Source organism: Paraburkholderia ferrariae NBRC 106233 (assembly GCF_000685035.1).
Lineage (GTDB): Bacteria > Pseudomonadota > Gammaproteobacteria > Burkholderiales > Burkholderiaceae > Paraburkholderia > Paraburkholderia ferrariae.
In genome coordinates, this window is record NZ_BAYB01000011.1 from 225,477 (window position 1) to 281,629 (window position 56,153).

General features: G+C 65.0%; 50 protein-coding genes and 2 tRNA genes (1 of these 52 only partly in view). 21 read left to right on the top strand and 31 right to left on the bottom strand.

Annotation, left to right across the window (positions count from 1 at the left end):
- The 7 genes from BFE01S_RS13325 to BFE01S_RS13355 all read right to left on the bottom strand — a co-directional run.
- Positions 1-959: the 5' portion of an ABC transporter permease gene (locus tag BFE01S_RS13325; protein WP_028225939.1), read on the bottom strand. The gene continues 73 nt to the left of window position 1, outside the view; the window shows 959 of its 1,032 coding nt (coding positions 1-959); it begins with the start codon at positions 957-959; the stop codon falls past the left edge of the window.
- A gap of 61 nt (positions 960-1,020) precedes the next feature.
- Complete coding sequence (locus tag BFE01S_RS13330) at positions 1,021-2,706, bottom strand: ABC transporter substrate-binding protein (RefSeq protein ID WP_028225940.1); 1,686 nt, start codon at positions 2,704-2,706, stop codon at positions 1,021-1,023.
- Between the two features lie 324 nt (positions 2,707-3,030).
- Complete coding sequence (locus tag BFE01S_RS13335) at positions 3,031-3,579, bottom strand: cupin domain-containing protein (protein WP_028225941.1); 549 nt, start codon at positions 3,577-3,579, stop codon at positions 3,031-3,033.
- Positions 3,580-3,696: 117 nt separating this feature from the next.
- Positions 3,697-5,805: an elongation factor G gene (gene fusA, locus BFE01S_RS13340; protein WP_028225942.1), complete on the bottom strand. Its 2,109-nt coding sequence runs from the start codon at positions 5,803-5,805 to the stop codon at positions 3,697-3,699.
- A 341-nt stretch (positions 5,806-6,146) separates the two neighbouring features.
- The gene (locus tag BFE01S_RS13345; RefSeq protein ID WP_028225943.1) at positions 6,147-6,680 is read right to left on the bottom strand and encodes a DUF192 domain-containing protein; all 534 of its coding nucleotides are present in this window, start codon (positions 6,678-6,680) and stop codon (positions 6,147-6,149) included.
- A 212-nt stretch (positions 6,681-6,892) separates the two neighbouring features.
- Positions 6,893-7,087, bottom strand: a complete 195-nt coding sequence (locus BFE01S_RS13350; RefSeq protein WP_028225944.1) for a hypothetical protein — start codon at positions 7,085-7,087, stop codon at positions 6,893-6,895.
- Between the two features lie 345 nt (positions 7,088-7,432).
- Positions 7,433-8,020: a pseudouridine synthase gene (locus BFE01S_RS13355; protein WP_028225945.1), complete on the bottom strand. Its 588-nt coding sequence runs from the start codon at positions 8,018-8,020 to the stop codon at positions 7,433-7,435.
- Positions 8,021-8,287: 267 nt separating this feature from the next.
- Between BFE01S_RS13355 and icd the strand changes: the two genes are divergently transcribed.
- Positions 8,288-9,544 carry an NADP-dependent isocitrate dehydrogenase gene (icd, locus tag BFE01S_RS13360; protein WP_028225946.1) on the top strand — a complete coding sequence of 419 codons (1,257 nt, stop codon included), beginning with the start codon at positions 8,288-8,290 and terminating at the stop codon, positions 9,542-9,544.
- A 102-nt stretch (positions 9,545-9,646) separates the two neighbouring features.
- On the opposite strand, the gene BFE01S_RS13365 is transcribed toward icd, so the two are convergent.
- Together BFE01S_RS13365 and BFE01S_RS13370 are read right to left on the bottom strand one after the other, a co-directional pair.
- Complete coding sequence (locus BFE01S_RS13365; RefSeq protein WP_028225947.1) at positions 9,647-9,940, bottom strand: contact-dependent growth inhibition system immunity protein; 294 nt, start codon at positions 9,938-9,940, stop codon at positions 9,647-9,649.
- Positions 9,937-10,773, bottom strand: coding sequence for an RNase A-like domain-containing protein (locus BFE01S_RS13370; protein ID WP_028225948.1), 837 nt, complete (start codon positions 10,771-10,773; stop codon positions 9,937-9,939). The genes BFE01S_RS13365 and BFE01S_RS13370 overlap by 4 nt, the downstream gene beginning before the upstream one ends.
- An 840-nt stretch (positions 10,774-11,613) precedes the next feature.
- On the opposite strand from BFE01S_RS13370, the gene BFE01S_RS13385 reads away from it, so the two are divergent.
- Complete coding sequence (locus BFE01S_RS13385) at positions 11,614-13,236, top strand: multicopper oxidase family protein (protein ID WP_028225949.1); 1,623 nt, start codon at positions 11,614-11,616, stop codon at positions 13,234-13,236.
- Between the two features lie 82 nt (positions 13,237-13,318).
- On the opposite strand, the gene cspD is transcribed toward BFE01S_RS13385, so the two are convergent.
- Positions 13,319-13,525 carry a cold shock domain-containing protein CspD gene (gene cspD / locus BFE01S_RS13390; RefSeq protein WP_017776809.1) on the bottom strand — a complete coding sequence of 69 codons (207 nt, stop codon included), beginning with the start codon at positions 13,523-13,525 and terminating at the stop codon, positions 13,319-13,321.
- A 650-nt stretch (positions 13,526-14,175) separates the two neighbouring features.
- Between cspD and clpS the strand changes: the two genes are divergently transcribed.
- Both clpS and clpA read left to right on the top strand, forming a co-directional pair.
- Positions 14,176-14,490: an ATP-dependent Clp protease adapter ClpS gene (gene clpS, locus BFE01S_RS13395; protein ID WP_028225950.1), complete on the top strand. Its 315-nt coding sequence runs from the start codon at positions 14,176-14,178 to the stop codon at positions 14,488-14,490.
- A complete protein-coding gene (gene clpA, locus BFE01S_RS13400; protein ID WP_028225951.1) occupies positions 14,487-16,784 on the top strand; it encodes an ATP-dependent Clp protease ATP-binding subunit ClpA in 2,298 nt (765 codons plus the stop codon). Before clpS ends, clpA begins: the two co-directional genes overlap by 4 nt.
- Before the next feature lie 158 nt (positions 16,785-16,942).
- On the opposite strand, the gene dut is transcribed toward clpA, so the two are convergent.
- The 6 genes from dut to BFE01S_RS13430 form a co-directional block, all read right to left on the bottom strand.
- On the bottom strand, positions 16,943-17,389 hold the full coding sequence (gene dut / locus BFE01S_RS13405; RefSeq protein ID WP_028225952.1) for a dUTP diphosphatase: 447 nt from the start codon (positions 17,387-17,389) through the stop codon (positions 16,943-16,945).
- A 10-nt stretch (positions 17,390-17,399) separates the two neighbouring features.
- On the bottom strand, positions 17,400-18,407 hold the full coding sequence (locus BFE01S_RS13410; protein WP_028225953.1) for an LLM class flavin-dependent oxidoreductase: 1,008 nt from the start codon (positions 18,405-18,407) through the stop codon (positions 17,400-17,402).
- Between the two features lie 73 nt (positions 18,408-18,480).
- Entirely contained in the window at positions 18,481-19,728 is a 1,248-nt protein-coding gene (gene coaBC / locus BFE01S_RS13415) for a bifunctional phosphopantothenoylcysteine decarboxylase/phosphopantothenate--cysteine ligase CoaBC (RefSeq protein WP_042337614.1), read from the bottom strand.
- A 62-nt stretch (positions 19,729-19,790) separates the two neighbouring features.
- On the bottom strand, positions 19,791-20,306 hold the full coding sequence (lspA, locus tag BFE01S_RS13420) for a signal peptidase II (protein WP_028225955.1): 516 nt from the start codon (positions 20,304-20,306) through the stop codon (positions 19,791-19,793).
- The gene (gene ileS, locus BFE01S_RS13425; RefSeq protein WP_028225956.1) at positions 20,306-23,158 is read right to left on the bottom strand and encodes an isoleucine--tRNA ligase; all 2,853 of its coding nucleotides are present in this window, start codon (positions 23,156-23,158) and stop codon (positions 20,306-20,308) included. The genes lspA and ileS overlap by 1 nt, the downstream gene beginning before the upstream one ends.
- Before the next feature lie 161 nt (positions 23,159-23,319).
- Positions 23,320-24,315 (bottom strand): bifunctional riboflavin kinase/FAD synthetase, encoded by a 996-nt coding sequence (locus tag BFE01S_RS13430; RefSeq protein ID WP_028225957.1) that lies wholly within the window; start codon positions 24,313-24,315, stop codon positions 23,320-23,322.
- 186 nt (positions 24,316-24,501) lie between these two features.
- Between BFE01S_RS13430 and purN the strand changes: the two genes are divergently transcribed.
- From purN to nadC, 6 genes are all read left to right on the top strand, one after another.
- On the top strand, positions 24,502-25,179 hold the full coding sequence (purN, locus tag BFE01S_RS13435; protein ID WP_028225958.1) for a phosphoribosylglycinamide formyltransferase: 678 nt from the start codon (positions 24,502-24,504) through the stop codon (positions 25,177-25,179).
- Positions 25,176-26,564 (top strand): RsmB/NOP family class I SAM-dependent RNA methyltransferase, encoded by a 1,389-nt coding sequence (locus tag BFE01S_RS38510; protein WP_042337617.1) that lies wholly within the window; start codon positions 25,176-25,178, stop codon positions 26,562-26,564. Before purN ends, BFE01S_RS38510 begins: the two co-directional genes overlap by 4 nt.
- Before the next feature lie 137 nt (positions 26,565-26,701).
- Entirely contained in the window at positions 26,702-28,069 is a 1,368-nt protein-coding gene (locus BFE01S_RS38515; protein ID WP_042337619.1) for a mechanosensitive ion channel family protein, read from the top strand.
- A gap of 224 nt (positions 28,070-28,293) precedes the next feature.
- A complete protein-coding gene (locus BFE01S_RS13450) occupies positions 28,294-29,490 on the top strand; it encodes a DesA family fatty acid desaturase (RefSeq protein WP_028225959.1) in 1,197 nt (398 codons plus the stop codon).
- Between the two features lie 171 nt (positions 29,491-29,661).
- A complete protein-coding gene (gene nadA / locus BFE01S_RS13455; protein WP_028225960.1) occupies positions 29,662-30,792 on the top strand; it encodes a quinolinate synthase NadA in 1,131 nt (376 codons plus the stop codon).
- Positions 30,793-31,692, top strand: a complete 900-nt coding sequence (gene nadC / locus BFE01S_RS13460) for a carboxylating nicotinate-nucleotide diphosphorylase (protein ID WP_028225961.1) — start codon at positions 30,793-30,795, stop codon at positions 31,690-31,692.
- Positions 31,693-31,713: 21 nt separating this feature from the next.
- Here the strand turns inward: nadC and nadB are convergent, their stop codons facing one another.
- The 4 genes from nadB to radC form a co-directional block, all read right to left on the bottom strand.
- Positions 31,714-33,315 (bottom strand): L-aspartate oxidase, encoded by a 1,602-nt coding sequence (gene nadB, locus BFE01S_RS13465; protein ID WP_028225962.1) that lies wholly within the window; start codon positions 33,313-33,315, stop codon positions 31,714-31,716.
- 225 nt (positions 33,316-33,540) lie between these two features.
- Complete coding sequence (gene rpmG, locus BFE01S_RS13470) at positions 33,541-33,708, bottom strand: 50S ribosomal protein L33 (RefSeq protein ID WP_028225963.1); 168 nt, start codon at positions 33,706-33,708, stop codon at positions 33,541-33,543.
- A gap of 10 nt (positions 33,709-33,718) precedes the next feature.
- Positions 33,719-33,952 (bottom strand): 50S ribosomal protein L28, encoded by a 234-nt coding sequence (rpmB, locus tag BFE01S_RS13475; RefSeq protein ID WP_027794135.1) that lies wholly within the window; start codon positions 33,950-33,952, stop codon positions 33,719-33,721.
- 303 nt (positions 33,953-34,255) lie between these two features.
- Positions 34,256-35,062, bottom strand: coding sequence for a RadC family protein (gene radC / locus BFE01S_RS38520; protein WP_084169814.1), 807 nt, complete (start codon positions 35,060-35,062; stop codon positions 34,256-34,258).
- Between the two features lie 197 nt (positions 35,063-35,259).
- Here radC and BFE01S_RS13485 point away from each other — a divergent pair, with 197 nt between their 5' ends.
- The 6 genes from BFE01S_RS13485 (at position 35,260) to BFE01S_RS13510 (ending at position 41,497) form a co-directional block, all read left to right on the top strand.
- Positions 35,260-35,715: an FKBP-type peptidyl-prolyl cis-trans isomerase gene (locus BFE01S_RS13485; protein WP_028225964.1), complete on the top strand. Its 456-nt coding sequence runs from the start codon at positions 35,260-35,262 to the stop codon at positions 35,713-35,715.
- Positions 35,716-35,719: 4 nt separating this feature from the next.
- On the top strand, positions 35,720-36,682 hold the full coding sequence (ispH, locus tag BFE01S_RS13490; RefSeq protein WP_028225965.1) for a 4-hydroxy-3-methylbut-2-enyl diphosphate reductase: 963 nt from the start codon (positions 35,720-35,722) through the stop codon (positions 36,680-36,682).
- A gap of 1,157 nt (positions 36,683-37,839) precedes the next feature.
- Positions 37,840-38,790: a branched-chain amino acid ABC transporter permease gene (locus tag BFE01S_RS13495; RefSeq protein WP_028225966.1), complete on the top strand. Its 951-nt coding sequence runs from the start codon at positions 37,840-37,842 to the stop codon at positions 38,788-38,790.
- Positions 38,791-38,806: 16 nt separating this feature from the next.
- Positions 38,807-39,976 carry a branched-chain amino acid ABC transporter permease gene (locus BFE01S_RS13500; RefSeq protein ID WP_028225967.1) on the top strand — a complete coding sequence of 390 codons (1,170 nt, stop codon included), beginning with the start codon at positions 38,807-38,809 and terminating at the stop codon, positions 39,974-39,976.
- A gap of 28 nt (positions 39,977-40,004) precedes the next feature.
- Positions 40,005-40,781: an ABC transporter ATP-binding protein gene (locus BFE01S_RS13505; protein ID WP_028225968.1), complete on the top strand. Its 777-nt coding sequence runs from the start codon at positions 40,005-40,007 to the stop codon at positions 40,779-40,781.
- Positions 40,781-41,497, top strand: a complete 717-nt coding sequence (locus BFE01S_RS13510) for an ABC transporter ATP-binding protein (RefSeq protein WP_028225969.1) — start codon at positions 40,781-40,783, stop codon at positions 41,495-41,497. Before BFE01S_RS13505 ends, BFE01S_RS13510 begins: the two co-directional genes overlap by 1 nt.
- Positions 41,498-41,605: 108 nt before the next feature.
- On the opposite strand, the gene BFE01S_RS13515 is transcribed toward BFE01S_RS13510, so the two are convergent.
- From BFE01S_RS13515 to BFE01S_RS13525, 3 genes are all read right to left on the bottom strand, one after another.
- Positions 41,606-42,076 (bottom strand): GNAT family acetyltransferase, encoded by a 471-nt coding sequence (locus BFE01S_RS13515; RefSeq protein WP_028225970.1) that lies wholly within the window; start codon positions 42,074-42,076, stop codon positions 41,606-41,608.
- Positions 42,077-42,104: 28 nt separating this feature from the next.
- Entirely contained in the window at positions 42,105-43,289 is a 1,185-nt protein-coding gene (locus tag BFE01S_RS13520; RefSeq protein WP_028225971.1) for an acetylornithine transaminase, read from the bottom strand.
- A 330-nt stretch (positions 43,290-43,619) separates the two neighbouring features.
- Positions 43,620-44,651: a CDP-6-deoxy-delta-3,4-glucoseen reductase gene (locus BFE01S_RS13525; RefSeq protein WP_028225972.1), complete on the bottom strand. Its 1,032-nt coding sequence runs from the start codon at positions 44,649-44,651 to the stop codon at positions 43,620-43,622.
- A gap of 77 nt (positions 44,652-44,728) precedes the next feature.
- Here BFE01S_RS13525 and BFE01S_RS13530 point away from each other — a divergent pair, with 77 nt between their 5' ends.
- Positions 44,729-45,808: an NAD-dependent epimerase/dehydratase family protein gene (locus tag BFE01S_RS13530; protein WP_028225973.1), complete on the top strand. Its 1,080-nt coding sequence runs from the start codon at positions 44,729-44,731 to the stop codon at positions 45,806-45,808.
- Between the two features lie 34 nt (positions 45,809-45,842).
- Here the strand turns inward: BFE01S_RS13530 and BFE01S_RS13535 are convergent, their stop codons facing one another.
- Positions 45,843-46,031 carry a hypothetical protein gene (locus BFE01S_RS13535; RefSeq protein ID WP_028225974.1) on the bottom strand — a complete coding sequence of 63 codons (189 nt, stop codon included), beginning with the start codon at positions 46,029-46,031 and terminating at the stop codon, positions 45,843-45,845.
- A 168-nt stretch (positions 46,032-46,199) separates the two neighbouring features.
- The gene (locus tag BFE01S_RS13540; RefSeq protein WP_028225975.1) at positions 46,200-46,904 is read right to left on the bottom strand and encodes a pseudouridine synthase; all 705 of its coding nucleotides are present in this window, start codon (positions 46,902-46,904) and stop codon (positions 46,200-46,202) included.
- Between the two features lie 224 nt (positions 46,905-47,128).
- Here BFE01S_RS13540 and poxB point away from each other — a divergent pair, with 224 nt between their 5' ends.
- Positions 47,129-48,847: a ubiquinone-dependent pyruvate dehydrogenase gene (gene poxB, locus BFE01S_RS13545; RefSeq protein ID WP_028225976.1), complete on the top strand. Its 1,719-nt coding sequence runs from the start codon at positions 47,129-47,131 to the stop codon at positions 48,845-48,847.
- A 352-nt stretch (positions 48,848-49,199) separates the two neighbouring features.
- On the opposite strand, the gene BFE01S_RS13550 is transcribed toward poxB, so the two are convergent.
- Together BFE01S_RS13550 and hemN are read right to left on the bottom strand one after the other, a co-directional pair.
- Positions 49,200-49,284: transfer RNA gene (locus BFE01S_RS13550), tRNA-Leu, on the bottom strand.
- Positions 49,285-49,406: 122 nt separating this feature from the next.
- Entirely contained in the window at positions 49,407-50,792 is a 1,386-nt protein-coding gene (hemN, locus tag BFE01S_RS13555) for an oxygen-independent coproporphyrinogen III oxidase (protein ID WP_028225977.1), read from the bottom strand.
- 165 nt (positions 50,793-50,957) lie between these two features.
- Between hemN and BFE01S_RS13560 the strand changes: the two genes are divergently transcribed.
- Positions 50,958-51,248: a YkgJ family cysteine cluster protein gene (locus BFE01S_RS13560; protein WP_028225978.1), complete on the top strand. Its 291-nt coding sequence runs from the start codon at positions 50,958-50,960 to the stop codon at positions 51,246-51,248.
- A gap of 66 nt (positions 51,249-51,314) precedes the next feature.
- Here BFE01S_RS13560 and BFE01S_RS13565 read toward each other — a convergent pair whose 3' ends face one another.
- Positions 51,315-52,511 (bottom strand): acyltransferase family protein, encoded by a 1,197-nt coding sequence (locus tag BFE01S_RS13565; protein ID WP_169742627.1) that lies wholly within the window; start codon positions 52,509-52,511, stop codon positions 51,315-51,317.
- A gap of 332 nt (positions 52,512-52,843) precedes the next feature.
- On the opposite strand from BFE01S_RS13565, the gene BFE01S_RS13570 reads away from it, so the two are divergent.
- Both BFE01S_RS13570 and BFE01S_RS13575 read left to right on the top strand, forming a co-directional pair.
- Positions 52,844-53,431 carry a DUF1439 domain-containing protein gene (locus BFE01S_RS13570; protein ID WP_028225980.1) on the top strand — a complete coding sequence of 196 codons (588 nt, stop codon included), beginning with the start codon at positions 52,844-52,846 and terminating at the stop codon, positions 53,429-53,431.
- A 72-nt stretch (positions 53,432-53,503) separates the two neighbouring features.
- Positions 53,504-54,352, top strand: a complete 849-nt coding sequence (locus BFE01S_RS13575) for an undecaprenyl-diphosphate phosphatase (RefSeq protein WP_028225981.1) — start codon at positions 53,504-53,506, stop codon at positions 54,350-54,352.
- Positions 54,353-54,418: 66 nt separating this feature from the next.
- Here BFE01S_RS13575 and trmB read toward each other — a convergent pair whose 3' ends face one another.
- The 3 genes from trmB to BFE01S_RS13590 all read right to left on the bottom strand — a co-directional run bounded on the left by trmB (position 54,419) and on the right by BFE01S_RS13590 (position 55,950).
- Positions 54,419-55,189, bottom strand: coding sequence for a tRNA (guanosine(46)-N7)-methyltransferase TrmB (trmB, locus tag BFE01S_RS13580; protein ID WP_028225982.1), 771 nt, complete (start codon positions 55,187-55,189; stop codon positions 54,419-54,421).
- A gap of 259 nt (positions 55,190-55,448) precedes the next feature.
- Positions 55,449-55,658 (bottom strand): hypothetical protein, encoded by a 210-nt coding sequence (locus BFE01S_RS13585; protein ID WP_028225983.1) that lies wholly within the window; start codon positions 55,656-55,658, stop codon positions 55,449-55,451.
- Between the two features lie 217 nt (positions 55,659-55,875).
- Positions 55,876-55,950 (bottom strand) — tRNA-Gly (locus BFE01S_RS13590).
- Positions 55,951-56,153 lie beyond the last annotated feature (203 nt).

Genomic DNA, 56,153 nt, shown 5'->3' on the forward strand with positions numbered 1-56,153 from the left:
GTGTAGATGGCGCCGATCGCCAGCACGCCGGCTTCGAGCAGCGGAAAATCCTTCGCTTTGGCCGCGTTGTAGATCAGCGAGCCAATGCCGGGATAGCGGAACAGCGTCTCCACCACCACGAGCCCGCCGATCAGATAGCCGAGCTGTGTCGCGGCCACCGTGACGGTGGGCAGCAGCGCATTGCGCAGCACGTGCCGCACGATCACCACGCGGCGCGGCAGGCCCTTGAGAATCGCGGTGCGCGTGTAGTCCGCGTCGAGCGCGCCGAGCATGCCCGCGCGCGCCATCCGGGCGAGATAGCCGAAGAACACGAAGACGAGCGGCAACACCGGCAGCAGCAGATGCCGCAGCGTATCGAGCACGCCGGCGCCGGGCGGTGCGACGGCTTCGATGGGCAGCCACCGCAGCTCCACGCCGAACACGAGGATCAGCGCGATGGCCGAGACGAATTCCGGCACGGCGCTCGCGCACAGGCCGCCCGTGCTGATCGCGCGGTCGAGCCAGCGGCCCGCATGGAGCGCCGCCCACACGCCGCCGCCGATGCCGAGCGGCACGACCACGACGAACGCGAAGAGGCCGAGCTTCGCCGATTGCAGCAGCGCCTCGCCGACGAACGGGGCCACCGGCTGGCGATAGCTCCATGAAACGCCGAAGTCGCCCGTGAGCGCGTGCGTGATCCACGCGACGTATTGCTGCAGGGCCGGCCGGTCCGCACCGAGCTGATGGTTGAGGGCGGCGACCGCGCGTGCGTCCGCGAGCGGGCCGAGTATGGCGCGTCCGATGTCGCCGGGCAGCACCTGGCCGCCCCAGAACACGAGCACGGAGAGCAGCCACAGCGTGAAGAGCGCCCACGCGGCGCGGCGCGCGAGAAAGCGCAGCGGGCCTGAGGTGCGAGCGGCACGCACGGCGCCCGCGGCGGGCGAGGGCGGGGCGGGTTGAGTCGTGAGCGGCGTAGCCATCGGGCTCCTTCGTGCGGCGCGTGGCGTCAGTCCCGACCTGGGGCGTTTCGCGAGGCGCGGCTTACGCCGCGAGCGTGGCGCGGTCGAAGTAGAGCTGCGCGAGCGCGGTGAAGCGCATGCCTTGCAGCGCCGTGCGCTGCGCGATCAACTGGTCGTAGAAGTACGGGATGATCACCGGCGTTTCGTCGAGCAGCAGCGTTTCGATCTGCGCCGCCACTTGCTTTTGCGCGGCGACATCGAGCGTCGCGACGAACTGGGCGACCAGCTTGTCGTACTGCGGGTTGCGAAAATGCGCAGCATTCCACGTGCCGGCGCTCGTGAGCGGCGCGTTGAGGAACACGTTCGGCACGCCGCGGTGGCCATAGTCGGTGATGCCGAGCGGCGAGTCGAGCCAGTCCGATTTGCCGTAGGTGCCCGCGCCGTAATACTGGCCCTGGCTTTCGACCTTCAGCGCAATGCGCACGCCGATCGCCTTGGCCGCGTTCTGCACGACCACCGCCAGATCGGGAATCTCCATGTACTTCTCGGTGGTGAGCGTGACGTCGAAGCCGTTCGCCACGCCGGCCTGCGCGAGCAACTGGCGTGCCTTTGCCACGTCGAGCCTGCGTTGCGGCACGTTCGTCGCCGTCGAGGGAAACACCGGCGCGAACGGGCTGTCGTTGCCCACCACGGCGCGGCCCTTGAAGAGCCCGCGCACCATCACGTCGCGATCGAGCGCGAGGGCAAGGGCCTGGCGCACGCGCTTGTCCTTGAACGTGGGCACGTCGTTGCGCATATGGATCTGGCGGTGCGCGCTCGAACGCACGCCGGTCACCTTGAAGTCGGGATTGTTCAGGATGCCGATGCCGCCCTGCACGGTGAACGTGCCCATCACGTCGGCCTGGCGGCCCTGGAGCGCGAGAATCTGCGCCTGTTCGTCGGCATAGAACGCGAACTGTACGCGCGCGGGCAGGGCCTTCTCGCCCCAGTAGCCGGGATTGCGCACGAAACTCGCGCCCTGGCGCGGCTGGTAGTTTTCCAGCTTGAACGGCCCCGTGCCGATGAAGCCCTTTTCGTAATTGCCCGCGTAATTGGCGGGGAGCAGCACGGCGTTGTAGTTGTCCGAGGACACGTAGTACGGGAAGTTGCCGTTCGGCGCGTCGAGATGGAAGGCGACGGTGTGCTCGTCGATGGCTTTCGTGCCGCCCTTCGAGAGCACGCCCTTGAGCACCGAAAGCGCGGCCGAGCCGCTCGCCGGGTCGGCCAGGCGATCGAACGTCGCGACGACGTCTTTGGCGCCGAACGCCTGGCCGTCGTGGAATTTCACGCCCGGGCGCAGCTTGAAGGTCCACACGTCGGCCTTGTCGTTGGGCTGCCAGGAGAGGGCCAGCGCGGGCTGCAGGCGGCCGTTGGCGTCGTCGTCGAGCAGGAACTCGCCGGTCTGGTTCAGCAGGCACAGGCCGCCCGCATCGGTGACGGTGAGCGGATCGACGGCGCCCGCGGGCATCAGGTGCGCCACGCGGATGGTCTGGTCGGTCGGCTGCTGGGCAGCGCGTGCGGTGCTCGGGGCCAGCGCGGCATACAGGCCGCCGCCGAGCGCCATGCCCTGCAGGCCCAATAGTCCCGTGGCGCCGGCATAGCGCAGCAGTTCGCGGCGGGTGAGGCGGCCGGCGAGGTATTCGTCGATGGCGTGGTTGCCGTATTCGCCGGCGTCGCGGCGCAGCAGGTCGAAAGCGGAGGCCAGAGCGGCGGACAGCGGTCGTTTCATCGATGCGGGGTTCCGTGCGGTTCCGTGGGGGGGCGCACCTCGCCTTCAGATGGGCCTGAAGCGGGGCGCGACGACGGCAAGCGGTGCGGCAGACGACGAATGCAGGTCCAGTTTAAGCGATTCGGCAGCATGGGCGGAAGGCGGCGCGGGCCGAAGGGGCTTGCGGGCCGGGGGCGCGGGCCCGCCGTGGTGCGTGCATGGTGCGTGTCTGGCCAACGCAAGGCGCGCCATCGACGCCCTGGCGCCATTTGCGGTGCGATGGCGGATCGCGTGCGCGGCGTGGCTCGGCGGTTCAGCGGCCCGGTGACCAGGCGGCCAGGCGCCTCAGCCCTCGTCGGGATGGCGATGGATCGGATCGACCCAGTACACCGACTCCGGCTGTTCGACAGCGTCGATATTCAGATTCACCACCACGGCCTCGTTGTCGCTGCGCACGAGCACGCATTCGAGCGGATCGTCGGTGCTCGCGTTGATCTCCTGATGCGGCACCCAGGGCGGCACGAAGATGAAGTCGCCGGGACCGGCTTCGGCCGTGAATTCGAGGTGCTCGCCCCAGCGCATGCGCGCGTGTCCGCGCACGACATAGATCACGCTTTCCAGCGCGCCGTGGTGATGCGCGCCGGTCTTCGCATTGGGGTGGATCGTCACGGTGCCGGCCCAGATCTTCTGCGCGCCCACGCGCGCCGCGTTGATGGCCGCCGCGCGATTCATGCCGGGCGTCTGCGCCGTGTTGGTGTCGAGCTGGTCGCCGCGGATCACCTTGACGCCATGCTCGCGCCAGTCCACCGGCCCGGTGGGGGCGGCGCTGCCGTCGCGGCCGTCGTGATCGTGGGCATGATCGTGGTCGTGACCGTGTGAGTGGTCGTGGCTCATCGTCTTGTCTCCTGTCCCTATGCGGGTGTCCATTGCCCGGCGCGGCACATGCCGCGCACCTGTGAAAAAGCCCGCCCCGCGAGGGACGGGCTTCGGCAGGCGCGCGGCTCGCAGCGCTCAGGCCTTCTTGGCGTTGATCACCGATTCGGCGACGTTCTGCGGCGTTTCGGCGTAGTGCTTGAACTCCATCGTATAGGTTGCGCGCCCCTGGGTGAGCGAGCGCAGCGACGTGGAGTAGCCGAACATTTCCGAGAGCGGCACCTCGGCGCGCACGATCTTGCCGCCGCCGCCCGCAATGTCCTCCATGCCCTGCACGATACCGCGGCGGCTCGAGAGGTCGCCCATCACGTTGCCCATGAATTCCTCGGGCGTCTCGACTTCCACGGCCATCATCGGTTCGAGCAGGACCGGCCTCGCGCGCCGCATGGCTTCCTTGAACGCCATCGAGCCCGCCATGCGGAAGGCGTTTTCGTTCGAATCGACGTCGTGGTACGAGCCGAACGTGAGCGTAACCTTCGTGTCCACCACCGGGTAGCCCGCGAGCACGCCCGACTTCAGCGTCTCCTGGATGCCCTTGTCCACGGCCGGGATGAACTCGCGCGGAATCACGCCGCCCTTGATGGCGTCCACGAACTCGTAGCCCTTGCCCTGCGGCTGCGGTTCGAGCGAAATGACCGCGTGGCCGTACTGGCCGCGCCCGCCCGACTGCTTGACGAACTTGCCCTCGACGTCCTCGACCTTGTTGCGCACCGTCTCGCGATACGCCACCTGCGGCTTGCCGACGGTAGCCTCCACGCCGAACTCGCGCCTCATGCGATCGACGAGAATTTCGAGGTGCAGCTCGCCCATGCCGGAGATGATGGTCTGGCCGGATTCCTCGTCGGTCTGCACGCGGAACGACGGGTCTTCCTGCGCGAGGCGATTGAGCGCGATGCCCATCTTTTCCTGGTCGGCCTTGGTCTTGGGCTCGACGGCCTGCGAGATCACGGGCTCGGGGAAGATCATCTTTTCGAGCACGATGGCATGCGCCGGATCGCAGAGCGTGTCGCCCGTGGTCGCTTCCTTGAGGCCGACGGCCGCGGCGATGTCGCCCGCGCGCACTTCCTTGATTTCCTTGCGCTCGTTCGCGTGCATCTGCAGGATGCGGCCGAGGCGCTCCTTCTTGTCCTTGGTCGCATTGAGCACGGTGTTGCCCGATTCGACCACGCCCGAATACACGCGGAAGAAGATCAACTGGCCCACGAACGGGTCGGTCATGATCTTGAACGCGAGCGCGGAGAACGGCTCGTCGTCGCTCGGGTGGCGCTCGATTTCCTTGTCGTGGAGGTCGTGGCCGAGGATCGCGGGCACGTCGACAGGCGAGGGCAGGTAGTCGATCACCGCGTCAAGCATCGCCTGCACGCCCTTGTTCTTGAACGCGCTGCCGCACAGCATCGGCACGATCTCGTTGGCGATCGTGCGCTTGCGCAGGGCGCCCTTGATTTCCTCTTCGGTCAGGCTCTCGTGATCTTCGAGGTACTTTTCGAGCAGCGTTTCGTCGGCTTCGGCGGCGGCCTCGACCATCTTTTCGCGCCATTCCTTCGCGAGCTCGACGAGATTCGCGGGGATCTCCTCGTACTCGAATTTCACGCCCTGGCTCTCGTCGTCCCAGACGATCGCTTTCATCTTGACGAGATCGACCACGCCCTGGAAATGATCCTCGGCGCCCACGGGAATCTGGATCGGCACGGCCACGCCCTTCAGGCGCTCGCCGATCTGGCGCTGCACGCGGAAGAAGTCCGCGCCCACGCGGTCCATCTTGTTGACGAACGCAATGCGCGGCACCTTGTACTTGTTCGCCTGGCGCCACACGGTTTCCGACTGCGGCTGCACGCCGCCCACGGAGTCGTACACCATGCACGCGCCGTCGAGCACGCGCATGGAGCGCTCGACTTCGATCGTGAAGTCCACGTGCCCCGGGGTGTCGATGATGTTGATGCGGTGTTCGGGGTAATTGCCCGCCATGCCCTTCCAGAACGCGGTGGTCGCGGCCGAGGTGATCGTGATGCCGCGCTCCTGCTCCTGCTCCATCCAGTCCATGGTGGCCGCGCCGTCGTGAACCTCGCCGAGCTTGTGATTCACACCGGTGTAGAAAAGGATGCGTTCGGTCGTCGTGGTTTTGCCGGCATCGATGTGAGCGCTGATCCCGATGTTGCGATAGCGCTCGATGGGAGTCTTGCGAGGCACGGTGATCTCCTTGGAATACGCGCCGTGGAAGGTGCCGGACGCCGCGCGGCGCGGGCTGCGCGCGCACCCGGCGTGACGCGCGGCGCCTTGTGCGCTGCGCGTGCTGGACTACTAGCATAGCGCTTGCATCGCGCTTTTGCATGAAGCGCGCCGGAGGTAGGGCGGGCGTTCCGGCGCACGCCGCGTGCCGCCGTTGTGAAACCGGCAACCCGAAAAAGGGCAAAAGGCCGGCGCCGCGGGGAGCGGGGCCGGCCTGGCGGGGCGCGTAGGCCACAAGCGGTGGCCCACAAGCGGGGCGCACAAGGGCTCAGGGGCTCAAGCGCGGCGCGCCGCGCCGGGCGTCACTGCATCGGCGGCAGCCCTTCGATCTTCATGCCGGGCTTGATGCCCTTCGACGAGAACCACCCCTGGCTCATTTCGAGCGCATAGACGCCGTTATTGCGCGGGCAGTGGTTGTTGGTCGTTTCGGCCTGCATCTCGTCGATGTCGGTGATCGTGCCGTCGGCGCGCATGAACGCGATCGACAGCGGGATCAGCGTGTTCTTCATCCAGAAGCAGTGCACGGCGTTCTCGCCGAACACGAACAGCATGCCTTCGTTCGGCGCGAGCTGCGTGCGGTACATGAGGCCCTGTTCGCGGTCCGCGTCGTTGGCGGCCACGGCGGCGTCGATCACGAACATGCCGGCGGTCAGCTTCAGGCGCGGGAAATCGCCGGGCTGCTTCGTGCCGGGCGGCATCTGCTGGGCGTGCGCGACGCCGGGCGTGGCGAGCAGGGTCGCGGACGTCATGGCCGCAGTGGCGGCCAGCGGCAATGCAACGGCAAGCGCATAACGCGCAAGACGCGACGCGAGAAGCGAGCGCAGGGGAAATCGCACGACAGGACTCCTTGCTTGAGATTAACCCGCGCATGTTACGCGACCAGGTCGAAGCGGGTCAAAGCGTCTCGAATACCAACGGTGACACGCAGGGGCGCGCGGATAAAAGCGCCGTGCAAAAACAAAAAGGCAGAACGCCTTGCAGCGGTCTGCCTTTTAACGCGATGAAGAGCGGCAGCGAGTGCCGGTCGTCGATGCGTCTTACAACAAGCTTACTCCGAAGCTGCCGAAGCGGCTTCAGCCTTGGCTGCCTTCTTGTGCGACTTCTTGTGCGTCGACTTCTTGTGTGCCTTAGCCGACGAAGCAGCAGCAGCCGGAGCGGCCGAAGCAGCTGCCGGAGCCGAAGCTTGTGCGAATGCAGCCGTTGCGAAGAGGCCAGCGATCAGAGCAGCGATCAGTTTGTTCATGTTGTGAATCCTCAGCTTGAGTTAATTAACCAAGTGACCCGGTTATTGGAGTCAGGTCGGTAAACGCGCCATCCACCTTTCGGTTGACAGTCGTGATCGGCAAATTCAAAACAAATTCGCGAACGCGTCTGCCAGCGGTCGGGACCTCGTCGTGACGGGCTTGCGCACGCAAGGCGGGTACCTGAAGGCTGAATGCCGGATAGCTTCAGCGGCATCTGCGTCGAATAACGCATCGTGTTGCAAGGCGGTTGACGCGAAGTTTTCATTTCCTTCACACGCCGCTTGCGCTGAAAGCGTGGGCATGTCACGCAATTTGATGTCGATCAAAAAGTGCTTGCGCAACAGTCACTTGGGAGCGGGTGGGTGCGCGCTGCGCTGCCAGGGCGCATCGACGGGCACCTCTGCGCTTGCGCCGGGCGCGAGGCCCAGAGAAAAAATATCGAGCGCGCCGATCGCCACGCGCACGAGTCGCAGCGTGGGAAAACCGACCGCCGCGGTCATGCGCCGCACCTGGCGGTTCTTGCCTTCGCTGATCGCGATTTCGAGCCACGTGGCGGGAATCGCCGCGCGGTATCGAATGGGCGGATTGCGCGGCCAGAGGTGAGCGGGCTCCGCAATCGTTTTCGCGCGGCAAGGTTGCGTGACGAAATCGCCGAGGTCGACGCCGGCTTCGAGCGCGGCCAGCGCGGCGGTATCGGGTATGCCTTCGACCTGTGCCCAGTAGCGCTTCACGAGCTTGCGCCGCGGTTCGGCAATGCGGGCCTGCAGGGCGCCGTCGTCGGTGAGGAGCAGCAGCCCTTCGCTGTCCGCGTCGAGCCGGCCCGCTGCATAGACGCCCGGCGTCTTCACCCAGTCCGCCAGCGTGGAGCGGGTTTCGTGCGGCGAGAACTGGCAAATCGTGCCGAACGGTTTGTTGAGGGCGATCAGGCGCATGGATGGAGCCGAGAAGGGCGGACGGGGCCGGGCGATTTCAGGAAGACGCGGCCGAATCTTAATGCATAATGCGGTCGAGTATATTATGTGTCTTATATAAGATATAAGACATGCACTGAGCTATTGCGGCGCGTCATTCCGGTGGCCGCCCGGGCCCACGCGCCGCCGCAGGGCGTGGGCTAGAATAGCGGCCAGACCGTCACGCGGAAGGCGCGTGCACAGCGTACCCGCCGCTACTGCCCGCCAAGCCCCTAACTGGAGTCGATCATGCCGTATCAGCACATCAAGGTCCCGACGGAGGGTGACAAGATCACCGTCAACGCGGATTTCTCGCTCAACGTCTCCGATCAGCCGATCATCCCGTATATCGAAGGCGACGGCACGGGCATCGATATCACGCCCGTGATGATCAAGGTGGTCGATGCGGCGGTCGAGAAGGCATACGGCGGCAAGCGCAAGCTTCACTGGATGGAAATCTATGCGGGCGAGAAGGCTACGCGCGTGTACGGCCCCGATGTCTGGCTGCCCGAAGAAACGCTCGAAGTGGTGAAGGAGTACGTTGTCTCGATCAAGGGGCCGCTCACGACGCCGGTGGGCGGTGGCATCCGCTCGCTCAACGTGGCGCTGCGACAGCAACTCGACCTCTACGTGTGCCTGCGCCCGGTGCAGTATTTCAAGGGCGTGCCTTCACCGGTGCGTGCGCCGGAGAAGGTCAACATGGTGATCTTCCGCGAGAACTCCGAGGACATCTACGCGGGCATCGAGTGGCCGGCCGAATCGGAAGGCGCGAAGAAGATCATCAAGTTCCTGCGCGACGAGATGGGCGTTGCGAAGATCCGCTTTCCGGAGTCGTCGGGTATCGGCATCAAGCCGGTCTCGCGCGAAGGCACCGACCGTCTCGTGCGCAAGGCGATCCAGTATGCGATCGATAACGACCGCCGCTCGGTGACGCTCGTGCACAAGGGCAACATCATGAAGTTCACCGAAGGCGCGTTCCGCGACTATGGCTATGCGCTCGCGCAGCGCGAGTTCGGTGCGCAACTGATCGACGACGGTCCGTGGATGAAGTTCAAGAATCCGAAGACCGGCAGCGACATCGTCATCAAGGACGTGATTGCCGATGCGTTCCTCCAGCAGATCCTGCTGCGCCCCGCCGAATACGACGTGATCGCCACGCTGAACCTGAACGGCGACTACATTTCCGACGCACTCGCCGCACAGGTGGGCGGCATCGGCATCGCCCCGGGCGCGAACCTCTCCGATTCCGTGGCGATGTTCGAGGCGACCCACGGCACGGCGCCGAAGTACGCGGGCAAGGACTACGTCAATCCGGGCTCCGAAATTCTCTCGGCCGAAATGATGCTGCGTCACCTCGGCTGGATCGAGGCGGCCGATCTCATCATCGCTTCGATGGAGAAGTCGATTCTGCAGAAGCGCGTGACGTACGACTTCGCTCGCCTGATGGAAGGCGCGACCCAGGTGTCGTGCTCGGCATTCGGGCAGGTGATGATCGAGAATATGTAAGCTGGGATCTGGAATTCCCGCAAACCCCGGTGGGCACCGAGTGTCGCCGGGGTTTTTTGTTTTTGCGTTTTTTTGAGGGGCGTGGATGCGGGGGAAGGTGAGCTAGTCGCTCAGAATGCGCTTCAATTCTTCAAAAAAAGAGACCGTTGTGTAACCCCATGAGACAGGGGAAAAATTAAATCCGTAAAGATCGTAGAATTCCTTGTCCAGATTTTCTCCGGCCTCGTTTTTAAATCTTTCAATCTCATTCAGTATCTTCACGATCTCACTGGGTGAGCTATCTCTCTTGAAGCAGGAGACAACTTCCTCCAGGGTTTCGCCCCAATAATCAGAATCCTGATTGAGATATGCTCCAAATAAAGTGTGAAATTGGGGGTAGGATTTTTCGTTAATCATTTCAGTAAATATGACGTAAGAATATAATATGGCATTCCGTTGTATTTCTCATATTTGATGACGACCTGGACCGTACTCATATCTCTGATTTCTCCGGTTTCCTTGACGAGACCATATCCTACTTTCTTCCCAACGTCCTGATGCACGGCCAAGGGGTGCTTGGGATTTGACAGAGCCCAATTTTTAATCCGCGATCTATTGGACTCCATTACTTTGGAGATCGCCCATTCCGCATCCTGTAAGTTCCGAAACGATGACACGACATCTCTTTTCGGCTCCAGCCGCAACCTTTCCCGCAACTGTGCCTCGGTTCTCCCTGCATGCTTCAGGAGAGTGTGCCCACCCAGTCTGGGATTGAGAGCCTTGGCCTCATGCATCTCCAGACTAATCCGGCCCATCGTAACCCGCGCCGCTCTTGCCGCCTTGATCGAACCGGCAAAACCGAACGGCACAGCAATATCGAGCGAGAGGCCGATGTTGTTTGCCATGTCGGGGCTGGCCCGCATGGCCTCTGCCAGCCTGGCCGTACCCTGCTGGGTCAGCGTGGCCGTATCCTTGCCCGTCCAGACCTGACGCACGGCCGCCGCCGCCGTATCCGAGCCATGCACGCCGAACACGATGCATCCCGCCTTGCTGACCATCGTGGGTTCCGGCACGATGCACAGCGCTGCGGCCCCAACCATTTCCAGCACGCCGCCGACAACTTGCAGGCCGCCCCACAATCGGTTGGAAAGCATCTCGGTCTGACTGATCGACGCGCGAGCCAGCACGGCAGCCAGTTGCGGAGCGCTCAGCACCACACGCACGTCGTCCGAATCCTCTTCATGGGCCATACGAATATTTCCCCTGTGATTGCGCGGCTCGATCACGCTAGCGAGACACAGAGGGGGATGGAATGGGCGATGGATGATTTTTTGGTTTCCTGCACGTCTCCTTTGCCCAATCTCATATCCAGGGGCTAACGCTGCCGCTGTACGTCTGACAGATTGCTGAGATCCACCGGGATTTTCTTTTGGCTTTCTCGAATGAACAGATAATTCGGACTGCGATATAAAAAGAAGGCTTTTCACGCTCCCCCAATTTTTGCCCCGCACCGCTTACGACCGCAGATGCCTTACGCTATGATGGCCGTGTGTATCCATCGCGCATCCGGCCACTCGCTTCCCGAATGATCGCCGTCCTTCGTCTGCTGATAATGTTTGCCTTTGCGCTCCTCGCCATGCGCGGAGTGGCCGCGTGCGAAACCGGAACCGAAGCCCAGACCGTTCCGCAGGCAGCGCAGGGTGTACACGCTAGCGCTCAAGCCACCGCTCAAGCCAGCACAATGGCCTTGACCACTCGCGCCCGGTACCCGTCCGATTGCCACGCGGGCTGCTGTGCCGCGAGCTGCGCCATTCACTGCGGCCTGCCTCTTGCCGCATCGGGTTTCGTTGCCGGCTCGCCGGGCAATGCCGAACCTGCCGCATCGCCTCAACGTTTGCTCGCGGGTATTACGCACGCACCGCCACTGCCTCCGCCGATCGTCTGACGCACTCGCGGCCGCGCCTGTTGCGCGGCCGGTGTCATTCACCTCCGGTTTCGCGCTGGACGCGATCCAGCGGAACCGTCGATCGTGCACGCGGCACGCAGGCTTCGTCGTGCCGCGCCAAAGAGTCTGATTCGGGATATCGACGATGCAAAGAAGAGCTTTCCTGTCCGGCGCCCTCGGCGCCGCCCTTGCTTCGCTATACGCGCGCACTTCATTCGCGCAAAGCGACAGCCACACGATGCACATGGCGCCCGGTCCGGCCGGCATGTCCGACGCGCGCGCGATGCCGGGCGGCACGATGCCGGCGCCCGCGCCGCTCGCTGCCGCCGATGCGCTCACGACCGGCGCGCCGCTCCCCACCTTGCGCACGCTGGCCAACGAATCCCGCGAACCGGGCCGCTTCCGCGCGACGCTCGTAGCGCAGGCCGTGCCGCGCCCCTTGCTGCCGGGGCAGTCCGACACGCCGTTCTGGCAATACGACGCGGGGACGGGCACGCCCGATCTCGGCGCGCCGGTTATCGGTCCGCTAATCGAGGTGCGCGAGGGCGACACCGTCGAGATCCGCTTCGTGAACCGCCTCGCGCAGCCCTCCACGATTCACTGGCATGGCCTGCCCGTGCCGCCCGATCAAGACGGCAATCCCGCCGATCCCATTGCACCCGGCGCCGGGCGTCTCTATCGCTTCACCTTGCCCGCGGGCAGCGCGGGCACCTACTGGTATCACCCGCATCCGCACATGCTCACGGCGGAGCAGGTGTTTCGCGGGCTGGCGGGCCCGATCGTCGTACGCGCCGCGGACGATCCGCTTGCCGCCTGGCCCGAGCGTCATCTCTTCGTGACGGACCTGAAGCTCGCCGCCGACGGCACGATCGCGCCGAACAGCATGATGGACTGGATGAATGGCCGCGAAGGCCAGTTCTTGCTGCTGAACGGCGCGCTGCGTCCGCAGATCGACGTGACGCGCGACGAACGCTGGCGCGTATGGAACGCGTGCAATGCGCGCTATTTGCTGCTCGCGTTCGACGATGGGCGTTCGTTCGCCCAGGTCGGCACCGACGGCGGCTTGCTTGCTGCGCCGCGCGGCAACGTCACGTCGCTGCTGCTCGCGCCGGGCGAGCGCGCCGAGCTGATCGTGGCCGCCGGCGCGCTGCCTTCGCGCGCGCGGCTCGTCGCTGCGCAATACGACCGCCGCAAGATGGCGATGATGGGCGGCAGCCTGCCGGCCGAGCCCACCCGGGCGCTTGCCGATGTGCGTTTTGCATCGGGCGCCGCTGCGCCAGGCGCCGCCGGCACGCCCCCCGCGCTGCCCGCGCAGTTGCGTGCGATCGCACCCCTCTCGCCGTTTCGGGCGCGGCAATCGGTCGTATTCAGCGAGGCCATGGACATGAAGGCAATGCACCAACCGGGTGCGTCCGCACTATCGATGCCCCGCGGAATGCAGTTCATGGTGAACGGGGCGACCTACGAGCCGGGCCGCGTGACGCTGACGAGCCGCCGTGGCGAAGTCGAACAGTGGTCGATCGAAAACCGCACGGACATGGATCATCCGTTTCATCTGCACGGCACGCAGTTTCAGGTGCTGGCGCGGGAGCGGGGCGGCAGGCACGTGGCCGCGTCGTATCTGGCCTGGCGCGACACCGTGAACGTGGAGCCCGGCGAAACGGTGCATATCGCCACGATCCAGCGTGAAGCGGGGGAGCGCATGTTCCATTGCCACATCCTCGAGCACGAGGACCTCGGCATGATGGGGACATTACGCGTGGTGTGATCCGGCGCAGGATCGCGAAAGGAGCGTCACAAAAAAGAAACCCGGCCTGAGCCGGGTTTCCAAGGTACGGGTACCGAACAGATCAGGCTGCTGCCTGAATGTTCGATGCCTGTTTGCCCTTCGGGCCTTGCACGACCTCGAAGCTCACCTTCTGACCTTCTTTGAGGGTCTTGAAGCCATTCATCTGGATGGCCGAGAAGTGAGCGAACAGATCCTCACCGCCTTCGTCCGGCGTAATGAATCCGAAACCCTTCGCGTCGTTGAACCACTTGACCGTACCGGTTGCCATACCTACTTCCCCTGTAACTCATGTCACTACCACGAGCAGTTCGAAAAGCTTAACGATCGCTTACCGCGACCGCCCCCTCCTCACAAGCTCACCAACGGCATTTTTTCGAGTTTGAGTCAGTTGAAAAAAGTGCCAGCTTGATTGTTGAGGCTCTTTATTCCGTTGTCAAGAGCATTTTTAGAAGCACTCCAACGCGTTGTAAAGAGCGCATTTCCAGGGTTTTTACCGCTTTTCTTGCGCGTCGCACGGAGGCGAGCGACGCATCTTGAAAAGTCGCATAATCGACGCACATGGGAAGCACGGCAGCGCGCGCTTGCATCGATTTCGTACTTTACGTGCGGACTCCGACAGTAGCGATCAACCGCGCGGCGCATGTTGTGCGATACTGATTTCAACGCTGGCGCGAAAGCTGCTCGAAGCAACCAAAGCAGGTATGAAGCAACGGATCAGTCAACCGGTCCGGCCGTCGTCCTGGTAGTCATTCGCGCAGTAGCAGCAGGAGTAACGAGGCAGATCAAGGCCGGCCCCGCACGGCCGGTAGTGGCTGGACGGGGCGCGGCGTGCATGGCGATTGCGAGAGCGGGTTCACCGTCCGTCCGGTCGGGTTTCGGCAGGATTGCGGGCCTGTCCGAGTTGTTTAGAATGGGTGTATGGCGATTATCCCGGACAAGCAGGACTCAACCATACTGGAGCGGCAGGAACAGAAGGTAAAACCGCCCTCCATGTACAAGGTCGTGCTGATGAATGACGACTACACGCCGATGGAATTCGTCGTGATGGTCGTGCAGGAATATTTCAACAAGGACCGCGAGACCGCAACACAGATCATGTTGAAGGTTCATCGCGAGGGCAGGGGTGTTTGTGGGGTCTATACGCGGGACATCGCGTCGACCAAAGTTGAGCAAGTCGTTACCCACGCACGGCAGGCCGGGCATCCGCTGCAGTGTGTGATGGAGGAAGCATGATTGCCCAGGAACTGGAAGTCAGCCTGCACATGGCGTTCATGGAAGCACGTCAGGCACGGCACGAATTCATCACAGTCGAGCATTTGCTGCTGGCGTTGTTGGACAATCCGACAGCGGCAGAAGTACTGCGCGCGTGTGCCGCGAATATCGAAGACCTGCGTCAGAACCTGCGCAACTTCATTCACGACAATACCCCTACGGTCCCCGGCACGGACGACGTCGATACGCAGCCCACGCTGGGATTCCAGCGTGTGATCCAGCGCGCGATCATGCACGTCCAGTCCACGTCGAACGGCAAGAAGGAAGTCACCGGCGCGAACGTGCTGGTGGCGATCTTCGGCGAGAAGGACTCGCACGCGGTGTACTACCTGCAGCAGCAGGGCGTCACGCGTCTGGACGTGGTGAATTTCATTTCGCACGGCATAGCGAAGACGAGCAGCGGCGAAGCCGCCAAGGCGAGCGACGCGAATGCCGAAGCCGAAGACGCCGCCGGCCAGAAGGAAACGCCGCTCGCCCAGTTCACGCAGAACCTGAACCAGATGGCGAAGGACGGCCGCATCGATCCGCTGATCGGGCGCGAGCCCGAAGTGGAGCGCGTGGTGCAGGTGCTGTGCCGCCGCCGCAAGAACAATCCGCTGCTCGTGGGCGAAGCCGGCGTGGGCAAGACCGCCATCGCGGAAGGCCTCGCCTGGCGCATCACGCGCGGCGAAGTGCCCGACATTCTGGCCGACGCGCAGGTGTATTCGCTCGACATGGGCGCCTTGCTCGCGGGCACCAAGTATCGCGGCGACTTCGAGCAGCGTCTGAAGACCGTGCTCAAGGAGCTCAAGGAGCGCCCGCACGCGATTCTCTTCATCGACGAAATTCATACGCTGATCGGCGCAGGCGCCGCTTCGGGCGGCACGCTCGACGCGTCGAACCTGCTCAAGCCCGCGCTGTCGTCGGGTACGCTCAAGTGCATCGGCGCCACCACCTTCACCGAATACCGCGGCATCTTCGAGAAAGACGCGGCTCTCTCGCGGCGCTTCCAGAAGGTCGATGTGGTCGAGCCGACGGTCGAGCAGACCGTTGCGATCCTGCGCGGCCTGAAGTCGCGCTTCGAAGAGCACCACGGCGTGAAGTATTCGTCGGGTGCGCTGAATGCGGCGGCTGAACTGTCGGCGCGTTTCATCACCGACCGTCATCTGCCGGACAAGGCGATCGACGTGATCGACGAAGCGGGCGCGGCGCAGCGCATCCTGCCGAAGTCGAAGCAGAAGAAGACCATCGGCAAGAGCGAGATCGAGGAGATCATCTCGAAGATCGCGCGCGTGCCGGCGCAGAGCGTCTCGCAGGACGACCGCAGCAAGCTTCAGACGCTCGACCGCGATCTGAAGTCGGTGGTGTTCGGCCAGGACCCGGCGATCGACGCGCTTTCGGCTTCCATCAAGATGGCGCGCGCGGGTCTCGGCAAGACCGACAAGCCGATCGGTTCGTTCCTGTTCTCGGGCCCGACCGGGGTCGGCAAGACCGAAGTGGCGCGCCAGCTCGCGTTCACGCTCGGCATCGAGCTGATCCGCTTCGATATGTCCGAGTACATGGAGCGCCATGCGGTGAGCCGCCTGATCGGCGCGCCGCCGGGCTATGTCGGGTTCGACCAGGGCGGGCTGCTGACCGAGGCCGTCACGAAGAAGCCGCACTGCGTGCTGCTGCTCGACGAAATCGAGAAGGCGCACCCGGACATCTTCAATGTGCTGCTGCAGGTGATGGACCACGGCACGCTGACCGACAACAACGGCCGCAAGGCGGACTTCCGCAACGTCATCATCATCATGACGACGAACGCGGGCGCCGAGGCGATGAACAAGTCGACGATCGGTTTCACGAGCCGCCGCGAGCAGGGCGACGAAATGGCCGACATCAAGCGCATGTTCACGCCCGAGTTCCGCAACCGGCTCGATGCGACGATCAGCTTCCGCGCGCTCGATGAGGAAATCATCATGCGCGTGGTCGACAAGTTCCTCATGCAACTCGAAGACCAGTTGCACGAGAAGAAGGTCGATGCGCTCTTCACCGACGCCCTGCGCAAGCATCTGGCCAAGCACGGCTTCGATCCGCTCATGGGCGCGCGGCCGATGCAGCGCCTGATCCAGGACACGATCCGCCGCGCGCTGGCCGACGAACTGCTGTTCGGCAAGCTCATGAACGGCGGCCGCGTGACCGTGGACGTGGATGCGGAGGACAAGGTGCTGCTGACCTTCGACGAGCAGCCGGCACCGCGCAATCCGAACCCGGAGGCGGTCGAAGTAGAATAAGCGGTTCGTTTCCGCTTCATTCGAAGAGAAACGGCGCGGACGTCACAGCCCGCGCCGTTTTGTTTTTACGCCCCTCGCTAGCGGGAGAAGGCGTGCCGCTGGGGTTTATGCCGAGGTTCGTGGTGGCAACAGATAAAGACCAGCCCGAAAGGCGAAGCTCAATGCTTGCCCGTGCTGCCGAAACCGCCGGCGCCGCGCTCGCTTGTTTCGAAGTCCTCGACAATATTGAACTGCGCCTGCACGACCGGCACGATCACAAGCTGCGCGAGGCGCTCCAGCGGATTCAGCGTGAACGTGGTGTGGCCGCGGTTCCAGGTGGAGATCATCAGTTCTCCCTGGTAATCCGAATCGATGAGCCCGACCAGGTTGCCGAGCACGATGCCGTGCTTGTGGCCGAGGCCCGAGCGCGGCAGGATCAGCGCGGCGTAGCCGGGATCGGCCACGTGGATGGCGAGGCCCGTGGGCACGAGCTTCGTTTCGCCCGGTTCGAGCACGAGCGGCGCTTCGATGCAGGCGCGCAAGTCGAGGCCCGCGCTGCCCGGCGTCGCATACTGGGGCAACTGGTCGCGCATGCGCTCGTTCAGGATCTTGATGTCGATTTTCATTGGCGAAAGATCAGGGTTGGAAAGAGAGCTGGAACGCCTGTGCCAGCAGTTCATAAGAACGCAGCCGCGCGGCATAGCTGCCGGCCACGGTGAGCACGATCAGTTCGTCGGCCGCGAAGCGTTCCTGCAGTGCGTACAGGCGCTCCGTGACGCTTTCTGGCGTGCCGATAATGCTGCGCGGCTTTTCGCGATCGATCACGAGTTGCTCGCGCTCGCCGTATTCTTGCGCGAGGCCCTGCTCGACGCTCGGAACGGGCGCGTTCAGGCCCAGAGCCATCTGCACGCGGCGCAGATCGACGGCCTTTTCGAGCGCGGCGGCCTCCTGTTCGGTGTCCGCGCAGATCGCGAATACGGCGCAGGCCAGATACGGCTTCGCTTCGTGGCCCGGCTGGAAGCGCTCGCGGTAAGCGTTCGCCACCAGATGCCCGAAGTGCGCGTTGATGAAATGCGCGAACGAGAAGCGCAAGCCCAGTTGTGCGGCCAGCATGCCGCCGAAGTCGCTCGATCCGAGCACCCAGAGCTGCGGCCGCGTTTCGATTTGCGGCTGCAAGACCACGCCGCTCGCGACATTGTCTTTGGGCAGCGTGCCGTCCATCAGCCCAACGAGGTCCTGCACCTGTTGCGCAAAGAGTTCGCCGCGGTTGTAGTCCCCGGCGGCCACAGCCTGGGCCGTGCGCAGGTCGCCGCCCGGCGCGCGGCCGACACCGAGGTCGACGCGGTTCGGAAAGAGCGCTTCGAGCATGAGGAACTGCTCGGCGATCTTGAACGGGCTGTAGTAGGGCAGCATGATGCCGCCCGAGCCGATGCGGATGCGCTTCGTCACGCTGCCGAGGCGCGCGAGCATGACTTCGGGGCAGGGATTGCAGACGCCGAGCAGGCCGTGATGCTCGGCGCACCAGTAGCGCGTGTAGCCGAGGTCGTCGGCGAGTTGCGCGAGTTCGACAGTGGCGGCGATGGCATCGGCCGCCGTGTGCCCGGCAATCACGGGCGATTGGTCGAGTACGGAAAGTAGCGTCATGACGGCTCACCTTGCTTTCGTTCGCGACGCGCGCGGCCCGGGCCGTTGTGCTGGCCGATGGCGCGCTCGCGCGTCACGAAATGATGCTCTCGTCCGGCAAACGTCGGGCGATTTCGGCGATCAGCGTCTGCGCGAGCGCCTGTTTGGCCGCGCGCGGCAGCTTCGTGCTGCCCGACGGCTCGAAGAGTACGACTTCGTTGTCGTCGAGCCCGAAGGTCAGCGGACCGAGATTGCCGATCAGGAGCGGCACGTTCTTGCGCCGGCGCTTTTCTTCGCCGTGCACGTCGAGGTCGCCGCTTTCGGCCGCGAAGCCCACGCACCAGGGCGGATGCGGCAGGGCCGCCACCGAGGCGAGGATGTCGGGGTTTTCGACGAAATTGAAGCTCGGCATGCGCTGCCCGGCCGTCTTCTTGATCTTCTGTGCCGCGACGTGATCCACGCGCCAGTCGGCCACCGCCGCCACGCCGATGAACACGTCGTAGTCGGGCACGGCGCGCATCACCGCGTCGTACATCTGCTGGGCCGTTTGCACGTCCTCGCGATAGACGCCCCACGGCGTTTCCAGCGCGACCGGGCCCGCCACCAGGTGCACCTCGGCGCCGGCCTGCTGCGCGGCGCGTGCGAGCGCGAAACCCATCTTGCCGCTGGAGCGGTTGGTGATGCCGCGCACGGGGTCGAGCGGCTCGAAAGTCGGGCCGGCCGTGATCAGCACGCGGCGGTGCGCGAGCACCTTCGGCGCGAAGAACGAAACGATGGCTTCATACACCGCTTCCGGCTCCAGCATGCGGCCGTCGCCGATCTCGCCGCACGCCTGCGAGCCCGAATCCGGGCCGAGCGTGATCACGCCGTCGGCGCGCAGTTGCGCGACGTTGCGCTGGGTGGCCGGGTTGCCCCACATCTGCCGGTTCATCGCGGGCACGACGAGCAACGGGCAGTCGCGCGCGACGCAGAGCGTGGAGAGCAGGTCGTCGGCAAAGCCGTGCGCGAGCCTGGCCAGGAAGTCGGTGGAGGCGGGCGCGATCACGATGGCGTCCGCTTCGCGCGAGAGGTCGATGTGCGCCATGCTGTTCGGCACGCGCGCGTCCCACTGGCTCGTATAGACCGGGCGCCCCGAGAGCGCCTGCATGGTGACGGGGGTGATGAACTGCGTGGCGGCTTCGGTCATCACGACCTGCACCGTCGCGCCGGCTTTGGTCAGAAGGCGCGTGAGCTCGGCGATCTTGTAGCAGGCGATGCCGCCCGTCATGCCGATCACCAGGTGCTTGCCGGCCAGTTCTCCGGGGTTCGCTGCGGACGTGTTCAAATCGGGTCTCCGGTCCATGCAAGAGCGTTGCGCTCGGGCGGCGGCGGGCGCGGCCGCCGCCGTCGAACCTCGGCGCGGGTTCAGCGCGCCCGGCGCACGCGGCGCAGCTCGTCGAACACGAGCAGCACGGCGCCGACGCAGATCGCGCTGTCGGCGACGTTGAACGCCGGCCAGTGCCACGTGCCCACGTGGAAGTCGAGGAAGTCGATCACGTGGCCATACATCAGCCGGTCGAGCACGTTGCCGAGCGCGCCGCCGAGTATCAGCGAAAGCGCGGCGCAAAACAGGCGCTGCGTGCCGTGGCGCTTGAGCAGATAGCAGATCACGAGCGCCGCGACCACGCCGAGCGCCGTGAACGCCCAGCGCTGCCAGCCGCCCGCCGCGGCGAGGAAGCTGAACGCGGCGCCCTTGTTGTACACGAGCACAAGGTTGAAGAACGGCGTGATGACGCGGCCTTCGCCGTAGCTGAACATCTTGGCGATGGCGATCTTCGTGAGCTGGTCGGCGAGGATCACGATCACCGCGACGCCCAGCCACGGGGCGAGCGTGCCGCCGCTGCCGCCGGTACGCGATTGTTTCGGCAGGGTTTTGGCCATTATGCCGCGCTCCGCGTTTCGCCGTTGCCGAACAGATTCGCCACGCACCGGCCGCACAGGCCCGGATGTTCCGCGTGGGCGCCCACGTCTTCGCGGTAGTGCCAGCAGCGCTCGCACTTGAGGTACTTCGAGGTGATGACCTCGACCGCTTCATCGGCTTCGCTTTCCACCTTGACGACTTCGGCCGCCGAGGTGATCAGCACGAACTTCAGGTCGTCGCCGAGCGTCGCCAGTGCGTCGTAGCGTGCGCCGCTCGCGAGAATGCGCACTTCGGCCTGCAGCGACGAGCCGATCTGGTTCGCCACGCGGGCCTCTTCCAGCGCCTTCGTCACGTTGCTGCGCACTTCGCGCAGGAGCGTCCACTTGCCGATCAGCGCTTCGGCCTGGGCGATGTCCGGGAACGCGTGGAACGTTTCGGTGAAGATCGTTTCGCTGCCCGGCTGGAACACCTTCCACGCTTCTTCCGCCGTGAACGAGAGGAAGGGCGCGAGGATGCGCAGCAGGCTGTGCGTGATGTGGTGGAGCGCGGTCTGCGCGGCGCGGCGGGCCTTCGAATCGGGCGCGCTCGTGTAGAGGCGGTCCTTCAGCACGTCGAGGTAGAAGCCGCCCAGGTCTTCCGAGCAGAACGTCTGCAGCTTCGCGACGACCGGATGGAACTCGTAGCGGTCGTAGTGCGAGAGCACGTCGTTTTGCAGCGTGTGCGTGAGCGCCACCGCGTAGCGGTCGATTTCGAGCCACTCGCCGGCGGGCTGCGCGTGGCGGTCGTAGTCGAAGTCCGAGAGATTCGCGAGCAGGAAGCGCAGCGTGTTGCGGATGCGGCGATAGCTTTCCGTCACGCGCTTGAGGATTTCCTCCGAGATCGCGAGCTCGCCCGAATAGTCGGTCGAGGCGATCCACAAGCGGATGATTTCCGCGCCCAGACGGTTCGCCACTTCATGCGGATCGACGCCGTTGCCGAGCGACTTCGACATCTTGCGGCCTTCGCCGTCCACGGTGAAGCCGTGCGTGAGGAGGGCGTCGTAGGGCGGGCGGCCGTCGAGCATCGAAGCCGTGAGCAGCGACGAGTGGAACCAGCCGCGGTGCTGGTCCGAGCCTTCCAGATACAGGTCGGCCGGGAACTGCAGTTCGTCCTTGTGCGAGCCGCGCAGCACGTGCCAGTGCGTCGTGCCCGAGTCGAACCAGACGTCGAGCGTGTCGCGGTTCTTCTCGTACAGGTTGGCGTCGTCGCCGATCAGCTCGCGCGGATCGAGCGTCTGCCATGCCTCGATGCCGGCTTTCTCCACGCGCTTCGCGACTTCCTCGAGCAGCTCCGGCGTGCGCGGATGCAGCTCGCCCGTTTCCTTGTGCACGAAGAACGCCATCGGCACGCCCCATTGGCGCTGGCGCGAGAGCGTCCAGTCCGGGCGGTTGGCGATCATCGAGTAGAGGCGCTGCTTGCCCCAGGAGGGATAGAACGCGGTCGCCTCGATGCCTTCGAGCGCCGTTTCGCGCAGCGTCTTGCCGCCGTCCTTCGGGGTCACGTCCATGCCCGCGAACCACTGCGAGGTGGCGCGGTAGATGATGGGCGTCTTGTGGCGCCAGCAGTGCATGTAGCTGTGCCGGTACTTTTCGCTGCGCAGGAGCGTGCCGGCGGCGTCGAGCGCTTCGACGATCTTCGGGTTCGCGCTCCAGATCGAGAGGCCGCCGAAGAGCGGCAGCGATTCGATGTAGCGGCCGTCGCCCATCACCGGGCTGATGATGTCCGAGTCGGCCATGCCGTGCGCCTTGCAGGAGACGAAGTCTTCCACGCCGTAGGCGGGCGCCGAGTGGACGATGCCGGTGCCGGTGTCGGTCGTCACGTAGTCGCCGAGGTAGATCGGCGAGGTGCGCTTGTAGCCCGGATGCGCCGCGGCGAGCGGGTGATGAAAGCGCAGGTTCGCGAGCTTTTCGCCGGGCGCCGTGGCGATCACGCGGCCTTCCAGGCCGAAGTCCTGCATGCAGGCTTCTACGCGCTCTTCAGCAAGGATCAGCAGGCCGCGCTGCGTATCGACGAGCGCGTACACCACCTCCGGATGCACGTTCAGCGCCTGGTTGGCGGGGATCGTCCAGGGCGTGGTGGTCCAGATCACGATGCCGCCTTCCTGGCGCGGCAGGGCCGCGAGGCCGAACGCGGCCGCCGTTTCCGCGGGTTGCGCGAACGGGAACAGCACGTCGATGGTCGGGTCGGTCTTGTCCTTGTACTCGACTTCCGCTTCGGCGAGCGCCGAACCGCAGTCGAAGCACCAGTTCACGGGCTTGAGGCCGCGGAACACGTAGCCCTTTTCCATGATCTTCGCGAGCGCGCGGATCTCGCCGGCCTCGTTGGCGAAGTTCATGGTCTTGTACGGGTTGTCCCAGTCGCCCAGCACGCCGAGGCGCCGGAAACCGGCCTTCTGCGTCTCGATCTGGCCGGCCGCGTACTCGCGCGCCTTCTTCATGACTTCCTGGGCCGGCAGCGACTTGCCGAACTGCTTTTCGATCTGGATCTCGATTGGCATGCCGTGGCAGTCCCAGCCCGGCACGTAGACCGCGTCGTAGCCCGCGAGATTGCGCGCCTTGACGATCATGTCCTTCAGGATCTTGTTCACCGCGTGGCCGAGGTGGATGTCGCCGTTCGCATACGGCGGCCCGTCGTGCAGGATGAATTTCTTGCGGCCCTTCGAGGCGGCGCGGATCTTCTCGTAGATCTTGCCGTCCTGCCATTCCTTGACCCACTGCGGCTCGCGCTTCGGCAGATCGCCGCGCATGGGGAACGGGGTGTCCAGCAGATTGACGGGGTATTTCGATTCGGACTTCTGCCCGGCCTTGCCGGAGGATGCTTTCTTGTCGCTCATGGTGAGATCACGGTGAATTCGGGGGGATGCACGGCGTCGGACAGAGCGGCGTAGCCGCGCAACCGTCGCCTCGCGCGCTGCCTGCCTGGGACGACGTTGCGGGCGGCGCAGGGGGCGGGCGGTCCGTACGCACGCGCGATGGCGCGCATACGGGCCGCGGGTCACCTAATTCGGTCGGTGGCCGAGGTGGCGAATCCGGTGGAACGGGAGCCGGACGCATCGGCGCCGGCGGCGGCAAACCAGGCGCGCGCGTTGACCACGTCGCGCGCGATGGCGGCGCCGAGCGTTTCGAGGTCCACGAACTTCTCTTCGTCGCGCAGCTTCTTCAGGAACTCGACGCGCACGAGCTTGCCGTACGCGCTGCCATGCCAGTCGAGCAGATGCACTTCGAGCAGCACGCGGCCCGAATCGTCCACGGTCGGGCGCACGCCGAGGCTGGCCACGCCGGGCAGCGGATGATCGGCGAGGCCATGCACCTGCACGACGAAAATGCCGTTGAGCGCCGGGCGCTTGTGGCCGATCGGCAGGTTCAGCGTGGGAAAGCCGAGGTCGCGGCCGAGCTTCTGGCCGTGCACCACGTGGCCGCTGATCGCGTAGCCGCGGCCCAGTGCGGCGCGCGCCGCGTCGAGGTCGCCGGCCTGCAGCTGGGTGCGCACGGCCGAGCTGGAGATGCGCGCGCCCGACGGGTCGGCCACGGTCGCCATCTGCTCGACTTCGAAGCCGTATTGCTCGCCGGCCGCCCTGAGCGAAGCGAAATCGCCCGCGCGCTTCGCGCCATAGCGGAAGTCGTCGCCGATCATCATCCAGCGCGCGTGCAGGCCGCCCACGATGATGCGCTCGACGAACGCATCCGGCGACTGGCTCGCGAAGGTGTGGTTGAAGTGCTCGACGACCACGCGGTCCACGCCGTTATCGCGCAGGGCTTCCAGCTTGTCGCGCAGCATCGCGATGCGCGGCGGCGCGCCCGCCGGGTTGAAGAACTCGCGCGGGTGCGGCTCGAAGGTCATCACGCAGACGGGCAGGCCGCGCGCGTCCGCTGCTTCGCGCACGCGCGCGAGCAACGCCTGATGCCCGCGGTGGACACCGTCGAAGTTGCCGATGGTGAGCGCGCAGGGCGCCCGGCTCTCGGCATTGGGAAGACCGCGGAAGACTCTCACGATAGCGGTTCGGACCGGTTAGGGGGCTAATGTGACGTAGTGTGGCCTCGGATGGCCGGATTTCGCCTGGCGTGACGCCAGCCGCCGCGCCCGCAGGCCGCGACGAAACAGAAGATTATAAACGCTCGGGCGGGGGACCGCCGCCGTCCGGGCGTGGTGCCTTGCCCTCGATGATAAAATCCGCGGATGAAAAATCTCGTTATCCTGATCTCGGGCCGGGGCAGCAACATGGAAGCCATCGTGCGCGCCTGCGCGCACGATGCCTGGCCGGCGAAGATCGCCGCCGTGATTGCGAACCGTCCCGACGCCGCGGGCCTCGCGTTCGCGGCGTCGCACGGCATTGCCACCGCGGTCGTCGATCACCGCCAGTATCCCGAGCGCGCCGCCTTCGACGCGGCGCTTGCCCAGACCATCGACGGCTATGCGCCCGACCTCGTCGTGCTCGCGGGCTTCATGCGCGTGCTGACCGAGGGCTTCGTCGATCATTATTCGGGTCGGATGCTTAATATCCACCCGTCGCTCCTGCCGAGCTTTCCGGGGCTCAAGACGCACCAGCAGGCGCTCGACGCGGGCTGCCGCGTGCATGGCGCCACGGTGCATTTCGTCACGTCCAGGCTCGATCATGGTCCGATCGTCGCGCAATCCGCCGTGCCGGTGCGCGCAGGCGACGACGCCGCGGCGCTGGCCGCGCGCGTGCTGGCCACCGAGCACGTGATCTATCCGCGCGCGGTGCGCTGGTTCGTCGAAGGGCGCGTGACGCTCGACGGCGCGCACGTGACGCTCACGCCGCCCGAGCCGCAGTGGCTCTTCCTTGACGACACCAACGCACACGCAAATACACAGACCGCCGGGGAGGGCGTATGAGGCTGCATGGATTCCTGATCGGACAAACCGAGACGCTGCTTGCCGACGTCCTCAAGTTCACGGGCCCCGCGGACGCGGTGACGAGCCGCTTTTTCCGCGAGCATCCGAAGCTCGGCCATACCGAGCGCGGCGTGATCGCCGAGGCCGTTTTCGCGGTCCTGCGCCGCCGCATGGAGTTCGCGCATCTGGCGGAGAGCGGCACTGGCAGCCCGGCGCGGCGCTTGACGCTGCTCGGCCTGATGGCGACGGCGGGCCGCTCGGCCATCCGTCCTTTCGTCTCGGACGCCGAGGCGAGCTGGCTCGAACACGTGGCGAAGGTCGATCCGGCGAGCCTGCCGCAGCGCGTGCAACTGAATCTGCCCGACTGGATCGTGCGCGCGCTCGAGCCGCGTTTCGAGCCGGCCGAGCTCGCGCAGCTGGCCGCGGCGCTGAACTATCCGGCGCCGCTCGATCTGCGCGCGAACCCCATCAAGGCGAGCCGCGACGAGCTGCTGCGTGCGCTGGGCGAAGCCGGCATCGAGGCCGGCGAAACGCCGTTCGCGCCGTTCGGCGTGCGGGTGGTCGGCAAGCCGGCGCTCGCGAAGCTCGACGCGTTCAAGAACGGCTGGTTCGAAGTGCAGGACGAGGGCAGCCAGTTGCTCTGTTCGCTCGTGGCGCCGCGCCGCGGCGAGATGATCGTCGACTTCTGCGCGGGCGCGGGCGGCAAGACCCTCGCGCTCGGCGCGATGATGCGCTCGACCGGCCGCCTCTACGCCTTCGACATTTCGGACCGGCGCCTCGCCAGGCTCAAGCCGCGCCTTGCGCGCAGCGGGCTGTCGAACGTCAATCCGGTGCTGATCGACAGCGAGCACGACGCGAAGATCAAGCGCCTTGTCGGCAAGATCGACCGCGTGCTGGTGGATGCGCCGTGCTCGGGCCTCGGCACGCTGCGCCGCAATCCCGACCTCAAGTGGCGCCAGACGCCCGAGTCGGTGGCGGAACTCGCGCCGAAGCAGCTTTCCATCCTCACGAGCGCCGCGCGCCTGCTCAAGCGCGGCGGCCGGCTCGTGTACGCGACCTGCAGCATTCTCGAAGCCGAGAACGAAGGCGTGGTGAAGCAGTTTCTCGAAGCGCATCCGGAGTTCGAACTGGTGAGCGCGCGCGACGTGCTAGCGGAGCAGCGCGTGGGCCTCGACACGGGCGACTACCTGTCGCTCTGGCCGCATCGCCATGCCACGGACGGCTTTTTCGCGGCCGTGCTGGAGCGCCGCGGCGACGCCCGCCCGAAGACCCGGGAGGCCAGTGCGGCCACCACGCCCGAGGAATCGGCCGCGCAGCAGGAAGCCGCCGACGCGATCGCGAAGGCGAGCGATACCGCCGCCGAGCCGGATGCCGCTCTCGAGTAACGCGTAACGCGCAACCCGCACGCTCGGCTGCTGCGGCTGGCGGTCCAGCCGTAGCAGCCGCAGCAGTAGCAAGACAGCGCGGGCGCGCGCTTTCCCGCAGGTGCCGGGCGAGCGCACGCCCGCGCCATTCACGCATCATGTTCGAAAACCGTTTGCTCTCTCACATGCTGGGCGGTGTGTTCCGCGACTACGGCCAGCCCGTCATCCTCTGGCAGGCCGGCGTGCTGATCGGCGCGCTGCTGCTCGCGTGGCTGCTCGCACGGCTTCTGCGCCGCGCGCTCGAAGCGCGCCGGCAGACGCGCTACGAGTCGCTGCACTTCGGCGCCGAAAGCTTCGCCAAGGCGCTCTTTCCGCTGATCGGCGCGGCCTGCGTCTGGGCCGCGCGCGAGATCGCCGGCAATTTCATCCACACCTCGCTCCTCAATCTCGCGCTCGTGCCGCTCATCGGCATCGGGCTCATCTACTTCGCGTTTTTCTTCGCGCGCCGGGTGTTCGGCAGCAAGGGCGAGACGCACGCGTGGCTTTCGATCGTCGAGAAGCTCGTCTCGCTGATCGTCTGGGCGGGCATGGTGCTGACCGTGCTCGGCATCCAGGACGACGTGCTCGACTGGATGGCGAGCGTGCGCTTTCGCATCGGCACGGCGCATGTCAGCCTGCTGTCGCTCTGCAATGGCGTGCTGTGGGTGTGCGTGACGATGGTGGTGGCCATCTGGGCGGGCTCCGTGCTCGAAGAGCGCCTCATGCGCGCCACCACCCTCGACGCCAACCTGCGCGTCGTGCTCGCGCGCGTGGGCCGGGCGCTGCTGGTGTTCGCGGCGGTGCTGCTGAGCCTCTCGATCGTCGGCATCGACATCACCGTGCTCGGCGTGTTCGGCGGCGCGCTGGGCGTGGGCCTCGGCTTCGGGCTGCAGAAGATCGCCAGCAACTATGTGTCTGGGTTCATCATCCTGATCGACCGGTCGCTGCGCCTTGGCGACACGATCAACGTGAGCGGCCTCGCGGGCAGGGTCACGCAGATCCGCACGCGCTACACGGTGGTGCGCGGCCTCGACGGCGTGGAAACGCTGATCCCGAACGAGAAATTGATCACCGACGTGGTGCAGAACCAGTCGTCCTGGCTCACGCGCGGCTACGCCAAGGCGCCGGTTCAGGTGGCCTACGATACGGATCTCGACGTCGCGATGGCGCTCCTCGCCCGCGCGGCCGAAGGCGTGGACCGTGTGCTGACTGATCCGGCCCCGACACCGTACCTCGTGGGATTCGGCGCGGACGGCATCAACCTCGAACTCGGTTTCTGGATCGCCGATGCGGCGGCCGGCACGTCGGGCGTACGCTCGGCCGTGAACCTGAACATCTGGCGCCTTTTTGGCGAGCATGGCATTGCGATTCCGTTTGCCCAGCGCGAGGTACGGATCGTCGGCGTGGACGGCCTGGCGGGGGCAGCCGCAACCGTGGCGGCCCGACAACAGGGGCCCGATGCCGACGGGGCGGCGGCGCCGGGTTGAGCCGGGCAGGGCCGGTACGGCGGCGCTCCCTGAAAGGTGCGGCAAACCGCCTCCCCAGTGCATCCAGCCATTGACGGGAACCCCGATAGAGAAAAAAATCTCTATTTGTTACAAACACTTGGAACGGTTCGAGTAGAATGCCGTCGAACCCTATCGCAGTGCTTTCACTTTCCTGACTCCGGCCACCCGTAAGTCCGTAGTCATTCGCTACACGGGTATAGACCTTGTTGAACTCCCTGTTAGATTTCCTCGCCCACGGGCTGCTGCATTTCTCGTGGTGGCAGATCCTGCTGTTCGCGGCGATCGCAACGCACATCACGATCGTCGGCGTCACCGTTTACCTGCATCGCTGCCAGGCGCACCGGGCGCTCGACCTGCATCCGGCCGTGAGCCACTTCTTCCGCTTCTGGCTGTGGATGACCACGGGCATGCTCACTGGCCAGTGGGCCGCGATTCACCGCAAGCACCACGCGAAGTGCGAGACCGAAGAAGATCCGCACAGCCCGCAAACGCGCGGCATCTGGAAGGTGCTGCTCGAAGGCGCCGAGCTCTATCGCACCGAAGCGAAGAACGAAGAGACGCTGCGCCGCTTCAGCCACGGCACGCCCAACGACTGGATGGAGCGCAACGTCTACACGCGCTATCCGATCCTCGGCGTGAGCGTCATGATGGTCGTCGACGTTGCGCTCTTCGGCGCGGTCGGCCTGACCGTGTGGGCCGTGCAGATGGCGTGGATCCCGTTCTGGGCGGCCGGCGTCGTGAACGGCCTCGGCCACTTCTGGGGCTACCGCAACTTCAACTCGGCGGATGCCAGCACGAACCTGTTCCCGATCGGCATCATCATCGGCGGCGAGGAACTGCACAACAACCACCATACCTTCGCCACCTCGGCGAAGCTCTCGAACAAGTGGTACGAGTTCGACATCGGCTGGATGTATATCCGCCTGATGTCGATGTGCGGTCTCGCGAAGGTCAAGAAGGTCGCGCCCACGCCGCGCCTGATCGCGGGCAAGCTCGTGCCCGATCACGAAACGCTGCAGGCCGTGCTCTCGAACCGCTATGAAGTGATGGCGCGTTACGCGAAGGCCGTGAAGCAGGCGTATCGCCAGGAGCTCGCGCACCTCAAGGAAGTGGGCGCGCGCGAGAAGTACCAGTTGATGCGCGGTGCGCGCAAATGGTTCGACAAGGAAGAAGACAGCCTGAACGAGCCGCAGAAGCGCCAGTTGCCGCAGATCTTCGCGGACAATCAGAAGCTGCGCACCTTCATCGAACTGCGTAACGAACTCGCGGCGATCTGGGAACGTTCGAGCGCCTCGCGCGAACAACTGCTGACGCAGCTCCAGGATTGGTGCCATCGTGCCGAACAAAGCGGCATCAAGGCGCTCCAGGAATTCGCTTCGCGTCTTCGCCGCTATGCATGAGACGTAAAAAAATCCATTAGAATTCGGATACGTCACAAAACCCCGCGTTGGCGGGGTTTTTCTTTTTGGGGCCGCGAAAACCTGTGCCGCTCGCAGGGGCATTTTCCGCAGCCATCGGCATGGGACCGTAGCCGGCGTTCAGGCGCGCACGCTGCGGTCGAAGGGGAGATCATGAGTCAGGCGATCATGAAGGTCGAGTACGATCGGCCGCAAGGCGCCGTCTGCAGGGTTGGCGAGGCGTGGGCACGCGTGCCCGATGCGCCGTCCGCTGCGGAGCGCATTGCATTGAAGGCGCGCATTCGTGCGCTGCTCAAGCGCGAGAAGGCAGTGCTCGTCGCGCACTATTACGTCGATCCCGAGTTGCAGGAGCTGGCGGACGAAACCGGCGGCTGCGTGGCCGATTCGCTCGAGATGGCGCGCTTCGGCCGCGATCACGAGGCGCAGACGCTCGTGGTGGCGGGCGTGCGCTTCATGGGCGAGACCGCGAAGATCCTCGGGCCGAACAAGCGCATTCTGATGCCGGATCTCGACGCGACCTGTTCGCTCGATCTGGGCTGCCCCGTCGACGAGTTTTCCGCGTTCTGCGACCAGCACCCGGACCGCACCGTGGTGGTGTACGCGAACACGAGCGCTGCCGTGAAGGCGCGTGCGGACTGGATGGTGACGTCCTCGATCGGGCTCGAGATCGTCGCGCATCTGCATGCGCAAGGCGAGAAGATCATCTGGGCGCCGGACCGTCACCTCGGCGGCTACATCCAGAAGAAGACCGGCGCGGACATGCTTCTGTGGCAGGGTTCGTGCCTCGTGCACGACGAATTCAAGGGCGTCGAGCTCGACCTCCTGCGTGCCGAATATCCGGATGCGAAGGTGCTCGTGCATCCCGAATCGCCCGAAGGCGTCGTCGCGCAGGCCGACGTGGTGGGCTCCACCACGCAGCTCATCGACGCGGCCGTGAAGCTCGACGCGAAGCGCTTCATTGTCGCGACGGACCTCGGCATCCTGCACAAGATGCGGCTCGCCGCCCCGGGTAAGACCTTCATCGAAGCCCCCACGGCCGGCAACAGCGCCACGTGCAAGAGCTGCGCGCATTGCCCGTGGATGGCGATGAACGGCCTCGAAAATCTTGCCGACGTGCTCGAACGCGGCCACAACGAGATCTTCGTCGATCCCGCGCTGGGCGAGCGCGCCCGCCTGCCGATCGACCGCATGCTCGCATTTGCGGCGCAACACAAGCGCCGCGTGCAGGCGAGCGGCGACCTCGCGCGCGACGGTGCGCTGTTCGCGAACGTGGGGGCGGCGTAAATGGGTGCGATGGAACTGATGGGCGTGGAGGCGGCGTCGCCGCAGCTGGCCGAAGTGCGCGAGCAGTACGGCGCGGCGTTCGACGCGGCGATCGCGCGCAACATTGCCGACGCGCTCGCGGAAGACGTGGGCACGGGCGACCAGACGGGCCGCCTCGTGCCGGCCGACGAGATGCGCGACGCGCGCATCATCGTGCGCCAAGAGGCGGTGCTGTGCGGCGTGCTGTGGTTCGACGGCGTGATGCGCAGCGTCGATCCGCGCATCGAAGTGCGCTGGCACTATCGCGAGGGCGATCGCATGAGCGCCGATTCGACCGTGTGCTCGCTGCGCGGTCCCGCGCGCGCGCTGCTCACGGCCGAGCGCAACGCGATGAATTTCCTGCAGCTGTTCTCGGGCGTGGCGACGGCCACGCGCCGCTACGTGGACGCGATTGCGCACACGAAGACGCGCATCGTCGATACGCGCAAGACGCTGCCCGGCCTGCGTCTCGCGCAGAAGTACGCGGTGCGTGTGGGCGGCGGAGCGAACCAGCGGCTGGCGCTCTACGACGGCATTCTCATCAAGGAAAACCACATCGCCGCGGCCGGCGGCGTGGGCGCTGCGATGGACGCCGCGCTGGCATTGAATGCGGGCGTGCCGATCCAGATCGAAGTGGAAACGCTCGCGCAGCTCGACGAAGCCCTGGCGCACGGTGCAACGTCGATCCTGCTCGATAACTTCTCGTTCGACGCGATGCGCGACGCCGTACGCCTCACGGCGGGCCGGGCGGTGCTCGAGGGTTCGGGCGGCGTGAACTTCGAGACGGTGCGCACGATTGCCGAAACGGGCGTCGATCGCATTTCGATCGGCGCCCTGACGAAGGACGTGCGCGCGACCGACTATTCGATGCGGATCGTCTGAAGGGGCGCGCAGCCCGGGCGTTTATCTCATCGTGCGGTTGCGTACGCGCTCGGGCGAGAGAACGGTCGGCAGCGCCTTCGGCAGCGCGTTCGGCCAGTCGCGGCTGTAGTGCAGCCCGCGGCTCTCGCGCCGCTGGCGGGCGCTATCGACGATCAGCGACGCCACTTCGACCAGATTGCGCAGTTCGAGCAGGTCGCGCGTGACGCGGAAATTCGCGTAGTACTCGAGAATTTCGTCGCGCAGCAGCGCGATGCGATGCTGCGCGCGTTCGAGCCGCTTGTCCGTGCGCACGATGCCCACGTAATTCCACATCAGGCGGCGCAACTCGTCCCAGTTGTGAGCCACCACCACCTCTTCGTCGGAGTCCGAAACGCGGCTCTCGTCCCAGTCGGGCAGCGGTGCGTGCGCCTCGGCGGCGAAGCCTTCGGCCTCGATCGCCTCGGCCGCCGAGCGGCCGATCACGAGGCACTCGAGCAGCGAATTGCTCGCCAGCCGGTTCGCGCCGTGCAGCCCCGTATAGGAGGTTTCGCCGACCGCGTAGAGGCCCGCGAGGTCGGTGCGGCCCGCGAGGTCGGTAACGACGCCGCCGCACGTGTAGTGCGCCGCCGGCACGACGGGAATGGGCTCTTTCGTGATGTCGATGCCGAACTCGCGGCAGCGCGCGAGGACGGTGGGGAAGTGCTCTTCGAGAAACGCCGCGGGCTGGTGGCTGATGTCCAGATGCACGCAGTCGATGCCGTGCTTCTTGATCTCGAAATCGATCGCGCGGGCCACGATGTCGCGCGGCGCGAGTTCGGCGCGTGCGTCGTGCGTCGGCATGAAGCGCGTGCCGTCGGGCAGGCGCAGCACGCCGCCTTCGCCGCGCACCGCCTCGGTGATCAGAAACGACTTGGCGTGCGGATGGAAGAGGCAGGTGGGATGGAACTGGATGAACTCCATGTTCGCCACCCGGCAGCCGGCGCGCCAGGCCATCGCGATGCCGTCGCCGGTGGCCGTGTCGGGGTTCGTCGTGTAGAGATAGACCTTGCCTGCTCCGCCCGTCGCGAGCACCGTATGCGGCGCCTGGATGGTCACGGTGCGGTCGTTTTTCAGATCGAGCGCATAGAGGCCGTGGCAGCGGCGCCCGGGCAGGCCGAGGCGATCGGATGTGATGACGTCGATGGCCTGGTGGTCTTCGAGGATCGTGATGTTCGGATGCTGGCGCGCGCGTTCGAGGAGCGTTTGCACGACGGCGTGGCCCGTGGCGTCGGCAGCGTGGATGATGCGGCGGTGGCTGTGGCCGCCCTCGCGCGTGAGGTGAAAGCCCAGTTCGGCGGCCGCGTCTTTCGTGAACGGCACGTCTTGCGCGATCAGCCACTCGATGGCCGCGCGGCCATGCTCGACGATGAAGCGCGTCGCCCCCTCGTCGCACAGGCCGCCGCCGGCCACGAGGGTATCGTCCACGTGGTTCTCGACGCTGTCGGCCGAGTCGAGCACCGCGGCGATGCCGCCTTGCGCGCGGTCGCTCGCGCCTTCGGTCATCTCGCGCTTGGCGATCAGCACCACCCGCCGCGTGTCGGCGAGATTCAGCGCGACGCTCAGTCCGGCCAGCCCGCTGCCGACGATCGCTACATCGAAATTCATGGTCCCGCTTCTCCGTCTCTTGTTCTGCTGCGGCGCGCGTGCGGTGTGCGCCGATGAAGCGGGAAGCATACTCTTTTCGGCGCCAGGACGAAAAGCGGCACGCAGGGCGGGGCGGCCAAAAGCGCACCGCGCTTTGCGGGACGTGGGAAAGGCGGGGCACAAAAGAAAAACCCCGCTGCGAGAGCGGGGTTTTTCTTGTCTTCGTCAGGCTTGAAACCCGATCAATTACTTGATCTTGGTTTCCTTGTACTCGACGTGCTTGCGAATAACCGGGTCGAACTTCTTGATCGACATTTTTTCCGGCATGTTGCGCTTGTTCTTCGTGGTCGTGTAGAAGTGACCCGTACCTGCGGTCGATTCCAGCTTGATCTTGTCGCGGACGCCCTTGGCCATGATTTACTCCTTACAGTTCGCCGCGTGCGCGCAGGTCTGCGAGCACGGAATCGATGCCGTTCTTGTCGATCAGGCGCAGGCCTGCGTTCGAGATGCGCAGACGCACCCAACGGTTTTCGCTTTCAACCCAGAAACGGCGGTTTTGCAGATTCGGGAGGAAACGACGCTTGGTCTTGTTGTTTGCGTGGGAAACGTTGTTGCCGCTCATCGGCGCTTTCCCAGTGACTTGGCATACACGTGCCATGAGACACTCCTACGGAAATTCTGAGTTCGAGAGCCGCTTAAGTTTCCCAGGCGAGAAATGGCCGGAATGGAGAGCGCTCACGTATGGATGAGAGACAACCTCGAACCCAGGCCATATTTCCCCTGGAACGCCTTGATGGCTTCGGAACAGGGTTGGAAATAGGCAAACCGTGATTCTAGCAGAAAAAGTCCAGGAAAATCAAACCCGATTTGCAAAGGGGCTTCGTCTCGCGCGCGGGCGTTGCGTTCTCGATACGGGATTTCTCCCGCTCGGTGGGCGCTATTGCCGCCCTCAGTCTTTGTCTCAGTTCCAGTCGTTGCGCGCGAACGAGTAGGTCTCGCGTGCGCCGATCACCAGATGGTCGATCAACTGGACCTCGACGAGGGCGAGCGTGTCGCGCAGCACCCGCGTGAGGCGCCGGTCGGCCGCACTCGGCTGGACGGCCCCCGATGGATGATTGTGGGCGACGATCAGACTCGCGGCGTTGAGGGTCAAGGTGCGCCGGACGATTTCCCGAGGATACACCACGAGGCGCGAGAGCGAACCCCGCGAGCTTTCCTCGGGGGGGCGGATGAGCCGGTGGCGCACGTCGAGGTACAGGCACACGAAGACTTCGTACGGCCGCCCGCCGATCAGAAGCCGCAGGTAATCTTCCACGGCGCCCGGCGTGTCGATGACCGGGCGGCTGTCCAGTTCTTCCACGAGCGCGCGGCGAGCCAGTTCCAGCACGGCCTGCAGCTTCGCCGCCTTCGCGGGGCCGATGCCGCGCAGGCGGCCGAGTTCTTCGGGCTGGGCATCGAGCATCGCACGCAAGGTGCCGAAGCGTTCGATCAGCGAGCGGGCGACTTCGAAGACCCCATGGCCGGGCAGGCCGGAACCCAGCAGCAGCGCCAGCAGTTCGACGTCGGACAGGGCGCCGGGCCCGGCTGTGCGCAACCGTTCGCGCGGCATGTCCTGGGCGCGTGCCGGCACGGCTGCGTCGGCCGCCGGAAGGGCCAGCCGGGCTGCGCGCGAGCGCTCGCCGTCATTCGCGGACGACGTTGACGCGGCCGCTTCTTTCCCGCCATCGGCGCTGTCCCGGACGGGTTCGGCGCAAGCTGCTTCCGGCATCGTGATCTCCCTGAGGCGCGGTGTGCCGGCGCGCGCTGGCCGCATGCGGCCTTTCATACGCCCGAGCCCAACCGCCATGAATATGTGGCTTACAATGGAGCCTTTCCGGTCGCCGCCGCGCGGCCGGGCCGGCGCCTCGCGGCGCGCACGCGCCTCTCCTCATAGGAAGCGCGCGTCCAGACGAAAATGAGTACCGCATGAGCATCATCGACATCTCCGAGGTGAAACCCGGTTCCCACGTGACGCTTCACTACCGGCTTTCGCTCGCCGATGGCACCGAAATCGTCAATACGTTCGTTGACCGGCCCGCTACGCTGCTGCTGGGCGCCGCGCAACTCGCGCCGCCGCTGGAAGACATTTTGCTGGGCTTGAAGGTGGGGCACCACTCGACCTTTCAGCTAGCGCCAGGCGTCGCGTTCGGCCAGCGCAACCCCGACCTGATCCAGCGCGTCTCGCTCGCTACCCTGCGCGAGAACGGCATGGTGGGCGAGGACTTTACGCCCGGCGACCTGATCGAATTCAACGCACCCGACGGCGGCCGCTATGCTGGCGTGCTCAAGGAGGTGAACGAGACCTCCGCGCTGTTCGATTTCAACCATCCGCTCGCAGGCCAGGCGGTTGCGTTCGAAGTGAAAATCATCGGAATCCTCTGAACCCATGAGCTCCACGGACACGTCCTTGACCGCCGATGCCGAGATCCTGCTCGCGCAGCCGCGCGGCTTCTGCGCGGGTGTCGACCGCGCCATCGAAATCGTCGAACGTGCGATCCAGCAGCACGGCGCGCCTATCTATGTGCGCCACGAGATCGTCCATAACGCCTATGTCGTCGAAGACCTGCGTAAAAAGGGCGCCATCTTCATCGAGCAGCTCGCCGAAGTGCCGACAGGCAATACGGTGATCTTCAGCGCCCACGGCGTGTCGAAGGCGGTGCGCGCGGACGCCGCGGCGCGCGGCCTGCGCGTCTACGACGCCACGTGCCCGCTCGTCACCAAGGTTCATGCCGAAGTGGCCAAGATGCGCGACGAGGGGCTCGACATCGTGATGATCGGCCATAAGGGGCACCCGGAGGTCGAGGGCACGATGGGGCAGGCGGGTGAGGGCATGTTCCTCGTCGAGGATATCGCCGACGTGGAAGCGTTGCGCCTGCACGACCCCGCGCGCGTGGCCTTCGTGACGCAGACCACGCTTTCCGTGGATGACGCCGCCGAGATCATCGCTGCGCTCAAGACGCGCTTCCCCGCGATTCGCGAGCCGAAGAAGCAGGACATCTGCTACGCGACGCAGAATCGCCAGGACGCGGTGAAGTTCATGGCGCCGCAGTGCGATCTCGTGATCGTGGTGGGCAGTCCCAACAGTTCGAACTCGAACCGCCTGCGCGAAGTGGCCGAGAAGCGCGGCGTGGCGGCCTATATGGTGGATGCGCCCGACCAGATCGATCCGGCGTGGCTCGTGGGCAAGCGTCGCATCGGCCTGACGGCGGGCGCCTCGGCGCCGGAAGCGCTGGCGCAGCAGATCATCGCCCGGTTGAACGAGCTGGGCGTGCGCAACGTGCGCGCACTCGACGGGATCGAGGAGAACATCGCGTTTCCGCTGCCGCGGGGCCTGGGCATCCCAGCCTGACGCTGGTCCCGCTTGCTTCTAAAAAAGCGCGCCTCGGGTGCGCTTTTTTTTGCCCACGGGTTTTACGGAGGGGATTAATTAAATTGGGGTCATATAAAAACAAAACCCGCAAAAACCCGGTTGCATTGCCCTCATTCCGGGCTTCAGCCGCGCGTATTGGTCGTGTGATTTTTAAATCCGTCCCCAATTAAGGCGCATATTCGCAGGTCCTCCCGAACTCTTGCACCAAAACGATGCGCTCGAGGCGCACGTCTGCTTGCACCCAACTTGAACACTGAACGCCCATCCGGCAAGGTATTCCGGGCGTCTGTCGCAACAGTTGATGCCGTTTGCTTCACATTTGGTGCAACTGATGCACGAAAAAATGGCGCAACCGTTGGTGCAACCGCATTTAACGTCCTCTCTCAAAAAGTGGTTGCAATGCAGGAAAACCCTGCCGGCTCAACATATTGCCCGTCGCATAATTGGAGTTACAATGCGCGCGTCCTGAAGGCTTGACAGCCTTCTGGCGAGGAATTCGGAAGGCGCAGGAGACCTGATTAATGCCATTCAAGTTTGTTTATGCCGCGTCTTCGGCGGCTGCGGTTGCGCCGCGCGCTGCGCGGTTCGGCGGCAGGGCCCGGGCGGGCAGGTGCGCAATGCCGACTGCGGCTGTGCACCATGCAGGGGCTGCTGTGCATTCCGGACATGACGACGAATGCGGCAAGCCGTGCTCCTTCGGGACGCGTGCCGCGAAAAGGACCGGAATGATTGCTGTCCCCGCCGTCGTGACCTATGTCATGAAAACTGGCATGCAACTTGCTCGTGTACGCACCGGCGCGAGCGCTGTTTTCACTGCCGGCGCCGGAAACGGCCCGAAAAAGGGAGTCAAGACGTACGACGCCTGCAAGGGTGGCCACTGTGCCGCTCGTGCGAACGTCGCCGCGATCGTGACAGGGAGTTGAACCCGACGGCACCGAACCATCCGACGGTGCCGTTTTTGCATCCGCATCCGGTGCGCGGGCCGCTGCTACCACAGCGGCAAGGCAAACCGGCTGTGGCCAACCGTTACCGGTCTTTTACTTCAGTACCCGAGAGTGTCGTTGCGGTTCCGTAAAAACATCGCCCACCGGCCGATGACGAGCGCGAATCCGGTCGCACGGGCTAAGGAGCATTAAATGGATATCTTCATCCAGCAGATCCTGAATGGGCTGGTGCTGGGCAGCATCTACGCCATCATCGCACTGGGCTACACCATGGTGTACGGGATTCTGGGCATCATCAACTTCGCGCACGGCGACGTGCTGATGGTGGGTGCGATGGTCGCGCTCTCCGCCATCACGGTGCTGCAGAACCACTTCCCGGGTCTCGGGAACATCCCCACGCTGATCATCGCGCTCATCGTCGCGGCGCTGGTCTGCTCGGTCGTCGGGTACACGATCGAGCGGGTTGCCTACCGGCCGCTGCGCCGCGCGCCGCGTCTCGCACCGCTGATCACCGCCATCGGCGTGTCGATCCTGCTGCAGACGCTCGCCATGATCATCTGGGGCCGCAATCCGCTGGCCTTCCCGCAGTTGATCTCGACCGATCCGATCAACGTGATCCAGCCGAGCGCCACCGGCGTCGGCGCCGTGATCTCGCTCACCGAGATCGTCATCATCGTCGTGGCTTTCGTCGTCATGGCGGGCCTGCTGCTGCTCGTGCACAAGACCAAGCTCGGCCGCGCCATGCGTGCGATCGCCGAAAACCCGTCTAACGCGAGCCTGATGGGCGTGAATCCGAACTTCGTGATTTCGGCCACCTTCATGATCGGCTCGGCGCTCGCTGCGCTGGCCGGCGTGATGATCGCCTCCGAATACGGCAACGCGCACTTCTATATGGGCTTCATCCCCGGCATGAAGGCGTTCACCGCGGCGGTGCTGGGCGGTATCGGCAACCTGGGCGGCGCGATGGTCGGCGGCGTGGTGCTCGGCCTCATCGAGCAACTGGGCGCGGGCTACATCGGCAACCTGACCGGTGGTGTGTTCGGCAGTAACTATCAGGACGTGTTCGCGTTCGTCGTGCTGATCGTCGTGCTCGTGTTCCGTCCGTCGGGGCTGCTCGGCGAACGTGTGGCAGATCGCGCATAAGAGGGAGTAGAGCAAAATGACTTCAATTCAACCGATCGAGCCGTCCACCACGCTCATCCCGGAGAAGAACACGACCAGGACCCTCGCGGTGGGCGTCGTCACCGCCCTCGTGGTCGCGTCGCTCCCCTTCGTGGTCGGCGCCGTGGGCGGCAATTACTGGGTGCGCGTGCTCGACTTCGCGATGCTCTACGTGATGCTCGCGCTGGGCCTGAACGTCGTGGTGGGCTTCGCCGGCCTGCTGGACCTCGGCTACATCGCGTTCTACGCGGTGGGCGCCTACACGGCGGCGCTCCTGACTTCGCCCCACCTCACGACGCAGTTCGAGTGGATCGCGAACCTGTTCCCGGGAGGCCTGCATACGCCGTACTGGATCGTGGTTCCGGTGGCGATGGCGTTCGCGGCGATCGCGGGCATTCTGCTGGGCGCGCCGACGCTGCGTCTGCGCGGCGACTATCTGGCGATCGTGACCCTCGGCTTCGGGGAAATCGTCCGGATCTTCATGAACAACCTCGACCGTCCGGTGAACATCACCAACGGGCCGCAGGGCATTACCGGCGTCGCGCCGCTCGAAGTGGCCGGCTTCAATCTCGCGCAGCCGCACACGGTGCTCGGTTTCACGTTCACCTCGGTGTACTGCTACTACTACGTGTTCGTGATCTGCGCGCTGCTCGTGATCTGGGTGTGTACGCGCCTGCAGCACTCGCGTATCGGCCGTGCATGGGCCGCGATCCGCGAAGACGAAATTGCCGCGAAGGCCATGGGCATCAACACGCGCAACGTGAAGCTGCTCGCGTTTGCGATGGGCGCCTCGTTCGGCGGCCTCTCGGGCGCGATGTTCGGCTCGTTCCAGGGCTTCGTTTCGCCGGAATCGTTCACCTTCTGGGAATCGGTCGTGGTGCTCGCCTGCGTGGTGCTGGGCGGCATGGGCCACATTCCGGGCGTGATTCTGGGCGCCGTGCTGCTGTCGGTGTTCCCCGAGTTCCTGCGCTCGACCATGGGCCCGCTGCAGAACGCCCTGTTCGGCCACCAGATCGTCGATACCGAAGTCATTCGCCAGCTGCTGTACGGCCTCGCCATGGTCGTCATCATGCTGTATCGCTCGGAAGGCCTGTGGCCCGCGCCGAAGCACGAAGACAAGATCGCGAAGATTGCGAAGCGCAGCAGCAAGAAGCCGGTGCGCGCGTAACGCTAACGGACCGCAGGAGAAGACGAATATGAGCAACAAACCTATCCGCCTGTCCGTTAAGGGCGTGAACAAACGCTTTGGCGGCCTGCAGGCACTGTCCGACGTGGGTCTGCAGATCGAGGAAGGCACGATCTACGGCCTGATCGGCCCGAACGGCGCCGGCAAGACCACTTTCTTCAACGTGATCACGGGGCTTTACACGCCGGATTCGGGCGAATTCAAGCTCGACGGCGTAGCCTACACGCCGACCGCCGTCTATCAGGTCGCGAAGGCGGGCATCGCGCGGACCTTCCAGAACATCCGCCTGTTCGGCGGCATGACCGCGCTCGAAAACGTGATGGTGGGCCGCCACGTGCGCACGAAGCACGGCCTGATCGGCGCCGTGTTCCAGACGCCCTCGGAGCGCAAGGAAGAGCGCGAGATCAAGGAGCGCGCGATCGAACTGCTCGAATACGTGGGCATCGCGCAATACGCGGACTACACGTCGCGCAATCTCTCGTACGGCCACCAGCGCCGTCTGGAGATCGCGCGTGCGCTCGCGACCGATCCGAAGCTGCTCGCGCTCGACGAGCCGGCCGCCGGCATGAACGCGACCGAGAAGGTCGAACTCACGCGCCTGCTCGACAAGATCCGCGCCGATGGCAAGACCATCCTGCTGATCGAGCACGACGTGAAACTGGTGATGGGCCTGTGCAACCGCATGACAGTGCTCGACTATGGCAAGGTGATCGCTGAAGGTCTGCCGCACGACGTGCAGAAGGACCCGAAGGTGATCGAGGCATATCTGGGCGCAGGGGTGCATTGATGGCAAACGCAATTCTCAAGATCAAGGGCCTGCAGGTCAATTACGGCGGCATTCAGGCCGTGAAGGGTGTCGATCTCGAAGTGAAAGAGGGCGAGCTCGTCACGCTGATCGGCGCGAACGGCGCAGGCAAGACCACGACGATGAAGGCCATCACGGGCCTGAAGCCTTATTCGGCCGGCGACATCGAGTACAACGGCCAGTCGATCAAGGGTGTGCCGGCGTACGAACTGCTCAAGCGCGGCCTCGCGATGGTGCCGGAAGGCCGCGGTATTTTCGCGCGCATGTCGATCATCGAAAACATGCAGATGGGCGCGTACCTGCGCACCGACAAGGACGGCATTGCGAAGGACGTCGAACGGATGTTCGGCTTCTTCCCGCGCCTGAAGGAGCGCGCGACGCAGCTCGCGGGCACGCTTTCGGGCGGCGAGCAGCAGATGCTGGCGATGGCGCGCGCGATCATCAGCAAGCCGAAGCTTCTTCTGCTGGACGAGCCTTCGATGGGTCTTTCGCCGATCATGGTGGAGAAGATCTTCGAGGTGGTGCGCACGATCTCGTCGGAGGGCATCACGGTGCTGCTCGTGGAGCAGAACGCGCGCCTCGCGCTGCAGGCTGCGAACCGCGGCTACGTGATGGACTCGGGTCTCGTCACGATGGAAGGCGACGCTAAGCAGATGCTCGACGATCCGAAGGTGCGGGCTGCGTATCTCGGCGAGTAAGCTGTCTTTCCGCTATTTCCGCAGCACAGGAAAAAGCCGCATGGGTTCAAGGCCCATGCGGCTTTTTTCATGTTTCGCGGCGCTCGCACGAGCCTGGCGCCGATTCGCTTAGTCCACGGCGGCTTCCGCGACCGGCACCGACATTTCCAGCCGTTTGCCGAGGCTTACCACGGCGTCCGCGCGATAGCCGAGCGACTCGTAGAACGCGAGCACCTCGGGCTTGCTGCTCAGCACCTGCAGATTGAGCTTCGGGCAGCCGCGCGCCGCGAGCGCGCGTTCCGCATGCCGCACGAGCTGCGTGCCGATGCCGAGCCGGCGTGCGGCCGGATCGACGGCGAGCGAATAGAGCCAGCCGCGATGCCCGTCGTAGCCCGTCATGACGGTGCCGACAACCGCGCCGTCCTCGCCGCGCGTGGCGACGAAAAACAGTTCGGGCTGCGTACCGAGTTTGTTCGCGATCGACAGATGCGGATTGCGATGCGGGCGAGTCGTGTCCCGGTATTCGGGAAACGCCTGCTGCCACAGCGCGATCACGGCGTCGGTGTCGGCCGGTGCGAAAGGGCGGATCGGGACGGACATCGTGTGCGGCTCCGTTGGGTTGCGGCGATTACAGCGAATCGAGGATCGCGCGCAGCATCGACATCATCTGGTCGATCTCTTCGTTCGTCACGTTCAGCGCGGGCATGAAGCGCAGCAGGTTCGGGCGCGCGGCGTTGAGCAGCAGGCCGTCCGGCTGCATGAGCCGCGCCTTCTCGACGATCTGCGGGCCGATGTCCTTGCCGAGCAGGAGCGCGCGCAAGAGGCCTTCGCCGCGCTCGCCTTCGAAGCCGCGTTCGGCCGAGAGTTCGAGCAACTGCTCGCGCAGGTAGTCGCCACGGGCGCGCACGCCTTCGAGGAAGCCCGGCGCCACCAGTTGCGAGATCACCGAATAGCCCACGGCGGTCATCAGCGGATTGCCGTTGTAGGTGCCGCCCTGGTCGCCGGCTTCGAACACGCAGACGTGCTGCTTCGCGAGGAGCGCCGCGAGCGGCACGCCGCCGCCGATGCCCTTGCCGAGCGTCATGATGTCCGGCTCGATGCCCGAGAGCTCGTAGGCGAAGAGGGTGCCCGCGCGGCCGCAGCCGCTCTGCACTTCATCGGCGATCAAGAGAATGCCGTGCTGCTGCGTGAGCGCACGCAGTTGCTGCATGAACTCGCGCGTGGCGGGGATCACGCCGCCTTCGCCCTGGATCGGCTCGAGCATCACGGCAACGGTCTTCTTGCTGATGAGCTTTTCGACCGAAGCGATGTCGTTAAGGTCCGCCTTCGGGAAGCCCGGCACCTGCGGCGCGTAGATCGTGTCCCAGCCGGCCTTGCCGCTGGCGGACATCGTTGCGATGGTGCGGCCGTGGAAGCTGTGGTCGAAGGTGATGATTTCGTAGGCGCCGTCGCGATGCTGCCTGCCCCACTTGCGCGCGAGCTTGATCGCGCCTTCGTTGGCTTCCGCGCCGCTGTTGGCGAAGAACACCTTGTCGAAGCAGCTATGCGCCGTGAGGAGGCCGGCGAGCTTCGCCATCGGCTCGTTGTAGAAGGCGGGCGACGGGTTGATGAGCAGGCGCGACTGCTTTTCGAGCGCCTCGATCATGCCTTCGTTGCAGTGGCCGAGGCTGTTGACGGCCCAGCCCTGGATGAAGTCCAGATAACGCTTGCCTTCGTTGTCGTAGAGCCACGACCCCTTGCCATGCGTGAAAACGATTTCGGGCCGGTTGGTGATGTACATCAGCGACTCGATCGGGTACTCGGAAAAATTCATGGCAACGGGCTCCGCGCTCAGGATGACAAACAGATTGGCAGGGAAGCCGCAACGATGGCGGCCGGAAAAACAAAAAGCCACGGCGGGCCGTGGCTTTCGTGATTCGAACTGCTGCGCGTGGGTGTAACGCGCGTCCGCGACGAGGCCTGGCCCTAAAACGGGGGCGAGCGGCGACGTCGGAGAGTGGACAGGATGCGGTTCATGGCCGCAAGAATACGACAAGCCGAACCGCGGTGTAAACCATCAATGTTGCGCGACGCGCAGAAATTTTCGTGACGGCCGCCGCGCACATCAGGTGCGCCAAGGGACCGGCGCACCTGAAAGCCCGTTTCAGACCGCGTTCGCGAGGTCCGCGGCGCTCGTGAAGGAGTCCGCGTAGAACTCGTCTTCGGGCAGGCCGTGGTGCTGCGAGAAGTCGCGCTGGGCCGACTCCACCATCACCGGGGCGCCGCACGCGTACACCTGGTAGCCGGACAGGTCGGGCAGGTCCTCGATCACGGCGCGGTGCACGAAGCCCGTGCGGCCGGTCCAGTGATCGTCCGCCGCGGGTTCGGAGAGCACCGGCACGAAGCGGAAGTTCGGGATGTCCTTCGCCCACTGTTCGGCCAGATCCATCAGGTACAGGTCCTTCTTCTGGCGCGCGCCCCAGTAGAGCGTCATCGGCCGGTTCAGGTTCTGGTGGGCCGCGTGTTCGACGATGGCCTTGATCGGCGCGAAGCCGGTGCCCGAAGCGAGCAGCACGATGGGCTTGTCGGAATCCTCGCGCAGGAAGAAGGTGCCGAGCGGCGCCTCGAAGCGCAGGATGTCGCGCTCCTTCATCTGCGTGAAAACGTGGTCGGTGAACTTGCCGCCCGGCATGTGGCGGATGTGCAGTTCGAGCGGGCCTTCTTCGTGCGGGGCCGTCGCCATCGAGTAGCAGCGGCGCGTGCCGTCCTTCAGGACGAATTCGAGGTACTGGCCGGCGAGGTACTGCAGGCGCTCGTTCGCGGGCAGTTGCAGCTTCAGGACGATCACGTCGTCGGCGCGGCGCTCGATGGCGGCAATGCGCGTGGGCAGCTTGCGCACCTGCATGTCGCCCACGCCCGCGACTTCGCGAATGTCGATTTCGAGGTCCGTCTGGGCCGTCGCGCAGCACAGCAGGGCCATGCCGCGCGTGCGCTCGTCGTTCGAGAGTGCCGAGGCCGCATGGGCGCGCTGCTCGACTTCCCCGCTGCAGACCGTGCCTTTGCACGAACCGCATGCGCCGTTCTTGCAGCCGTACGGCAGGCCGACGCCCTGGTGCAGGGCTGCGTTGAGGATGGGTTCGTCCTGCTCGACCTGGAATTGCCGGCCGCTTTGCTTGAGCGTTACGTTGAAAGCCATATTCGAGTGAAGCGTAAGTCCTGTAATCCGCCTGGGCCGAGGTCGATCCCCGGGCGACAGCTTAAAATGGGTCCACCATGATTACCACACGAACCTTGCGCCGTGCGCGCATCCTGATCGTCGGTTGCGGCGACGTCGGCCTGCGCTGCGTCGCGCTGTTGCGCTCCCGTGCGCGCGTGTTCGCGCTGACAAGCCAGCCGGCCCGCGCGGCGGCGCTGCGCGAGGCCGGCACGATACCGCTGGTGGGCGACCTCGACGCGCGCGCGAGCCTTGCGCGTCTTGCGGGGCTCGCCAGCACCGTGCTCCATCTCGCGCCGCCGGAAAAGGACGGCGACGAAGACATGCGCACCCGCCGTCTGGTGGCTGCGCTGGGCGCGCGCCGCCGTTCGGCGGCGAGGCCTGCGAGCCCTGGCTTGCGGAGCACCCGGCGCACCCGAAAAAACCTTTTGCAGCAAGTACCTGCGGCACGGGCGCCGCATCTGCCGGGCCGGCGCAGAGCACCCTCCATTGTACCCGAGCGCACTGCCGGGACCGCCCATACCCACGCTACCCACGCCGGCGTGAAGCTGGTCTACGCCAGCACGACGGGTGTCTATGGAGACTGCGAAGGCGCGCTGATCGACGAGACCCGGCCCGTGCGGCCCGCCAACGCGCGGGCCAAGCGCCGCGTGAGCGCCGAGCGGACACTGCGCCGTGCCACCGCACGTGGCGCGCTCTCGGCATCGATTGCGCGCATTCCCGGCATCTACGCTGCCAACCGCCTGCCGCTCGCGCGTCTGGCGAAAGGCACGCCGGCGCTGATCGAGCGCGACGACGTGTACACGAGCCACATCCATGCCGACGATCTGGCGGCCATCATGGTGCGCCTCGCGACGCGCGGGCGCCCGGCGCGCGTGATCCACGCCTCGGACGACAGTGCGCTGAAAATGGGGGAATATTTCGACCGCGTGGCAGACGCTTTCGGCGTGGCCCGGGCGCCGCGCGTGAGCCGCGACGAGGCCGAGCGCAGCCTCGACCCCACGCTGCTGTCGTTCATGCGCGAATCGCGCCGGCTTTCGAACCGGCGCTTGAAGCGGGAACTGGGCGTGACACTGCGCTACCCGAGCGTAGACGACTTTTTGCGCGCCTTTCTGCGCACGATGCCGCCGCGCCCGTGAGAGAGGGCGTGGCGGCATGGCGCAAGCGTGCCGTTCACGTGATGGCCGGCAGCGCCTCGAGCAGAAGGAAGCAGAACAGCGCGCCGATCAGCACGCCGATCAGGTTCGGGTGATAACGGTGACGCACGCGCATCCACGCAAGCAGGCCGCCGATCAAGAGCACACCCAGCCCCACGAACGCCATCAACACCGATGAGATTTCGAATGTTCCGTTGATGAACATATTCGCCCCCTTCAATGCATCGCTTGTAATCGTTGTTTAAACGAGTATAGGGCGAAACGTCAGGAAGGACATGTTGCGGCGCGGCGGGTTACGGGGCGTTTTGGGGACGAAGGTGCGTTAGCGCACATAGCCGCGCGGCGTGCATTCGCGGCGGCGGGCCGAGCCGCGTCAACCCTGGCGCAGTGCTTCGAGTTCGGCTGCGCCGAGCCAGCGCCACGCGCCCGGTGCCAGATCGGCGGGCAGCGTCAAACCGCCGATGCGTTCGCGGTGCAGGCCTTCGCAGCGATTGCCGGCCGCCGCGATCATGCGCTTGACCTGGTGGTACTTGCCTTCCAGCACGGACAGCTCGAGCTCGTGCTCGCTGCGCGCGCGGGCATCGACGGCTGCGACCGGTTCGCGCTCGCCGTGCAGCAGCACGCCGGTGCGCAGCGCCGTTAGCTGCGCGTCGTCGAGCGGGTGGCGGGTCGTCGCCACGTAGAGCTTGGGCACCTTGCGTTTGGGCGAGGTGAAAGCGTGCACGAACTGGCCATCGTCGGAAAGCAGCAGCAGGCCGGTCGTATCCTGATCGAGCCGGCCGACGCACTGCACGCCGCGGGCCGCAAACTGCGCGGGCAGCAGATGAAAAACGCTCAGGTGATGCTGCGGATCGCGCGAGCATTCGTAGCCGGCGGGCTTGTTTAGTGCGAGGTAGGCGCGCTCGTGGTACGGCCACGCCTCGCCATCCACGCTGAAGGTGAGCCCCACGGGCTCGAACGGTGCGAGCGGATCGGTGCAGACGGCGCCGTCAACGGCTACGCGCGCGTCGGCAACGAGCGCGCGGCACTGGCGGCGCGAGCCGAAACCCTGGCTGAAGAGAATGCTTTCGAGATTCATGAAGACCGGCGGACGGCGTCAAACCGCTGCATTCTAACCGGCGCGCAGCAGTAGAGCGGGGCGAGGCGCGTGGCTGGCTGCGCGGCGCGTTTCGTACAGATGGCGTAACGTAGCGCGATGCATCGCGGATCGCAGCGATGGGCGTACGGCGCGCACCGCACGAGATCCATCCTTTTTCCGGGGTGACGCTCCTGCGTCACGCACGAGCTCACAAGGAGGACAGCATGGCGAACACGATCGCGGATTTTCTCGCGAAGACGCTCGAAGCGGTAGGCGTCGAGCGTATCTGGGGCGTCACAGGCGACAGCCTGAACGGCTTGACGGCGAGTCTCCAGCGTCTCGGCACGATCCGCTGGATGCACACGCGGCATGAGGAGGTCGCCGCCTTCGCCGCCGGCGCGGAAGCCGCGGCCACGGGCCGGCTTGCCGTGTGCGCGGGAAGCTGCGGGCCGGGCAACCTGCATCTGATCAACGGTCTTTACGACTGCCAGCGCAACCAGGTACCGGTGCTGGCGATTGCGGCGCATATTCCCTCCACGGAAATCGGCCTCGGCTACTTTCAGGAAACGCACCCGCAACAACTCTTCAAGGAGTGCAGCCACTACGTCGAACTGGTGACGAATGCTTCGCAGTTTCCGCGCGTGCTCGCAACGGCGCTGCGCACCGCAATCGACGAAAAGGGCGTGGCGGTCATCGTCCTGCCGGGCGACGTGGCGCTGCTCGAGGCGACCGCGGAGGAGCCGGCGTGGTCCCAGTCGTCGCGGCCGGTGACGCTGCCATCGTCGGCCGATATTGACCGGCTCGCCGATCTGCTCAATCGCTCCGAGGCCGTTACGCTGCTGTGCGGCAGCGGCTGCAAGGGCGCGCACGACGAGGTCGTGGCCTTCGCGGACGCGCTCGGCGCGCCGACCGTGCACGCGCTGCGCGGCAAGCAGTACGTGGAATGGGAGAACCCCAACGACGTGGGCATGACCGGGCTGATCGGCTTCAGTTCGGGCTATCACGCCATGATGTCGTGCGACACGCTCGTGATGCTCGGCACCGACTTTCCGTATCGCAACTTCTATCCGCAGCACGGCAACATCGTGCAGATCGACCGCAATCCGGCGGCGCTCGGCAAGCGGGCGCCGCTCGCACTCGGGCTCGTGGGCGACGTGCGCGAGACGCTGCGCGCGCTCACGCCCAAGCTCACGCGCAAGACCGACCGCCGCTTCCTCGAGCGTGCGAAAGAGCACTACAAGGACGCACGCAAGGGCCTCGACGACCTCGCGCGCCCAGCCCCGGCAGGCAAGCCGCTGCATCCGCAGTACGTGACGGCGCGTGTCGATGCGCTTGCGGCCGAGGATGCGATCTTCGCCGTGGATGTCGGCACGCCCACGCTATGGGCGGCGCGCTACCTCACGATGAACGGTAAGCGCCGGCTGCATGGCTCGTTCAATCATGGCTCGATGGCGAACGCGATGCCGCAGGCGCTCGGCGCACAGGCCGCGCATGTTGGGCGGCAGGTGATTTCGCTTTCGGGCGATGGCGGCCTTTCGATGCTGCTCGGCGATATTCTCACGACACGGCAGCTCGATCTGCCCATCAAGATCGTTGTCCTGAACAACAGCACGCTGGGCTTCGTCGCGATGGAGATGAAAGCGGGCGGTTATGTCGAATCGGGCACCGACCTCATCGCGACCAACTTCGCGGACATTGCGAAGGGAGCCGGTATTTTCAGCGTGCGGGTGGAGACTTCGGAGGTGCTCGACGATGCCTTGCGCGAGGCGTTTGCGCACCCGGGGCCGGCGCTCGTCGACGTGGTGACGACGAAGCACGAACTGGCCATGCCGCCGAAGCTGCAGTGGGCGCAGGCCAAGGGGTTCAGCCTCTACATGTTGCGCGCGGTGCTGAGCGGGCGCGGCGACGAGGTGATCGAACTGGCGCAGACTAATCTGCGGTAGGGGGCAAGCGCTGGGTTGATCGGAAACGAACAGGCCCCGCGGATGCGGGGCCTGGTTTTGGATCTGGTGCTCCTGATGTTTTTCGCCGCCTCGATATGGCCGTGTAGTTATCGGCGATCTTGCTGCGCCCGATCGAATGCCTCGCTGGGCGCATAGCCGTATCGAGCCCGGAAGATCCGGCTGATTAGACGCGCTCGGGCGTCAAGTCAGGCTCAAGCAGATGTGTCGATGTAATGACGTACGCGCTGACCGAGCAATGCTTTTTATCGGACTTCGCAGGAAACAAAAAACCCGCGAAGCCTTGTGCTGTCGCGGGTTTCAGGTCTTTGCCCGTTTTAAGCGGACTTGTACGTGGTGCCTCGGGCCGGAATCGAACCGGCACTCCTTTCGGAACCGGATTTTGAGTCCGGCGCGTCTACCAATTTCACCACCGAGGCAGAACCCGACTTCGAATCTGTCGCCATTTATGGCGCATAGACCTACACACATCGGGTAGCCATAGATTATGGCGCAATTCCCGTCATCGGGCAACTGCGGCCGGCCGGCGGCGCGCCCGGCCTCAAACCGTCCGCGAGAACCGCTCGAGGCGTTGCGTGCCGAGATAGCGGTCGAACACCATGGCGATATTGCGCACGAACATCCGCCCGGCTGGCAGCACCTCGAGCCGGTTGGTGCTGCGCGCCACGAGCCCATCGTCCTCGAATGCCCGCAGCCGCACCAGTTCGTCCGCGAACGCGCTTGGGAAATGCACGCCGTAGGCGGCTTCGAATTCGTCGAAGCGCAGTTCGAGATTGCACATCAGCTCGGTAATGACGTCGCGGCGCAGCCGGTCGTCGGCGCTGAGGCGGATGCCGCGCGCGGTGGCGAGCCGTCCCGCATCGATGGCGGCGCCGTAGACTGGCAGATCCTTCGCGTTTTGCGCATAGACGTCCCCAACCTTGCCGATGGACGACGCGCCGAAGCCGATCAGGTCGCATTCCGCGCGCGTGCTGTAGCCCTGGAAATTGCGATGCAGCGTGCGCTGCTTTTGCGCGATCGCGAGTTCGTCGGTGGGCAGCGCGAAGTGATCCATGCCGATATACACATACCCCGCATCGGTCAGTTGTTCGACTACGAGTTGCAGCAGCGCGAGCCGCGTGGCGGGCGAGGGCAGCGCCGCGGGGTCGATGTGCCGCTGCATCTTGAAGAGATGCGGCATGTGCGCGTAGCCGAACACCGAAAGGCGCTCGGGCGCGAGCAGCAGGATCGTATCCAGCGTGCGGCGAAAGCTCGCCACGCTTTGATGCGGCAGCCCGTAGATCAAATCGACGCTGATCGACTCGAAGCCGTTCGCGCGTGCCGCATTCATGCACTCGACCGTCATTTCGAGCGGTTGAACGCGGTTGACCGCATGCTGTACGAGCGGATCGAAGTCCTGCACGCCAAGGCTCAGGCGATTGAAGCCGAGGTTGCGCAGATGCGTGATCGTGGACGCCGACGCTTCGCGCGGGTCGATTTCGATCGAGTATTCGCCTTCGGTGTCGGGGCGCAGCGTGAAGTACTCGCGCGTGGCAGCCATGAGCGCGCTCATTTCCTCAAGCGAGAGGAAGGTGGGCGTGCCGCCGCCCCAGTGGAGCTGCGAGACGGGACGCTTCGTGTCGAAGAGCGCAGCCTGGAGATCCAGCTCGCGAATCAGCTGCTTGAGATACGGCTTGGCACGGGCGCGGTTTTTTGTCGCAATCTTGTTGCAGCCGCAATAGAAGCAGACCGTGTCGCAAAACGGAATGTGGAAGTAGAGCGAAAGATCGGTGTCTCCGGCGCCGGGGTCGGCGGCGGCGCGGCGGTAGTCGGCGGGATCGAACTGCTCGCTGAACTGCAGCGCGGTGGGGTAGGACGTGTACCGGGGGCCGTTCGCGCCGTACTTCGCGATCAGGTCGGGGCGGAAGAGGAGATCGGCATCGCTCATGCGGGACTCTCGTTGTTGGGGCGACGGAATTTCTCGCGCTGGTTGGGTCCAGTTTAAGAGCGTGTCGTGTCCGGCGTTTGCGTAAAAAGGTCGCAGCCGGGGATGGCACAATGCGTCTGGTCCGTCGCTTCGCGGCGCCAATGTGTCGACTGATTCAGGAAGTAGATGGTGAGTGCCGGTTCCCCCTTCGACGTGCCCGTGCACGCGTGCCGCCCCGGCTGCGGCGCGTGCTGTATCGCGCCGTCCATTACGAGTCCGATTCCGGGCATGCCCGAGGGCAAGCCGGCAGGGGTGCGGTGCGTGCAGTTGGGCGACGACGAACGCTGCAAACTGTTCGGGGATGCGCGACGGCCCGCTGTGTGCGGCAGTCTGGCCCCTTCGGCAGAGATGTGCGGCGAGAATCGCGGCGACGCAATCCTCTGGCTTTTGAAGCTCGAAACGCTGACTTCGCCCTAGCGGCGGCGGGTAGCGAGCGCATTGCGGACGCGCGGCCGCTCGCGTCACGCTGGCGTCAAGCCGATATCAAGCAGATTCCTCCAGCGCACCGCGCCGCATCGATATCGTTTGCCGAATCCACCGGGTAGCGCCTTCCGCGCGCTGCATGGCGGGTTTTTCAATAAGATGAAAAGTCGTAAAGCAGACCAGGATAAGTACAGGTGTTGCCAATAAAACTGAAATCCAGTGTCCTAAGGGGGAAAGCGATGCTGAGTATCCCGATTTTTCTATGAAATTGAAAAGCGTAAACAGAATGAACCCATGCAATAGATAAAGACTGTACGACATCTCTCCAAGAACGCGAGACAGTGGGCTGGTTAGCGAATTGAACAGCGTCGCGCCTCCGGCAATCAGGGCGAAACTCAAGGAGAGCAGGGCGAGGACTTTGTGAGAATAGGATGTCGGGAAGGCAAAGAGTGCCGTGAGAATTGCGACAATGGCAACAATAGATGAAATTCTATTCCCGGCGAGCCGGCGGAACCAGGGGTAACGCACCAGTATTGCGGCTATGGTGCCGCAAACGAACGTCTCCAGATTGATTGGCAATGCATGAATTTTCATGAAACCCAATACGCCGATCAATCCCGTTATCAAGAGCGGGAATGTCGGTATGCTGCCGATTGCGACGGAGAGTAATGGAAGACAGAGATAGAAAGCCAGTTCGTAGGGAAGCGACCATGTGACTCCAGCCAGAATGATCTTCGTGTCCTGCACGCCATTGAGCCCTGGTGTCCCGAAAAAAGTGAACCCTATCCATCGAAATGCGTCGATTGCCAGGGTCTGCGGGGATTCCGCCATGGCGAAATGCGAAACGGCGGCGACTGCCATGAAAAGCAATGCCATCGCGAACAAGTACAACGGAACAAGTCGAAAAAATCTGGAGACGTAGAGCTTCATCCAGTCGATGCCTTTTTCCCTTCCATCTATTATTTTTGTAGAGAACAAAAACCCGGTAATCATGAAAAACAGGCCCACACTGCTTTGCCCCAGGCCGGTGAAGAGATTCGACGGAGGCGGTTGCCACACAGATGTTCTTAAATAAAAGAACCATATGCACGAGTGGTGCATAAAGACAAAAAATGCAAGATAGCCTCTGAGTCCGTCAATAGTCGTGAAGCGCCCCATGGCTTTCGGAGCGCCAAATCGCAATGTGAGGGCTTTAACCGTAGCCAGCGCCAGGAGCAACGCTGCAATGACGGGAAGCGGACTGGTAGGGCTCATCATTCGATTTGACCTTGTTGCAAAGCCAACGCTATACCGGACCGAATGCAGCATACGCGTTTTCCTGGGCGAAAAGGCCGGGAATCGTCGTGCAGTGTTATCGAGCGCTCATTGGCCCCAGGCAGGATTCGGGGCCACGGGGCGCCGCGGCCGGCGCTCTGCTTGCCGTGCGCTCAAAAGGGCTGAAGCGCATTGGGCGTTCGTCAGCGAACGACAGCAAACGACAGCAAACTTGCCGTTAAACTACGCACGGCAAGCCTGCAGGCGTGCGCGGCGGGCGCTGCACCCACGTTTCGAACGGCTGCCCTCGCGTGGGCCATTCAAGGAGATTTCGCATGATTCATACCGCAACGCGCGTTTCCCGGCGGGCTTTTCTCTTCGTGGCGTGTGCCGCGGCGAGCACGGCCATCTCGCTGGGCGCGTGTGCGACGGGGATCTTCCCGTTCATCCCCGATCACTACACGTTCTCGCAGGACCAGGTGCAGGCGGCCGTCCAGCGCAAATTCCCGTACCACCGCTCGGTGCAGCAGCTCTTCCAGGTTTCGCTGACGAATCCCGTCGTCGTGCTGCAGCCCGATCGCAACCGCGTGGCCGTGCGCCTCGATGCGGAGCTTCAGAGCCCGCTGCTCCAGCAGCCGGTGGACGGCGTGTTCACGCTGTCGAGCGAGCTTGCCTACGACAGCGCGGCGCACGCAGTCGTACTGAAGTCGCCTTCGGTGGACAGCGTGGACATGCAGGGGGCGGCCGCCGTCTACGGGCAGCAGGTGGGTGCAGTCGCCGCGCTCGCCGCGGCGCAGATGCTCGACAACTATCCCGTCTACACGTTCAAGCCCGAGCAATTGCAGTTTGCCGGGGTCAACTACGAACCCGGTACAATCACCATCCTTACAAACGGCATACGCGTGCAGATCGTCGAGAAGTGAGCCGACGGGACGCCGCCGCGTGCAGCCGCCCGCGGACTCGCCGCGCGGCGCGAACCCCCGCGAGGAGATGGGATGGACTGGCTACTGTTCTGCAAGGCGCTGATTCTGGGCATCGTCGAAGGGTTGACCGAGTTCCTGCCGGTTTCGAGCACCGGCCATCTGATCGTCGTAGGTAGCGCGCTCAATTTCGACGGCAACTACGAGAAGACCTTCGATGTCGTGATCCAGTTCGGCGCAATCCTCGCCGTGTGCTGGGAGTTTCGCGGCAAGATCGGCAGCGTGATCGCCGGGCTGCCCACGCGGCCCGACGCGCGGCGTTTTGCGTTGAACGTGATCGTGGCTACCGTGCCGGCGGTCGTGCTCGGCCTCCTGTTCGAGAAGGCCATCAAGTCGGTGCTGTTCGCACCGGTGCCCGTGGCATTCGCGCTCGTGGCCGGCGGCCTCGTGATCCTCTGGGTGGAAGGGCGCCGGCGGCGCCAGGGCGCACCGGCCGCACAGACGCCGGCGCGCGTGCGCTCGATCGACGACATCCGGCCGCTCGACGCGTTCAAGGTGGGTTGTGCGCAGTGCTTCGCGCTGATTCCGGGCATGTCGCGCTCGGGCTCGACGATTATCGGCGCGATGCTGTTCGGCTTCGAGCGGCGCGTGGCGACCGAGTTTTCGTTCTTCCTCGCGATTCCGGTGATCTTCGGCGCGACCGTCTATGAACTGCACAAGAACTGGCAGGCGCTTTCGGTGGACTGGCTGAGCCTTTTCGGCGTGGGCTTTATTGCCGCATTCGTGAGCGCGTTCGTGTGCGTGCGCTGGCTGTTGCGCTTCGTCGCCTCGCACGATTTCACGGCGTTCGCCTGGTATCGCATTGCGTTCGGTCTTGTGATCCTGCTGTTCGGTTACGGCGGCGGGCTCGGGTGGGACGAGTGAAAACAACAAGGGGCGCTTCGGGCGCCCCTTGTTGTTCGTGCAACCATCTAAAAGCTCAGCGAAAACTCACTGCTCGCGGCGGCGAAACACGAGGTCCCACACGCCGTGGCCGAGCCGCAGACCGCGCCGCTCGAATTTGGTCACCGGACGATAATCCGGACGCGGCGCGTAATCGGCGGCCGTGTTTTCCAGCGCGGGCTCCGCACCCAGCACTTCCAGCATCTGTTCGGCGTAGTTTTGCCAATCCGTCGCGCAGTGCAGATAGCCGCCCGGCTTCATGCGCGAAACGAGCAGTTCGACGAATTTCGGCTGGATCAGGCGGCGCTTGTGATGGCGTGCCTTGTGCCAGGGATCGGGGAAAAAGATGTGCACGCCGTCGAGGCTCGCGGGCGCGATCATCTGCTCGAGCACCTCGACCGCATCATGCTGGATGATGCGGATGTTCGTGAGGTTCTGCTCGCCGATCAGCTTGAGCAACGCGCCAATGCCGGGCTCGTGGACCTCGACGCCGAGAAAGTCGTCGCCGGGCCGCATGGCGGCGATTTCTGCCGTGCTTGCGCCCATGCCGAAGCCGATCTCCAGCACGCGCGGCGCGCGGCGGCCGAACACGGTGTCCCAGTCGGGCTCGTGCGGCGTGTACGGGACGACATAGCGCGGGCCGAATTCGTCGAGCGCGCGGCGCTGCCCCGTCGAAACGCGGCCGGCGCGCGTCACGAAGCTGCGGATGCGGCGGCGGTGCAGAACCTCGCCTTCGGCGGCGGTGTCGTGCGCTTCTCCCGATGCGTCGTCGGGCTGCGGGCAGTCGGACGGGACTGCGTCGTTCGGGTCGTGAATCATCTTCGAGGATGGGGCAGGTGAGGGCAATGCGGCAGTGCCGCCTGGCGCGGCGTTTGGGTGTGCCGGTTCGCCGGGCTTGCCAGTTTTGCCAATGAGGATCGCGCAAGTCATGCGGGATCGGGATTGGGTGGCCGGTCGGGCCAATCTCTTGCGCAGGACAGGGCGCGCCCGCGGATGCCGCGGGCTGCTGCACGGCTGCAAGCTGCGCTGGAACCGACGCGCATTATAGCAGCGCCGTCTCGCGGGGCCGCCAGCAGGCTCAGTCGGCCGAGACCGTCACCTGGACGGGCGCCGGATGCGTGAGCTCGAAGCTGTCGATGCGGCAGGCTCGCACGTCCAGCAACAGGCGCTCCAGTTGTTGCGCGGTGTCGTGGAGCGGCTGGGCAGCGGCGGGGAGACGTCCGTTGGCGTCGGCGAGCAGCTTCTTGCGGGTGTCCACGAGCAGCGCGATCGCACTGCGGCGGGACATGAAAAATCGTTCCATCGTTGACGGCCTCGCGGACGGCGCGAGACGAGCCGGGTTGCATCGGGATCATGACGCGCCAGCCGCGGCGAACACCGGGGTGACCCATGACGAGCCGGACTTCGAACGTGCGCGGGACGTACGAAAGGGGGGATTCAGGGCAACCCGGGGAGACTGCGCGAGGCCAGCTGCTGTGTGGCCATGCAAGGCTGGTGAGCCGAGGTGGAGCGGGCGATGGGAATCGAACCCACGTCTCCAGCTTGGGAAGCTGGGGTAATGGCCATTATACGACGCCCGCAGAGCCGGTAATTCTACAGGGAATTTGGGGGTTTGGGCAGTGGTGCGGTCTGGACGCTGGCATCGAAACTGGCGTGGGGCGCTGACGAAGCAGTGGTGTCGCTACCGGGCGAGGCTAGCGCAGGTTCCGGGCGAACCAATCGTCTACGATCCTGCAGGCTGCGCTGTAGCTGTCCTGCGCACGTATTCGCTTGTCCGGCCGAA

Bases quoted from the DNA above. Each gene is read 5' to 3' on its own strand.
- BFE01S_RS13575 (WP_028225981.1), top strand. From the start codon at position 53,504: ATGGACTGGCTACTGTTCTGCAAGGCGCTGATTCTGGGCATCGTCGAA.
- lspA (WP_028225955.1), bottom strand. From the start codon at position 20,306: ATGGCCAAAACCCTGCCGAAACAATCGCGTACCGGCGGCAGCGGCGGC.
- BFE01S_RS13510 (WP_028225969.1), top strand. From the start codon at position 40,781: ATGGCAAACGCAATTCTCAAGATCAAGGGCCTGCAGGTCAATTACGGC.
- nadB (WP_028225962.1), bottom strand. From the start codon at position 33,315: ATGAATTTCGATGTAGCGATCGTCGGCAGCGGGCTGGCCGGACTGAGC.
- nadC (WP_028225961.1), top strand. From the start codon at position 30,793: ATGGGTGCGATGGAACTGATGGGCGTGGAGGCGGCGTCGCCGCAGCTG.
- purN (WP_028225958.1), top strand. From the start codon at position 24,502: ATGAAAAATCTCGTTATCCTGATCTCGGGCCGGGGCAGCAACATGGAA.
- ileS (WP_028225956.1), bottom strand. From the start codon at position 23,158: ATGAGCGACAAGAAAGCATCCTCCGGCAAGGCCGGGCAGAAGTCCGAA.
- rpmB (WP_027794135.1), bottom strand. From the start codon at position 33,952: ATGGCACGTGTATGCCAAGTCACTGGGAAAGCGCCGATGAGCGGCAAC.
- BFE01S_RS38510 (WP_042337617.1), top strand. From the start codon at position 25,176: ATGAGGCTGCATGGATTCCTGATCGGACAAACCGAGACGCTGCTTGCC.
- trmB (WP_028225982.1), bottom strand. From the start codon at position 55,189: ATGATTCACGACCCGAACGACGCAGTCCCGTCCGACTGCCCGCAGCCC.
- BFE01S_RS38515 (WP_042337619.1), top strand. From the start codon at position 26,702: ATGTTCGAAAACCGTTTGCTCTCTCACATGCTGGGCGGTGTGTTCCGC.
- BFE01S_RS13355 (WP_028225945.1), bottom strand. From the start codon at position 8,020: ATGCGCCTGATCGCCCTCAACAAACCGTTCGGCACGATTTGCCAGTTC.
- nadA (WP_028225960.1), top strand. From the start codon at position 29,662: ATGAGTCAGGCGATCATGAAGGTCGAGTACGATCGGCCGCAAGGCGCC.
- BFE01S_RS13520 (WP_028225971.1), bottom strand. From the start codon at position 43,289: ATGAATTTTTCCGAGTACCCGATCGAGTCGCTGATGTACATCACCAAC.
- clpS (WP_028225950.1), top strand. From the start codon at position 14,176: ATGGCGATTATCCCGGACAAGCAGGACTCAACCATACTGGAGCGGCAG.
- BFE01S_RS13410 (WP_028225953.1), bottom strand. From the start codon at position 18,407: ATGACGCTACTTTCCGTACTCGACCAATCGCCCGTGATTGCCGGGCAC.
- ispH (WP_028225965.1), top strand. From the start codon at position 35,720: ATGAGCTCCACGGACACGTCCTTGACCGCCGATGCCGAGATCCTGCTC.
- BFE01S_RS13485 (WP_028225964.1), top strand. From the start codon at position 35,260: ATGAGCATCATCGACATCTCCGAGGTGAAACCCGGTTCCCACGTGACG.
- BFE01S_RS13570 (WP_028225980.1), top strand. From the start codon at position 52,844: ATGATTCATACCGCAACGCGCGTTTCCCGGCGGGCTTTTCTCTTCGTG.
- BFE01S_RS13330 (WP_028225940.1), bottom strand. From the start codon at position 2,706: ATGAAACGACCGCTGTCCGCCGCTCTGGCCTCCGCTTTCGACCTGCTG.
- BFE01S_RS13370 (WP_028225948.1), bottom strand. From the start codon at position 10,773: ATGGCCCATGAAGAGGATTCGGACGACGTGCGTGTGGTGCTGAGCGCT.
- BFE01S_RS13495 (WP_028225966.1), top strand. From the start codon at position 37,840: ATGGATATCTTCATCCAGCAGATCCTGAATGGGCTGGTGCTGGGCAGC.
- dut (WP_028225952.1), bottom strand. From the start codon at position 17,389: ATGAAAATCGACATCAAGATCCTGAACGAGCGCATGCGCGACCAGTTG.
- radC (WP_084169814.1), bottom strand. From the start codon at position 35,062: ATGCCGGAAGCAGCTTGCGCCGAACCCGTCCGGGACAGCGCCGATGGC.
- BFE01S_RS13530 (WP_028225973.1), top strand. From the start codon at position 44,729: ATGATTACCACACGAACCTTGCGCCGTGCGCGCATCCTGATCGTCGGT.
- hemN (WP_028225977.1), bottom strand. From the start codon at position 50,792: ATGAGCGATGCCGATCTCCTCTTCCGCCCCGACCTGATCGCGAAGTAC.
- coaBC (WP_042337614.1), bottom strand. From the start codon at position 19,728: ATGGACCGGAGACCCGATTTGAACACGTCCGCAGCGAACCCCGGAGAA.
- BFE01S_RS13500 (WP_028225967.1), top strand. From the start codon at position 38,807: ATGACTTCAATTCAACCGATCGAGCCGTCCACCACGCTCATCCCGGAG.
- clpA (WP_028225951.1), top strand. From the start codon at position 14,487: ATGATTGCCCAGGAACTGGAAGTCAGCCTGCACATGGCGTTCATGGAA.
- BFE01S_RS13515 (WP_028225970.1), bottom strand. From the start codon at position 42,076: ATGTCCGTCCCGATCCGCCCTTTCGCACCGGCCGACACCGACGCCGTG.
- BFE01S_RS13535 (WP_028225974.1), bottom strand. From the start codon at position 46,031: ATGTTCATCAACGGAACATTCGAAATCTCATCGGTGTTGATGGCGTTC.
- BFE01S_RS13560 (WP_028225978.1), top strand. From the start codon at position 50,958: ATGGTGAGTGCCGGTTCCCCCTTCGACGTGCCCGTGCACGCGTGCCGC.
- BFE01S_RS13540 (WP_028225975.1), bottom strand. From the start codon at position 46,904: ATGAATCTCGAAAGCATTCTCTTCAGCCAGGGTTTCGGCTCGCGCCGC.
- poxB (WP_028225976.1), top strand. From the start codon at position 47,129: ATGGCGAACACGATCGCGGATTTTCTCGCGAAGACGCTCGAAGCGGTA.
- BFE01S_RS13565 (WP_169742627.1), bottom strand. From the start codon at position 52,511: ATGATGAGCCCTACCAGTCCGCTTCCCGTCATTGCAGCGTTGCTCCTG.
- cspD (WP_017776809.1), bottom strand. From the start codon at position 13,525: ATGGCAACCGGTACGGTCAAGTGGTTCAACGACGCGAAGGGTTTCGGA.
- BFE01S_RS13385 (WP_028225949.1), top strand. From the start codon at position 11,614: ATGCAAAGAAGAGCTTTCCTGTCCGGCGCCCTCGGCGCCGCCCTTGCT.
- rpmG (WP_028225963.1), bottom strand. From the start codon at position 33,708: ATGGCCAAGGGCGTCCGCGACAAGATCAAGCTGGAATCGACCGCAGGT.
- BFE01S_RS13350 (WP_028225944.1), bottom strand. From the start codon at position 7,087: ATGAACAAACTGATCGCTGCTCTGATCGCTGGCCTCTTCGCAACGGCT.
- BFE01S_RS13365 (WP_028225947.1), bottom strand. From the start codon at position 9,940: ATGATTAACGAAAAATCCTACCCCCAATTTCACACTTTATTTGGAGCA.
- icd (WP_028225946.1), top strand. From the start codon at position 8,288: ATGCCGTATCAGCACATCAAGGTCCCGACGGAGGGTGACAAGATCACC.
- BFE01S_RS13525 (WP_028225972.1), bottom strand. From the start codon at position 44,651: ATGGCTTTCAACGTAACGCTCAAGCAAAGCGGCCGGCAATTCCAGGTC.
- BFE01S_RS13585 (WP_028225983.1), bottom strand. From the start codon at position 55,658: ATGTCCCGCCGCAGTGCGATCGCGCTGCTCGTGGACACCCGCAAGAAG.
- BFE01S_RS13335 (WP_028225941.1), bottom strand. From the start codon at position 3,579: ATGAGCCACGACCACTCACACGGTCACGACCACGATCATGCCCACGAT.
- BFE01S_RS13505 (WP_028225968.1), top strand. From the start codon at position 40,005: ATGAGCAACAAACCTATCCGCCTGTCCGTTAAGGGCGTGAACAAACGC.